The organism is Candidatus Tisiphia endosymbiont of Thecophora atra, from assembly GCF_964026395.1.
Classification (GTDB): Bacteria; Pseudomonadota; Alphaproteobacteria; order Rickettsiales; family Rickettsiaceae; genus Tisiphia.
In genome coordinates, this window is sequence record NZ_OZ032145.1 from 230686 (window position 1) to 288356 (window position 57671).

The 57671-nt window shown below is 32.7% G+C and carries 48 protein-coding genes, 1 tRNA gene and 1 pseudogene (1 of these 50 running past the window's edge); 23 read left to right on the forward strand and 27 right to left on the reverse strand.

Annotated features, from left to right (window positions below):
• The 4 genes from AAGD45_RS01095 to AAGD45_RS01110 form a co-directional block, all read right to left on the reverse strand.
• A protein-coding gene (locus AAGD45_RS01095; protein WP_341761630.1) for an IS1634 family transposase crosses the window boundary here: on the reverse strand, nt 1-1187 show its 5' portion. It extends 364 nt beyond the left edge of the window; 1187 of the gene's 1551 nt are visible here — the first part of the coding sequence; it begins with the start codon at nt 1185-1187; the stop codon falls past the left edge of the window.
• A 659-nt stretch (nt 1188-1846) separates the two neighbouring features.
• A complete protein-coding gene (locus tag AAGD45_RS01100) occupies nt 1847-3193 on the reverse strand; it encodes an MFS transporter (RefSeq protein ID WP_341761631.1) in 1347 nt (448 codons plus the stop codon).
• A gap of 209 nt (nt 3194-3402) precedes the next feature.
• Nucleotides 3403-3822, reverse strand: coding sequence for a type II toxin-antitoxin system VapC family toxin (locus AAGD45_RS01105; protein ID WP_341761632.1), 420 nt, complete (start codon nt 3820-3822; stop codon nt 3403-3405).
• A 7-nt stretch (nt 3823-3829) separates the two neighbouring features.
• Nucleotides 3830-4072 carry a type II toxin-antitoxin system prevent-host-death family antitoxin gene (locus AAGD45_RS01110; RefSeq protein WP_341761633.1) on the reverse strand — a complete coding sequence of 81 codons (243 nt, stop codon included), beginning with the start codon at nt 4070-4072 and terminating at the stop codon, nt 3830-3832.
• A 201-nt stretch (nt 4073-4273) separates the two neighbouring features.
• On the opposite strand from AAGD45_RS01110, the gene AAGD45_RS01115 reads away from it, so the two are divergent.
• From AAGD45_RS01115 to AAGD45_RS01140, 6 genes and pseudogenes are all read left to right on the forward strand, one after another.
• Nucleotides 4274-5020 (forward strand): HAD family hydrolase, encoded by a 747-nt coding sequence (locus tag AAGD45_RS01115; protein ID WP_341761634.1) that lies wholly within the window; start codon nt 4274-4276, stop codon nt 5018-5020.
• Between the two features lie 429 nt (nt 5021-5449).
• Nucleotides 5450-6204: pseudogene (gene tatC / locus AAGD45_RS01120) on the forward strand (twin-arginine translocase subunit TatC).
• The gene (gene serS, locus AAGD45_RS01125; protein ID WP_341761635.1) at nt 6182-7474 is read left to right on the forward strand and encodes a serine--tRNA ligase; all 1293 of its coding nucleotides are present in this window, start codon (nt 6182-6184) and stop codon (nt 7472-7474) included. Before tatC ends, serS begins: the two are co-directional and overlap by 23 nt.
• 35 nt (nt 7475-7509) lie before the next feature.
• Entirely contained in the window at nt 7510-9948 is a 2439-nt protein-coding gene (locus tag AAGD45_RS01130; protein ID WP_341762174.1) for a VirB4 family type IV secretion/conjugal transfer ATPase, read from the forward strand.
• A 16-nt stretch (nt 9949-9964) separates the two neighbouring features.
• Nucleotides 9965-13456, forward strand: coding sequence for a hypothetical protein (locus AAGD45_RS01135; protein WP_341761636.1), 3492 nt, complete (start codon nt 9965-9967; stop codon nt 13454-13456).
• A 244-nt stretch (nt 13457-13700) separates the two neighbouring features.
• Nucleotides 13701-15371 carry an IS1634 family transposase gene (locus AAGD45_RS01140; RefSeq protein ID WP_341760830.1) on the forward strand — a complete coding sequence of 557 codons (1671 nt, stop codon included), beginning with the start codon at nt 13701-13703 and terminating at the stop codon, nt 15369-15371.
• 520 nt (nt 15372-15891) lie between these two features.
• Here the strand turns inward: AAGD45_RS01140 and AAGD45_RS01145 are convergent.
• The 7 genes from AAGD45_RS01145 to AAGD45_RS01175 all read right to left on the reverse strand — a co-directional run bounded on the left by AAGD45_RS01145 (nt 15892) and on the right by AAGD45_RS01175 (nt 24538).
• Nucleotides 15892-17751: an AAA family ATPase gene (locus tag AAGD45_RS01145; protein WP_341761637.1), complete on the reverse strand. Its 1860-nt coding sequence runs from the start codon at nt 17749-17751 to the stop codon at nt 15892-15894.
• 190 nt (nt 17752-17941) lie between these two features.
• Nucleotides 17942-18094, reverse strand: a complete 153-nt coding sequence (locus AAGD45_RS01150; protein ID WP_341761638.1) for a YcaO-like family protein — start codon at nt 18092-18094, stop codon at nt 17942-17944.
• Nucleotides 18095-18228: 134 nt separating this feature from the next.
• Nucleotides 18229-18852 (reverse strand): ISAs1 family transposase, encoded by a 624-nt coding sequence (locus AAGD45_RS01155; protein ID WP_341762175.1) that lies wholly within the window; start codon nt 18850-18852, stop codon nt 18229-18231.
• A complete protein-coding gene (locus AAGD45_RS01160) occupies nt 18789-19325 on the reverse strand; it encodes a transposase family protein (protein ID WP_341757353.1) in 537 nt (178 codons plus the stop codon). Before AAGD45_RS01160 ends, AAGD45_RS01155 begins: the two co-directional genes overlap by 64 nt.
• Before the next feature lie 883 nt (nt 19326-20208).
• Nucleotides 20209-21849: a CTP synthase gene (locus AAGD45_RS01165; protein WP_341757352.1), complete on the reverse strand. Its 1641-nt coding sequence runs from the start codon at nt 21847-21849 to the stop codon at nt 20209-20211.
• Nucleotides 21850-22191: 342 nt separating this feature from the next.
• Nucleotides 22192-22725, reverse strand: a complete 534-nt coding sequence (locus AAGD45_RS01170) for a hypothetical protein (protein WP_341757351.1) — start codon at nt 22723-22725, stop codon at nt 22192-22194.
• An 82-nt stretch (nt 22726-22807) separates the two neighbouring features.
• Nucleotides 22808-24538, reverse strand: a complete 1731-nt coding sequence (locus AAGD45_RS01175) for a hypothetical protein (protein ID WP_341761639.1) — start codon at nt 24536-24538, stop codon at nt 22808-22810.
• A gap of 259 nt (nt 24539-24797) precedes the next feature.
• Between AAGD45_RS01175 and AAGD45_RS01180 the strand changes: the two genes are divergently transcribed.
• Nucleotides 24798-25337, forward strand: coding sequence for a hypothetical protein (locus AAGD45_RS01180; RefSeq protein WP_341761640.1), 540 nt, complete (start codon nt 24798-24800; stop codon nt 25335-25337).
• A 198-nt stretch (nt 25338-25535) separates the two neighbouring features.
• Entirely contained in the window at nt 25536-26978 is a 1443-nt protein-coding gene (locus AAGD45_RS01185) for an IS4 family transposase (RefSeq protein ID WP_341761641.1), read from the forward strand.
• On the opposite strand, the gene AAGD45_RS01190 is transcribed toward AAGD45_RS01185, so the two are convergent.
• Nucleotides 26915-27403, reverse strand: coding sequence for an IS630 family transposase (locus AAGD45_RS01190; RefSeq protein WP_341761642.1), 489 nt, complete (start codon nt 27401-27403; stop codon nt 26915-26917). The genes AAGD45_RS01185 and AAGD45_RS01190 overlap by 64 nt on opposite strands.
• The gene (locus AAGD45_RS01195; RefSeq protein WP_341761643.1) at nt 27367-27738 is read right to left on the reverse strand and encodes an IS630 transposase-related protein; all 372 of its coding nucleotides are present in this window, start codon (nt 27736-27738) and stop codon (nt 27367-27369) included. Before AAGD45_RS01195 ends, AAGD45_RS01190 begins: the two co-directional genes overlap by 37 nt.
• Before the next feature lie 150 nt (nt 27739-27888).
• Here AAGD45_RS01195 and AAGD45_RS01200 point away from each other — a divergent pair, with 150 nt between their 5' ends.
• Nucleotides 27889-28278 (forward strand): hypothetical protein, encoded by a 390-nt coding sequence (locus AAGD45_RS01200; RefSeq protein WP_341761644.1) that lies wholly within the window; start codon nt 27889-27891, stop codon nt 28276-28278.
• A 759-nt stretch (nt 28279-29037) separates the two neighbouring features.
• Here the strand turns inward: AAGD45_RS01200 and AAGD45_RS01205 are convergent.
• On the reverse strand, nt 29038-30087 hold the full coding sequence (locus AAGD45_RS01205) for an IS110 family transposase (protein WP_341761645.1): 1050 nt from the start codon (nt 30085-30087) through the stop codon (nt 29038-29040).
• 287 nt (nt 30088-30374) lie between these two features.
• On the opposite strand from AAGD45_RS01205, the gene AAGD45_RS01210 reads away from it, so the two are divergent.
• The 3 genes from AAGD45_RS01210 to AAGD45_RS01220 all read left to right on the forward strand — a co-directional run bounded on the left by AAGD45_RS01210 (nt 30375) and on the right by AAGD45_RS01220 (nt 33502).
• Nucleotides 30375-31364: a MobA/MobL family protein gene (locus tag AAGD45_RS01210; protein ID WP_341761646.1), complete on the forward strand. Its 990-nt coding sequence runs from the start codon at nt 30375-30377 to the stop codon at nt 31362-31364.
• Nucleotides 31365-31565: 201 nt separating this feature from the next.
• Nucleotides 31566-32381 carry a hypothetical protein gene (locus AAGD45_RS01215; RefSeq protein WP_341761647.1) on the forward strand — a complete coding sequence of 272 codons (816 nt, stop codon included), beginning with the start codon at nt 31566-31568 and terminating at the stop codon, nt 32379-32381.
• A gap of 233 nt (nt 32382-32614) precedes the next feature.
• On the forward strand, nt 32615-33502 hold the full coding sequence (locus tag AAGD45_RS01220; RefSeq protein ID WP_341761648.1) for a HEPN domain-containing protein: 888 nt from the start codon (nt 32615-32617) through the stop codon (nt 33500-33502).
• Between the two features lie 78 nt (nt 33503-33580).
• Here the strand turns inward: AAGD45_RS01220 and AAGD45_RS01225 are convergent, their stop codons facing one another.
• Together AAGD45_RS01225 and AAGD45_RS01230 are read right to left on the reverse strand one after the other, a co-directional pair.
• Nucleotides 33581-33841, reverse strand: coding sequence for a type II toxin-antitoxin system RelE family toxin (locus tag AAGD45_RS01225; RefSeq protein WP_341761649.1), 261 nt, complete (start codon nt 33839-33841; stop codon nt 33581-33583).
• Nucleotides 33841-34056 (reverse strand): hypothetical protein, encoded by a 216-nt coding sequence (locus AAGD45_RS01230; RefSeq protein ID WP_341761650.1) that lies wholly within the window; start codon nt 34054-34056, stop codon nt 33841-33843. Before AAGD45_RS01230 ends, AAGD45_RS01225 begins: the two co-directional genes overlap by 1 nt.
• A gap of 449 nt (nt 34057-34505) precedes the next feature.
• Here AAGD45_RS01230 and AAGD45_RS01235 point away from each other — a divergent pair, with 449 nt between their 5' ends.
• Nucleotides 34506-36014, forward strand: a complete 1509-nt coding sequence (locus AAGD45_RS01235) for a recombinase family protein (RefSeq protein WP_341761651.1) — start codon at nt 34506-34508, stop codon at nt 36012-36014.
• On the opposite strand, the gene AAGD45_RS01240 is transcribed toward AAGD45_RS01235, so the two are convergent.
• Nucleotides 36003-36079 (reverse strand) — tRNA-Asp (locus AAGD45_RS01240). The two genes, AAGD45_RS01235 and AAGD45_RS01240, sit on opposite strands and share 12 nt — an antisense overlap.
• A 369-nt stretch (nt 36080-36448) precedes the next feature.
• Here AAGD45_RS01240 and AAGD45_RS01245 point away from each other — a divergent pair.
• The 4 genes from AAGD45_RS01245 (at nt 36449) to AAGD45_RS01260 (ending at nt 40504) form a co-directional block, all read left to right on the forward strand.
• Nucleotides 36449-37816 (forward strand): IS1634 family transposase, encoded by a 1368-nt coding sequence (locus tag AAGD45_RS01245; RefSeq protein WP_341761652.1) that lies wholly within the window; start codon nt 36449-36451, stop codon nt 37814-37816.
• A 25-nt stretch (nt 37817-37841) separates the two neighbouring features.
• Nucleotides 37842-37997: a hypothetical protein gene (locus AAGD45_RS01250; protein ID WP_341761653.1), complete on the forward strand. Its 156-nt coding sequence runs from the start codon at nt 37842-37844 to the stop codon at nt 37995-37997.
• A gap of 190 nt (nt 37998-38187) precedes the next feature.
• A complete protein-coding gene (locus AAGD45_RS01255) occupies nt 38188-39249 on the forward strand; it encodes an IS110 family transposase (RefSeq protein WP_341761654.1) in 1062 nt (353 codons plus the stop codon).
• A 748-nt stretch (nt 39250-39997) separates the two neighbouring features.
• Nucleotides 39998-40504 (forward strand): HD domain-containing protein, encoded by a 507-nt coding sequence (locus AAGD45_RS01260; protein WP_341761655.1) that lies wholly within the window; start codon nt 39998-40000, stop codon nt 40502-40504.
• 3 nt (nt 40505-40507) lie between these two features.
• Here the strand turns inward: AAGD45_RS01260 and fabF are convergent, their stop codons facing one another.
• From fabF to AAGD45_RS01280, 4 genes are all read right to left on the reverse strand, one after another.
• The gene (gene fabF / locus AAGD45_RS01265) at nt 40508-41767 is read right to left on the reverse strand and encodes a beta-ketoacyl-ACP synthase II (protein WP_341761656.1); all 1260 of its coding nucleotides are present in this window, start codon (nt 41765-41767) and stop codon (nt 40508-40510) included.
• 17 nt (nt 41768-41784) lie between these two features.
• On the reverse strand, nt 41785-42054 hold the full coding sequence (acpP, locus tag AAGD45_RS01270) for an acyl carrier protein (protein WP_341761657.1): 270 nt from the start codon (nt 42052-42054) through the stop codon (nt 41785-41787).
• 210 nt (nt 42055-42264) lie between these two features.
• Nucleotides 42265-43167: a TerC/Alx family metal homeostasis membrane protein gene (locus AAGD45_RS01275; RefSeq protein ID WP_341761658.1), complete on the reverse strand. Its 903-nt coding sequence runs from the start codon at nt 43165-43167 to the stop codon at nt 42265-42267.
• Between the two features lie 62 nt (nt 43168-43229).
• Nucleotides 43230-43802 carry a YqgE/AlgH family protein gene (locus tag AAGD45_RS01280; RefSeq protein ID WP_341761659.1) on the reverse strand — a complete coding sequence of 191 codons (573 nt, stop codon included), beginning with the start codon at nt 43800-43802 and terminating at the stop codon, nt 43230-43232.
• Nucleotides 43803-43985: 183 nt separating this feature from the next.
• Here AAGD45_RS01280 and AAGD45_RS01285 point away from each other — a divergent pair, with 183 nt between their 5' ends.
• The 6 genes from AAGD45_RS01285 to AAGD45_RS01315 all read left to right on the forward strand — a co-directional run bounded on the left by AAGD45_RS01285 (nt 43986) and on the right by AAGD45_RS01315 (nt 50523).
• Nucleotides 43986-44678: a CvpA family protein gene (locus tag AAGD45_RS01285; protein WP_341761660.1), complete on the forward strand. Its 693-nt coding sequence runs from the start codon at nt 43986-43988 to the stop codon at nt 44676-44678.
• Nucleotides 44671-44793: a hypothetical protein gene (locus tag AAGD45_RS01290; protein WP_341761661.1), complete on the forward strand. Its 123-nt coding sequence runs from the start codon at nt 44671-44673 to the stop codon at nt 44791-44793. The genes AAGD45_RS01285 and AAGD45_RS01290 overlap by 8 nt, the downstream gene beginning before the upstream one ends.
• A gap of 394 nt (nt 44794-45187) precedes the next feature.
• Nucleotides 45188-46420 carry a hypothetical protein gene (locus tag AAGD45_RS01300; protein WP_341761662.1) on the forward strand — a complete coding sequence of 411 codons (1233 nt, stop codon included), beginning with the start codon at nt 45188-45190 and terminating at the stop codon, nt 46418-46420.
• Between the two features lie 102 nt (nt 46421-46522).
• On the forward strand, nt 46523-47428 hold the full coding sequence (locus AAGD45_RS01305; protein WP_341761663.1) for a hypothetical protein: 906 nt from the start codon (nt 46523-46525) through the stop codon (nt 47426-47428).
• Nucleotides 47429-47640: 212 nt separating this feature from the next.
• A complete protein-coding gene (locus AAGD45_RS01310; protein WP_341760804.1) occupies nt 47641-49362 on the forward strand; it encodes an IS1634 family transposase in 1722 nt (573 codons plus the stop codon).
• Nucleotides 49363-49509: 147 nt separating this feature from the next.
• On the forward strand, nt 49510-50523 hold the full coding sequence (locus tag AAGD45_RS01315) for an IS110 family transposase (protein ID WP_341762176.1): 1014 nt from the start codon (nt 49510-49512) through the stop codon (nt 50521-50523).
• Nucleotides 50524-51317: 794 nt separating this feature from the next.
• Here AAGD45_RS01315 and AAGD45_RS01325 read toward each other — a convergent pair.
• From AAGD45_RS01325 to AAGD45_RS01350, 6 genes are all read right to left on the reverse strand, one after another.
• Nucleotides 51318-51890: a malonic semialdehyde reductase gene (locus AAGD45_RS01325; protein WP_341761665.1), complete on the reverse strand. Its 573-nt coding sequence runs from the start codon at nt 51888-51890 to the stop codon at nt 51318-51320.
• A gap of 186 nt (nt 51891-52076) precedes the next feature.
• Complete coding sequence (locus AAGD45_RS01330) at nt 52077-53147, reverse strand: hypothetical protein (protein ID WP_341761666.1); 1071 nt, start codon at nt 53145-53147, stop codon at nt 52077-52079.
• Nucleotides 53148-53160: 13 nt separating this feature from the next.
• Nucleotides 53161-53493 (reverse strand): ferredoxin family 2Fe-2S iron-sulfur cluster binding protein, encoded by a 333-nt coding sequence (locus AAGD45_RS01335; protein ID WP_341751628.1) that lies wholly within the window; start codon nt 53491-53493, stop codon nt 53161-53163.
• Between the two features lie 28 nt (nt 53494-53521).
• On the reverse strand, nt 53522-55327 hold the full coding sequence (gene hscA, locus AAGD45_RS01340) for a Fe-S protein assembly chaperone HscA (RefSeq protein ID WP_341761667.1): 1806 nt from the start codon (nt 55325-55327) through the stop codon (nt 53522-53524).
• Nucleotides 55318-55818, reverse strand: a complete 501-nt coding sequence (gene hscB, locus AAGD45_RS01345) for a Fe-S protein assembly co-chaperone HscB (protein WP_341761668.1) — start codon at nt 55816-55818, stop codon at nt 55318-55320. The genes hscA and hscB overlap by 10 nt, the downstream gene beginning before the upstream one ends.
• 87 nt (nt 55819-55905) lie before the next feature.
• Nucleotides 55906-57147, reverse strand: coding sequence for an MFS transporter (locus AAGD45_RS01350; protein ID WP_341761669.1), 1242 nt, complete (start codon nt 57145-57147; stop codon nt 55906-55908).
• Nucleotides 57148-57671 lie beyond the last annotated feature (524 nt).

The following is a 57671-nucleotide window of genomic DNA, read 5'->3' on the forward strand; positions in this document are numbered from 1 at the left end:
GCTTTATCAACCAATTCTTTACTCATCAGTTTAATTTCAATCTGTGTTTCAATCGCATAACAACCATCAAGAGCAAACAACTCTTTTTTCTTATCTTGATCAATTTCAACCACTATTTGGTTGCCATCTAATTTTAGGTTGATAAATTTATCTATCCGCCATTCTTTGGCAATTTTTTGAATATTATTTAAACCAAGTTCTAGCTTTGCTTTCTTATGGGTTGATACATATATATTACGTTCTTCAATCTTTGCAACCAATTTTTCAACTCGGTTATTCCTATCAAACTCAACTTTTCGGGCTATAGAACCATTTTTCCTTAAAATATATCTTTTGCCATTATTGGTTACTTCGCATAGCTGTTCTTCAAAAAAACTATATTGCAAAACTCCGCTTTTCTTTAAGCTTTCAATCTCAACTTTACTTAAGGTTGTAATATAGTCCCATCCTTCTTTGCTCAGGGCTTCTTTGCCTGTCCTCTTAATCATTCCTTTATCACCAACAAAGACGATATTCTTAATACCAAAATTAGATTTTACTAGCTCAATCTGCTCATAAATGGTAGAAGGATCAGCACTATTACCCTTAAAAACTCTAACAGCCAAAGGTTCGCCATGATCATCAGTTAATAGACCAATCACTATTTGCTTTTTACCCTTCTTTTTATCCCGATTGTACCCATATTCCGCAAGTTCATTCTCTGTTCCTTCGAAATAGCTGGAAGTGACGTCATATAAAAGCATAACAGGCGGCTTGTTATTTTTCTTTTGATAAGTTTTAAATAATTTTAATTCGATCTTTTCTTGGTTCTCTTCTAACCATTCTAGAGCCTGATATAAATGGTTTTCATCAAATGAATCGACAGATAATACATCAGATATCGCATGCGATTTCGCCCATTTCACGCTGGAAAGTCTAGACCCTTGGTGAGCAAAGCGTGCTAAAACCAAAAATAGACTCAATAAAGCTTCTTTGCTTCTAGTACCAAGAGCCTTAGTAATACCAATTTCATCAGCAATTCTTTTTAGTAGAAAAATAGTCCCAAAACTTTCACCAACCTCAGGAACACCATCTAAACCATCAAATTCACCTTTAAGCATCTTCTTAAAAGCCTCAATGCGTAAATCATCCCAGTTAGTTAAGTTAGCTAGGGTTTTATTTAATACTTTCCCGTCTTCGCGACTCATCTTCGAGACGAAAAAGTGCTTTAAACGTCTAAAGAATCAGGTTCGCAGCGGTTTTGGAATGAAGTTTGTAGTCATGTAAACATCACTTTTCTACTTGACATACTAAAAATTAGTCAACATAATGCTTCTTATGTGTATTACCATTGTTTTGTTTCAAATAAAAACTCTTGTCATTAAAGTACACTTTTATCAGTATTTCTTTATTATAAAATTCCACAGGTGAAAAAATGTAGTCAGTAACGAGAATTTAATTCTACACTCCACTCGTCGTATAATACTCACGTTCTATAGCATAATTTCTGCTCATATTTATCTCGAAGATGAGTCGCGATAAGAGGTACGAAGCAATATTGCAGGACGAGAATTTCTATTTGGAACAGTTGTAATATACATGAAAGAGATTCATATCTCTAAATTCCAGCATTGTCAAATAAAAAATATCATTTACATGACTACAAACTTCATGCCAGAACCACTGCAAACCTGATTCTTTAGGTGTTTTAAGCACTTTTTCGTCTAGAAGATGAGACGCGAAGCGTTACTCTAAAAAACAGCTTCGCTGTTTATCTGGATCGCCACGGCATCTAACGATGCCTCGCGATGACGGCTGTGTTTAATTTGTTTATACATGTTCAATCATTACGCTCTTAAGTTGACGCCTATGTGTCTACACGGGGCTTTTGTGGATAATTCCCAGTCTTTTTCTCCAACTTTTCAAAATGAAATATCCCAAATGCAAAACCTATGCAAACTGGAAGCAATATAACCATTATCCCCCAATGATGCCAATATTCAGTTAAGTAAACAATTGAAAAAGAGGTAACTACATACATTAAGGCACGAGATATGGCAAAGGTAAGACTAGCACAGCTAAACCGTTTAAATACAGGAAAATGTTTATAATAGATTGGCTCTCCTAGACCAGGACCGATAGGCACAAATAACACAATGAATAATTGCATTAAAAATACGTCAAATGAGCTATTAATATTATTTAATAAATAAGGGCAAGCTAAAACAAATACACAAAATATTAATAACATAGTTTTTACAATTTTTAATGGATATATTCTATAACTTAAATATGCTAATACTAAAGTGGCTAAGAAAGAAAACATTGAGACAATAAAATTTTGATGAATGACCTGTTCAGCACTATAACCAAAAGAAGTTTTTAAAATATTTCCGCAATAAATATAAGGAAAATAAAAACATATGGGACACATACATTCTATTAAGAACAACGCTAAAATTGTTGTTTTATTAGCTTTTTCCTTCCATATTGGATTATTTTCTAGTTTTTTAAGATCTATGCTACCAACATTTGAAGGCTGCTCAAAAGTTTTTTTTAGTTGACGCTTGGCGTCAGCAAATTCTGGTGTTTCTCTAAGACTCCTTCTAGCTACTGTACCAACCAGTGCTATACCCGCTCCCATCCAAAATGCTATACGCCAATTAAATCCATAGGAGGTCACTAACGATGCTATTCCTAAAGCAACAACTCCTCCTAAAGTACCAAAAATCGCAACTGATGAAACAGCTGGATATTGGATTGGTGGATTTATAGATTCAGTTAAATAAAGTTTTGCTCCTACTGCCTCTCCCATAGAGGATATTCCTTGTATTATACGGCATATGGTGATCAACCAAGAGGCTGTAATGCCTATTTGGGCATAAGTAGGTAGATTAGCCATCATAATACATGATAAAGCCATCATAAAAGTCGTTATGATAACAGTAGTTTTACGTCCTATATTATCACCTATATAGCCAAATATTACTGCACCAACTGGTCGAAAAACAAAGCTAGAACAGAAAGCTGTAGCAGAGTAAATTGCTGTAGTATGTGGATCATATTTTGGGAAAAATAGCTCATTAAGAAGTATAGCCATATGTACGTAGAGGGATAGATCAAAATACTCTAGGAATGTTCCAATCGATAATAACCCAACAGCTGATTTTTGTTCTTTCGTTAGGCTTCTTTGTTCTTGCTGATATCCTATCATTTATTCACCTTATAATTTTAATAGTACTATAAATATTGATGATTTGGTTAATTAATAGCAAGAAAAAATGATATAGTAGGCTAAAATAATTAAACTATTAGTGTAACAATATACTAGTACTTAATACAACCTAAAAGTTCGAGTGGAGATTTCTTTGACATAATTCAACTGAATTCACTATTAAGTGTATATTTGAAGTAATTAGTATTTTAAATTATAGATTCTATATTTGCTATCTTACAGCTATTAGCCAAATTATTATCTAGAGTAGCAATTTTTGCTTCAAGGCGTAGGGATAATTCAAGGTAAGAAGCATCATAAGACGTTAGACCATATTTAGTTGCAATCCTTGCTATTATATGTAGAGATTCAGGGCTAGAGCAAAATTTATCAATATTAATAGGAAGAGTATTTAAGAGGTGTAAATACTCTTCATAATTACTTTTAGTAATACGTTGTTTTTTTAAGGATGATATAAGCACATTGTTACATTCTAAAAAAAAGACAGCAGGGACAAATATATTATATACTTTGTTAGAAATCTGATGGTAAATGTTATCGACCTTAAGCTGCTGCTCATCCGGTAAAATCGATGACATAATGAATGAACAATCTACTACTAAATTCATTTTATGCTCATTTTCTACCAAAATTTTTCATTTTAATAACATCGTCTGTAGAGCCAAGAGGGCTACGTTTTTTAAGTTCAGCAAGTTTTTTAAATAGATCATCAAATCTTTGGGAATAATATTTAGCTACAGATATAACAAAAGCTACCTCTTTCCCTCTGTTTGTTATGCATAATTCTTCACCTGCTTCTACTTCTTTTATTAGCTCCGTTAAGTGAGTTTTTGTTTTAAACATACCAACTATTCTCATGAATCCTCTTTAATAAACCAGTTAACTTAACTAGTTTATCATATTTTAATAAGCAATACAATACGCTAATAACAGCGATGAATCTATTTCATTTTACTTAAATAATCTTAATAATTTGCTTGCAAAAATTTTAAAATTAATTTATTAGGTTCTGAGTTTTTGGGTTCAAGAAGAATAAAAAATAAATATAAGAGACAACAGATGTTAAAAATAAAACAGGCAAGATTAAGCCTTCCCCCTTTAGATTTTAACATAGCAAAAGATAAACAGGTAATGAATACTCCGGATGCTGAACAACTAGAAGTTAAACAGCAAAAGGGTTTTTTGGAGAAAGAAACTCAATCTGATAAGATGTTATTATGTATTGATTGGGATGGAACAATAGTAAAAGGCTCCCTACACAATGCTCTTAGTACTACTTTCAATTATCAGGATTGTGTAGATCAATTTCTAGCAGATGAAACAAAAAATTGGAAAAATAAAGAGCTATTAGTAGACTTGTTGCAAAAAGCATTAACTATAGGATGCCATATAGCTATTGTATCTTTTGGCTCATATCCTGAGTGGATCGAATACGCTCTTAAGCAACTTTTAGGATCGACTCTATCGAAAGAAATTTTTGTAGTGTCGCATTCTCGTAGAAATGGCTATGAAGGCAAACAGCAGCATATAGAGGAAGCCAAGAGTCATTTTGGTGTTTCTGAGAATAAGAAGGTTGTTTTAATAGATGATGACAAAAATAATGTAGATATTGCAAAGGAAAATGGTATGCATGGAATACATGTTACCAAAGAGGGTAGTGAGTATTTAAATGAAGCTTCTGGGATAGTTACAGCACAAGAACAAAAAGAAAATCAAATGCAGACTAACTTTGATCAGTTAACAGAGAGTACATTAGAACTGTTGGGTGAAGAACCTTCCCTAATAAACTTTTATGACATATTATAGGGATTATACTATTTTGCTTTGAAGAAAAGACAATAGCAAAACTTCTAGGACTCCTAGTATAGTTTTCATCAAAACTAAGGATTATTTCTCCCATTTTTTTTAAAGCTTTGTTATAATCATTCCAGTTACGAACCTTTTTTATAGATGGTATACTGCTCGTAGGATCATTTGAGTATACCGCTAGAGTCTTGGATAATGAAAACACAATTTTTGGTTTTCTATTCTAGAGTATATAAGTATACTTTTGATGAGTTTTTTATCATTCTATTCAATTTCTAGGTTCATAACAACCTATTTTGACTATCCACGTTAGTAATACCTCCTCACGAAAGCAGGAACGTCCATATATGGCATCCTAGGCTATTAAACCGATGTCTTACATCAAACTAAGGTTATATACCTACTTAAACTTGTACATTTGGTTAATTTATGAAGTCATATACTTTTAAAGAGCATTTTTTTGAGCTAAAGGCTAGGTTTTTACGAGTATTTGCTGCATTCATTATTGGTTTTATTATTTGTTATTATTTTAGTAGCGATATATATAACATTTTATTAGAGCCACTTGCAGAATTAGATCATGCTAATATAAGGAAAGTGATCTATACTGGTCTTACTGAAGCATTCTTTACTTATATAAAACTTGCAGCTTTTGTTTCTTTTGTCATGATTATGCCAATTATCGCTGTAGAATGTTTTTTATTTATAAGACCTGGGTTATACTCAGGTGAGAAGAAATATGCTGCTTTTATTCTTTTTATGTCGCCTGTTTTGTTTTGGTGTGGGAGCATCTTTGTATTTTATTTTGTTATGCCGCGTGCATGGCAATTTTTTCTAAGCTTTGAAGATAATAATGCTATTATTCCACTAATTCTAGAAGCTAGAATTAGTGAATATTTAAACTTAGTAATTCAGTTAATTATTGCGTTTGGTATAGCTTTCCAATTACCAATTATTATGTTAATATTAAATTTATTAAAAATATTAACAGCAAAAGACTTAGTGGACAAAAGAAGATCGTCTATAGTAATTATTTTTATTATTGCTGGTATTTTAACTCCACCGGATGTGCTTAGCCAATTTGCCCTTGCAATACCAATGCTTTTATTATATGAAACTTCAATTATTATGTGTAAATTTGTAGAAAATCGAGGAAGTTAAATGTTAGATATAAAGTGGATTAGGGAGAATAAGCAGGAATTTGATGATCTACTTATCAAAAGGGGAATTTCCCCAATGTCCGATAAAATTACTAAACTAGATGAAAGCAAGCGCCAGCTAACTAATCTTATTCAGCAATTTCAGCATGCAAGAAGGAAAAAATCTAGGGATCTAGGCAACATGCCTAACAAATTTAGTAAAGAATTTGAAGAAATAAAGCGTGATGTGGATCACATAAATGAGAAACTGGAAGAACTGAATTTAAAATTAAATAGTAATCACCAGTTAAACGATATGTTGGAGGTATTGCCAAACCTTCCTGATCCTGATGTACCATATGGCACTGATGGCAGTATGAATAAACTGCTTAAAACAGTAGGAGACATTACAACAAAACCATCTCCTCCATTACCTAAGCAGCATTTTGAACTTGGTGAAAGTTTAGGTATGATGGATTTTGTCCGTACTGCTAAAATGTCTGGTAGTAGGTTTGTGACTCTAAAGGGAGATTTAGCAAAGCTAGAACGTGCATTGATTAATTTTATGATTGATACACATACTCAAGAATTTGATTTTACTGAACTATCTCCTCCATCTTTGGTGCGACCAGCTGCTATGTATAATAGTGGTCAATTGCCAAAATTTGCAGAAGAGTCGTTTGAAACGGTGAATAATTACAGGTTAATTCCAACAGGCGAAGTACCTCTTGTTAATATGGTAGCCGATACCATAATAGCTAGGGAAGAATTGCCTATACGTTATGTTGCTTACACACCCTGTTACAGATCAGAATCTGGAAGTAGTGGTAGAGATACTAGAGGTATGATACGTATGCACCAGTTTGGTAAAGTTGAGTTGGTTACAATAACTACTGCAGAAGAATCTCAGCGTGAACATGAATATATAACTAATGCAGCTGAAACCATTCTAAAAAAACTTGATCTACCATATAGAGTTATGTTGCTTTGTACTGGAGATATGGGATTTACTGCCAAGAAAACCTATGATTTGGAAGTATGGTTGCCTGGTCAAAATCTATACCGTGAGATTTCAAGTTGTTCTAATTGTGGAGATTTTCAGGCTAGAAGGATGAAAGCTAGATATAAAGAATTTGGTAGCAACGAAACCACTTTTGTCCATACTTTGAATGGTTCTGGTTTACCAATTGGTAGGACAATAATCGCAATTCTAGAAAATTATCAAAATGCAGATGGTTCAATAACAGTTCCAGATATTTTGGTGAGTTACATGGGTGGGTTGGAGCGAATTCATACCACTAAAGAGTATAAATAACATGTATTTGATGATAGGTATTATTGGTGTTCAAAATAGCTAACAACTCAAGAAAAGTTGATAAGGATTTATATAATAATTCTGCAGAGGATTTCATTCCAATTGCTTGTCATTATAATGAGAATACTTTGTTAACTAAGAATGGTGAACTACTCCAAACTATCCAAATAAATGGTATCAATGCAGAAAATATTAGCACTAAGTTATTCAATTTACGAGAAGTAGTGCGTAATGCGATTAAGAAAAATGTTCGTAATAAAAATTTTGCATTTTGGATACATACTGTACGACGTAAGACAAACTTAGATGACCCAACTCCTTACAATAAATTGTTACCAGCTAATATTCACAATTTATGGCAAAAAAAGAATTACTGGGATGATAAATTTGTTAACACCTTATATATCTCAATAATTTATGATTCTGCTGAAATTAAAGTTAAAAATCTCAACTCTTTAATGACATCTTTGTTTTTTGATAAAGTTGTCAGTCTCCAAAATAAGTACTTAAGTAGTGTTTTTGAAATACTAAATAGCACTGTTGATACAATACTTTTGGATTTACAAGATTTCGGTGCAGTAAAGTTAGGAATAAGATTTGAAGGGGAAGAATCTTACTCTGATCTGATGTTTTTATATCGTAGAATAATCCATCTCAACGAAGAATATTGCCTAGTACCGATTGCAAATCTATCTAATGCTTTAGCTTCTAATCAATATGCAGTTGGTAACGATAAGATTGAAGTAATAAGTAGGCATGATAAAAAGTTTGCATCCATTATTTCAATAAAGGAATATCAAGAAGTATCATCAGCTGCACTTGATGGATTCCTACAATTACCTGTAGAATTAATAGCAACAGAAATATTTTACTTCGTTGATAAAAAAGAAGTATCTAAAACATTTGAACAACAGGCATATATTTTACAAGTTAGTAAGGATACTAAACTTGCTGAAATTACAGGAATAGATAAGATAATGAACCTTGATGCTTCAATCCCGAACCAATTTTGTAAACAACAAATTTCTATTGCTATTATAGGGTCAGACTTGGAAAAATTGGATCAATCAATTGCCCAAGCATCTAAGGAACTTGCTAAAATTGGCATTGTCCATGTGCGAGAAGATATAAACTTAGAGCAGACATTTTGGGCACAACTCCCAGGGAACTTTTCCTATGTTAGGAGGCTCGCTCCCACAATTATAGAAAATACCGCCGCTTTGGCCTCATTACATAATTTCCCGACCGGAAGCCAAAATAACATATGGGGTAAAGCGGTGACTTTGCTTAGAACAGAAAAAGGAACTCCTTACTTTATGAATTTTCATGCTAAAAGTAATAATAGAGGGAATACTTGTATTTTTGGCACAGCTAATACTGGTAAGACTGTACTAACAAATTTTTTAATTTCTGAAGCCACTAAATACAAGCCAACAATATTATATCTTTCCAATAATAATAATTCAAAGATTTTTGTTGAATCAATTGAAGGGCAGTGGTTTGAAAAGGAGAAGAACCTAATAAGTCCATTTCTACTAGATGATACTCTAGAGTCAAGGCATTTCGTTACCGAATTTCTTAAGATAATTTGTAATCATTCTTTTTACCCTCTAACCAAAGCAGAATTAGCTTTTCTAGAAAACTTCGCTGATAAAATTTGGACTTTAGATAATAAAGATCGTAATTTTTCCTCCATTTTAAAAACAATGGACTTTTCTATAGAAGGTGGAGATTTAATTAAACTAAGGTTGACTGATTATACAAAAGGAGGATTATATGATGGTATATTTGATAGTGATAAATTCCCTTTATCTGAAGGTGGCATAATCGGATTTAATTTGTACCCTTTCTCTGAGAAGTCTTTTACAGAACGTTTTTATCCAACAGATAGAAAACTTCTAGAAGATTTTTCAATGAATTTGACTAAGCATAATAGTTTATGTGTAGGATTAATATATGCTTTTAATTATCACTTAACTATTATAGGGAAGAGTCCAAAAATATTAGTAATAGATAATCTAGATTCCTTGTGTAGACCGGAAAATTTTGATAACATATCACAAATGATTTCTGATAGATTGCTGAGTAATAATGGAATAATGGTTAGTAATTTTAATTTTAGTTATCTACAGTCGATAAAAACAAAGGTGCTACAGAATTGGTTGGATTTAACAGACACTAAAATAATTTTACCATCAGAAATAAAATTACAGTATTTAGAACAAATTTTAGGATTAAATGAATCAGAAATAAATAAATTATCGAAATTTACAATTGCTTCTAGAATGTTCTTAATAAATCAAAATAATCAATCTATTGCTTTGGAGTTAAGTATAGGAAGTTTAATTGGCATTATCAAGATTCTATCCTGTAGAACCGAGGAATTGAAAATATATCAAGAAATATTACAACAATATCTAGGACACCCTGATAATTGGATTAATCCTTTGTATATAGCATTAAATCATATTTAGTTGTAAGAGGAGTTTGGTGCTAAAAAAATATTATCTAGCATTTTTTTTGTTGATTTACTCTAGCAAGAGTTATGCATCATTTTGGGATGGAGTTGCACAATGTCTCAGTAACCCTTGCAATTGTGGTTATGACACGATAGATGAAATATGGAACGGAATTAGAGTAAGAAAAGGAATAGAGCCAAATCCTATGTGCCCACCATGGAATAAGCGGGATGGACGCGATACAGATAATTGCTTGATTCAATTTAACCCTCCTGAGAATTTTATTGGATTTTATCTTCATCACTGTGCAGAACATACCACAGAAAGTTCCTATTTTGCACCAAAGATTCGTATAAGAACTCAAAGTTGTAATGCATTTGCATGCTGGAATCAATCCACTACTTTGAATTGGGATGGTGAATGTGTAATATGGCCTGGGGCTTATGCCCTACCCTTACTCAGAATTTGTGCTAGGGTTGCTGTTCCTGCAGTTGCACCAACAGCCTTGAATAGTAAAGGAACGCCAGCAGACCCTGGTTATACACCTGGAAAACATTTGAATGATGTTGGCTTTACAGAAGATGATAAACCGATTATTGGAGATGATGGAAAACCGTTTAATAGACCAAAGCTATGCGCATATAGTGATCCTGGCTTGGTAAATCTTGTTTCAGCTACCGGAGTTCACTTAGATCCGATGGACTGGAATCCAATAAGACAACCTCTTCATAAAACAGATGAGTTACACCCTTTTGCAAAAATTCTAAAGTTTTTAATAGACATTAAGTCTAGTATGAGTATATCAGTACTATTAGGTAAGTTATTAGACATGATTGCTTCTGACAATACACCAGGTCTTGATGTTATAAAAGAAATAGTTAAATGGATAGGATATATTTTTGAACAACAATGGATGTATGAGGTGGCAAAAAAAATAGTAGAAGCACTTGGTGCACTAAATCGTTCTGTTGATGACTACCAATTTGGTTGCGTTGAATTACCATTTGGTCCTTTTCCACCACCATATTGCCCTAAATTAGAACAATTCATTATTACTCCCACTACAAAGCTTGTATGCAGTAAAAAGAAAAATGGTTTATTTGTTCAATCTTCAGATGCACCATGCGTAGTATCTAAATTAAGAAATAATCTTATTCATAATGTCGTACGTGTTAGTTTAGACAATCTTGTGCCTCTTTGTAAAAATGAAGATCCTCAAAAAACCGATAAATGTGTAAGAATAAACAATCTTGATCCATTTTCTTCAGCTAAAGGAATTCATATTGCTACCGCTCAACGCGATGCAATAAAAAAATGCTCAGCTGGTGATACAAAACTTTGCGTTAACACGAAAATTGACTTTAAATGTAGTATTACTGAGAATGGTTGCGAAGATGGATTTAGGATAGTCTACGCACAAAAAGTAGGTGATATCTCTACACCAAGTAGTTACTATGTTGATGATTTACCTGATTGTAATAGCGAAGGAGCAAATGGTAAGATTACTTGTCAAGAAATATGGGGCATAAATATTGGCGAGTTTATTGATGTTAATCTTGCATTTCCTAGTATACAAGGTCAAGATGGTACAAGTTTACTACCGCTCAAGAAAACCTTTAAGCTCAGAGATAATGTTGATGACAGGTCTTTTGTTGCTTCAATTACTAGAAATACTACCTTAAACCCTCATCTTAGTCGTGATCCAAAATCTATTTGTGTAGCAGAAGGAGATAGCTTGGTTGGTTGTGAAGATAGGGTAACAGATGGTTACCAAATCCTAACCTACCAGTGTGAAGGATTTCCTAGAATTACTTGCCATAATAATAGCTATTATAACCCTCAATTTATTGCGTCAATACGAGTGTCAGACGATAAAGGGAATATTGTTGATTCAACTAGTACTGTTATTACACCGTTATCTGCTAGTAATCCAATACCAATAGCCAATAAGACAGAAGAAATAATAAATTTAGCAGGATTTAATTTTACTTCCTTCATGGCATATATTTCTAATACCCCCCCAACTATATATACTGCTATGCCATTTTCTGGCAAAAAATCTATGAATCCTTTAACTATATATGGTAACTATAAAGACGACAAGACCCCTTATGATGCTAAAGGAATTCCTACTACAGGTGTGGTATATTTAAAGGGTCTTGAATATATAAATGGTAAATATATTCAAGGTGCAACGCATGGCTGTTTACAATTAAAAGATATAGACAAATGTGTTCCGGGAGTAAATAATACTAACTGTGTACTAGCAAAACTACTTGAATCAGATACAGTTGATTGCTCAAAATTTAAGACAAAAAGTATGCAATACCTAGGCCTGCAAATCTGTCAGGATACTCATACTGGTTGTAACTCTGCGGAGACTATAGATGATCTTAAGACAAAGGGTATTACGATTTATAAATGTGCTAACTCTGCGTATTGTTATAAAAATAATCGTAAGCCAGATGTTGAAGTATGTAAAGTTTCTTTAGATACCAATAATAGAATTGATCCCTCCCCGTCACTAGGTCCTACAATAAACACTGATGGAAAGTATTACACTGCTACTTTTAATAAGGATGGTGTTCTTATTGATAAGAATGGTGCTTTTGTCGATAAAGATGGGATCCCTGTAGATAAGGATGATGTTATTGTCAATGAAAATGGTATTTTTGTCAATAAGAAGAATGGTACTCTTGTTTATCAGGATGGTACTTCTATTGAAAAGACTGCTGCAATCCGAGATAAAACCCCACAAGAATTAGGTTTTTGTACTTCAGTTCCTGCCCCTAAATGTCAAGCAATTACTACCCCGACTAATGACAGTGGTAACGCAACATGGGCTAGCACAGAAATAGGTGATTTGGCACTAGGTACTTGTAAACCTGGTTGGGTACTAATTGATCCGAATAAACCACTACAACGTTATTGTCTATCAAATATCGATACTAAAACAGTGACCTTTGAAGCCTTACCAAATGCTGTTGGATGTAAAGAGAATACTGGTCTTAATTTCAAATATACAAGCGACTTCAAAGGCGATTTTCCTGTTAAAAATAGTTATGATGATGCCACTAAGGTTGGAACCTTTATACTTGGTGCTCCATACGATTCTGCAGGTCATTCTCCAGCTCATCTAATAGATACATTACATTGTGCAAATTATGAGTTTGATATACCGAATACTAATAAGCTAGACTATTTTACAGTAGGTGGTACTGGTTCGTATTATGATGATTACATAGTGATCAAAGTTAATAATCAACTTGTTCATGCTGGTCCTACTACTTCTGAGTTTAATTCTATGCAATGTAGGGATTTTAATGGTGATAACTGTGTTGTTTACATTTATAAAACTTACCAAGGAAAATTTGTGAAAGCACGCGACATATATAGATCTACTAACCTACCACAGCTTGATTTGATGCCACGTTTACGAAATGGTAAGAATAATCTTAATATTTGTGTTGGGGTTGTTGGGGGAGGAGTTTTGAATTTGACTATTAAATATCAACTGAAATAACCTGAGTTTGATAAAGACATCAGGCTATCACCATTACTATTAGTCAATTTAGGAGGATTGGTTTAGTTGCAACGCCTGACTTCCGCAGATTTTTTGATATTAGTTGTTATAAGTGGCATTAGTAAGGAGGTGAAGTGGTACTCTCGTTCTGTTGTGCCTAGTAGATATTTTATTATTGACTTTAACTGCGATGTTGTTTATTATTTAATTAATTGAATATAGCCCCATATTTTATAGCCCTAATATGTACATACGTCGTAAAAAAACTCCTAATAGTCCAAGGCAATCTATTCAAATAGTGGAAGGTTATCGTGATAGTAAAGGTAACGTCAAACAGCGTATAGTACGTCATTTAGGAGTCTTCATAGATGAAGTAGAAGAAGCTAAATTAGTTGCCCTAGCACAAGATTTGATTGCCAAGATTAAAGCTGAGAGAGAAGCTGCAATTGGGCAGAGGAATTTGTTTACTGATGATACTAACGAGGTTAAAAGAGGTCGTCCAACTAACAAGTTGTTAAAAGATATTCTACCTGTTAACGAAGTAAAACTAAATGAGGTTGTAGAAGTCAAGCGAGTTGTTGAAGGAGTGCATCAAATAGGGGGGCATGTTTATGATCAAATGCATTTTAACCAGTTACTAGCAAGGAAACGTGACGCTGGGATGCTGAAGGATTTAGTGTTAGCCCGTATGGTAAGACCAAATAGTAAAAAAGGGATAGTTGAGTATTTAAGCGATCAATTTGACAGGCATCATGATCTAGATGCTACTTATCGGATGATGGACAAATTACATGAGCAAATACCTAAAATTAAAGAATTATGCTTTAAAAACACCCTAACCCTGATTCCTAATAAAGAGATTAGCCTAGTATTTTTTGATGTCACTACACTATACTTTGAATCAGTAGAAATAGATGAGCTAAGAGCCTTTGGCTATAGTAAAGATCATCGCTTTAATACTACCCAACTAGTTCTTGCCCTAGCAACTAATGAGGATGGATTACCACTTGGCTATGAGCTGTTTAGTGGTAATACCGCAGAAGTTAGCACCTTAATTAAATCAATTAACAGCTGGCAAGCGTATCTTAAAGTTAAAGATGTTTGTTTTATTGCTGATCGTGCAATGTTTAGTAAAGCTAACTTGCAAGCTCTCGATGAAGGTGGTTATCGTTATATTGTGGCAGCAAAGCTTAAAACACTCAAGAAAGAAAAGAAAGAAGAAATATTATCAGAGGAAAACTATAAGCCTACTGTTATAGGCAATGATCTTACTTGGATTGCCGATCTAGAGCATGATGGTAAACGTCTAATTACCAGTTATAAATCTAAAAGGGCTATTAATGATGCACAGGAGCGACAAAAAATTTTAGATAAAATTAATAAGACTATTGGTGAGTCTGGTAGTACTAAAAAACTTATATCTAATAGTGGAGTAAAAAAATATACTTCTAGTGAAAATGGCAAGAGCTATATTGACGCAGAGAAGATAGAGCAGGATGCGTTGTGGGATGGCATACATGGGGTAATCACCAATGACCAAACTATAACTCCACATGAAGCAATAGCAAAATATGCTAGATTATGGGTAATTGAAGAGCAATTTAGAATCAATAAACATAATTTACAAATGCGTCCAATTTTTCACTGGACTAAACAAAGGATAGAAGCACACATAGCTGTGTGTTATATGAGTTTTGCAGTGCTTAAAACTATAGAATACAAGGTTGCTCTGACCCAAAAGATCAGTGTAACTAACATCGTTGAATTATTAATATCAGTACAGGCTTCAATCTTAAGACATACAAAGACTGGTGATCTTTATAGACTACCAAGTGCAATAAAAAACGAAGCTAGAAAAATCTATAAAACCTTTAACATCAAGCGTTCAGACCATGCTGAAATATATTTAAAATAACAAAATAATGTTGTGCCTAAATTTTAAAAATCCTAGCACTATGAGCCTTCTAAGCTTATGCCTTATTAAAAAATGCGGAAGTCGGGAAGAAAGAACATACCGAAAATGAAAATAGATTAAATTCATTAATAGATTTACGACTCAATGGAGAACTTAGTACAGAAGAATTTCAAAGAAAAAAACAACAATTAAAAGATCGTCAATATGAAATTAATCGTTTACTGAAAACTTATGATGAAGCAGACGATAAATTTACTGATACCGCTACAACGCTAATAACTCTAGCATCCGAAGCATATGAAACTTTTAAGGGTTCTGAAATGCCCCAAAAACGCAAAATGATAAATTTCGTATTTCAGAACCTTAAACTGAGGGGCAAAAAACTTGAGACCTCTATACGTTTTCCGTTCGATATTTTTGAAAAAACGACGACTTGTACCGAATGGCGGGGCGTAGTGGACAATTTCAGAACCATAACAGACAGTAAATTACTTATTATTCAAACGCTTACAACCTATTACTAAAGCATTGTCACCTGATATTGTAAATCCATATTTTTACCACAAAAAGCTATGGAAAGTTTAATGATTTTTTTGATATGAGAATGTTCTTTTACCTTAGTATCATATTGTTTATCTATAATCTGTTTTAAGCCCATTTGAGCTACCGAGGCTAAATCTTCAGAAGGTTTAGCGATTTTATACTCGATAATCATGGCTTTGTCACCTTTGCCAACTTTGGGGATCATGCTTACATCAGGGCGTCCATCACCTGATTCTTGTTCACTTGATATTATATAGCTCGGTGCTAACATGTTAATAATCCCTAGCATAAAGCCACTATAAAATAATTCGACCTTTTTCTCTCCCACTTGATGAAAACTAGTACTATTCAGCAGCAACTCCTGCATTCTTTGTTTAAACTCCTCTATTTTACCAGCTGGCAGTAAGCTCATTAGCGGATAATATAATGAGCTATCCATTTGTAATTGTTTGCCAAGCCATTGCAGTAATCGAGTTTCATAAATAAATTTTACTTCTTCATTTGGCGCACTTAATTCAAAAATATTTCTTGTTGGTTCAACAACGGTAGGATTCAAATAACCACTAAATAGTAATAAGCTAAACAAACCTGAACGTGAACTAATATCACTAAAACTTATTTGTTTCATAATAGGAGCAATAATAGCTTTACCAGCAGCCAATACTTGAATATCCTGCTGCATCTCATCTGACAATAAAACATTATCAATCCAACCAGTACCGCCACTGTCAACCCAATAATAATCTAGTTTCCCTTTACTTGCTAAGCATTGCATGATAGACCATGGGTTATAGATAATCTCTCCACCAAAATTATAGCCATTATACCATCTCTTAATTTCTTCTGGGTTAGTATCAAGCGGTACTTTGCTTAACAACTCTTCTACTTCTCCTGCAGTAAATCCGTAGACTTTGGCAAATGGTTCGTCTAACAAACTATACTCACGAACATTATTCAGACCAGAAAATAACTCAGCTTTAGCAATCCGCAAAATTCCTGTAATAACTCCTCGTTCGACTGGTAATTCTTGATCGCCAGTTTCCCTTTTAAAGGTAGATTTCATGATTCCACGAAAAATTTCTAACACTTTCTGAAATTCTGCCTCATGAGTACCAAACCATCTGTAAGCACTATTAATGGGTGTATCATATTCATCAATCAATACCCAAGGTTTTCTATTATAATGTTTGTAAATCAAATGGCTTAAAATAGCCAAACTATTTTTGATATTGTCTAGAGTTACCTCGCCAAATAAATATTGGTTGAAATCTGCTCGTTCATCTGATGCAAGCTTATCACTATTAGCTAAATATCTATGTGACTGAAATAATTTCCGTAACTGGCTTTTTACTCCTTGTTCGATATCGTGATAGTTTGAGCCTTCTACGCTTTTAAAAGTGATGAATATTACGGGGAATTGACCTTGATATTCCAAAATAATATGTGGATACTCAGCTACTTTGAGCTTTTGAAGTAATTTTTTTCTACCAGTTGCAAGTCCTAAATCTATTTTTCCACCTGTAAATAATTTGCTATTGTTCTGATTCTCTAATGATAAGGGATTGCCATGCTCATCTATTTCTATTTCAAAGAATCTCCTAATCATATCCATATTCAAGCTCTTACCCCAACGTCTTGGTCGGGTGATTAGAATTACTTCTCCACTGTCTTCTAGTAATTCTTTGATCATTAAGCTTTTATCAACAAATACATCACTATTTAACAATAATGTTTTAAAATCATCAGTACCTACCCTCATTCTAGGTAGATTACTATTATCCTTAACAGAATCAGTATCTTTAAATTGTATATTAGTATCCAAAAGTTTAACTATCATACTAGTTGATTATATTTGAAAATTACCATAAAGCCTTATATCTAACAAATTGTAGCACAAATAAGCTAGCATCACTAGTAATTTAAGCAAATACATAATTACATCTCGTGACAACATCGCCTAATTTATCCATATTTTAAAAAAATATTGGATAAGGATTAAGATATTTTTCTAAAGTAGGATGCTTGGTTCATCCCATTTTTACAGGTACGTCAAATAAACGACCCGGTGAAAAACTTCTGCCAAAATGCCGCAAGCCCGGTACTATAATTTTGACTACAGCTATCCCTGTATCCTTTCTAGTTTGGTTAATATAATAAGCTTCTAGCCCGGCTTTTTTCACAATATTTATGCAATTTTCTAAAGTATTGCTGTCCTTTACTGTACTGAAATCATAATTAATGTTATCCTTAGGTAATAAATATGGTTCTGATACTGTCTTAAGAGTCAAGGATTAAAGATCAGGGTAATTTAAAGTCACAATCTGAGGTTGCAGAATAAAGTATAAACAGATTGTTTGTAATGACTATAATATTCCCTAGTTTCAGTAATTTTAGCAGAAATAGTAGCTATTATTGATATAACAAAACTCCGTAATAATGATAAAACTATAGGTGCATTATCTTTCCGAATTGTTGATTTATCTTCCATAAATACCCTGTCTTTTACCCAATTTAAATTATTCTCACAACTCCAGTGTTTTCTATTTAAATCCAATAACATTTCAGCAGAAGCACTGCTACTTAAGCTTGTAATCATGTAAGCCGTTTCTTCGGTATAATTTTCCTTGTTTTTTTGCTCACGCCTTCTAGTAATTCTACATAATTGCTTTATATGCCTGTGACCATTTAGATATTCCCAAGGCATATCTATCACTTCTATTTTTCGTTGTTCAATACGACCATGATTATATTCAACATCTTTCTCAAAAGTTCGTACATTTTCCTGCTTGCTATCGCTAAAAGCTTGCTCTGTTGTTCGCAATAAATTTGCTTCATTGCCCTTTAAACATATAGCAAAATCAGCACCTTGTTGAATTATTTCTTCGCATATATCTGAGTGGTCAAAGGCTGCGTCGGCAGTGATATTTGCCCTTTGTATGTCAAATTTTGTAGTATTTCTAACATTGCTTTATTTTCGTCTTTATTCAATATTTCTTCAAAACTAATTACATACTTAGTTTTATTATTAAAACCAGTTAAAACTTGTATTGCTCTATTCTCTAAATCCTTACTACCTCTCAGAGTCTTACCATCTATATGCACTTCCTGAAACTCCTTAGTTTCCTTCATTCCGCTAATTACTTTTACAATCGCATCATGTAAATCCTTTGGATTTATCTTACGTAACATTATAGTTAATGTACTATAACATGGCGTAATAGCATTATAAAAACCTAAATTCTGTAACAGTTTTTTACTTAAAAATTTCTTAAATCTTGCTATAGACGCTATGCTATTACAATTACACAACAAACCTGCAACAATTAACCGCAATATCGCTGCTAAATTATACCTTTTCCCACGCATGTTTCTTGGATCTTTGACTTCTGATAAAAAGTTTGTTACAGTCATAAATGCTCCGTTATTTGTAGTTGAAAATCTTTTGACGAAGCATTTTACATTAAACTCATGTTACAGGGCTTATTTCTTTTCTTGCCTAAATTTGCTAAAAAATAATTTTGATTATTTTTATCAAAATACTTGCAAAAATCATCAATTGAGCAGAATATTTTCTCTAGGGAAGCGAACATAGTTACCTCTTTAATTGTCAGTTAAAATTAGTAACTTTAATTCACTTCCCACTACACTGCAACCCTTATATCTTTATATAATCCTTCTACTCTTATATCGAACTTAGGTTATTTTAAATAAAATGGTAGCTTTCAAATATCGAAATTATTGACTGATAACAATAACATACTTATCCTAAAACGAAGTTTTAGGATAAAGTGAAGACCAATCTCTGAACTTTATAAAAAACGTAAGGGATTTGATAAATTTTTTCAAATTCACAGCAGAAGCAATTTAGTAAATTGAATCTTGCTAAATTTCCTGTACCTAATTTTTGAAAATTACCAAAGTAACAAAAATACATTGCCCTAGATACTAGCCTTTCAATCTTTGGTCTTATTTTTATAGTCGTCTTGTATTCCTGTTCATCAAGGTATCTATTTAGTACGTGGCAAACCCTTACAGGATCAGGGTTTCAAGAAGAATAATTTTACCACATAATAAAAATTCTTAACGTTAGGATATGGGATTGCAGACAAGTGTTTAATTTAGCTCTTTGACAGCGAAATCTGCGTATATCAAGAGGTTAAAGGCATGCCGTTCACCTGAACAGATACTCATCAAGACGTACCCCCCATTTTTAGCTGGACTCCATTTATTGAACCTAAAATTATTTATGCCTTCATGCAAGCAACCTGTGTAAATGATCATCCTACATTCTGTTCTAAACACCAAACCGTAGGCTAGAGCTTGCAGACTTAATAAATTCTACAAATAGTGGATGAGGGGCAAATATTCTAGATTTTAACTCTGGATGGAACTGCACTCCTATAAAATATGGATGTTTTAACAATTCAACAATTTCAACCATATCATTATCAGATGCATAACCACTAAATATCATATCAGTATTTTGAAATTGTTTTTTAAACATCATATTAAAAGTATATCTATGTCTATACCTCTCTGTAATATTTGTTTTTTTATAAATTTTATAAGCAAGTGTATCATTTATAATAGAACACGGATAACTTCCTAATCTCATTGTTCCACCTACTTGTTGACTGTTTTCTCTATTTTCTATTAAACTACCTCTAATCCATTCTTTCATATTACATATTATATTAGTCCCTTTAATATTAAACTCAGAAGAAGTAGCATCTTTTATATTTAATACATGTCTTGCATATTCAATTAATGCTAATTGCATGCCTAAACAAATCCCTACAAAAGGTATTTTATTCTCCCTAACATACTTAATTGCTAGGATCTTACCTTCCGTATCACGTACTCCAAAACCACCAAGAACTAAAACTCCTGCACTGTCCGCAAGTTTTTCCGTAATATTTTCTTCTGTTATTTCACCTGCATCAACCCACTTAATTATTACCTTATACCTATTAGCAACTCCCGCATGCATTAATGATTCAGTTACCGACTTATAAGCATCTTTAGTTTTCATATATTTTCCGACAATCGCAATGGTAATGTGTGTTTTTAAATTCGAAATTTGTCTAACAATATTATTCCATTTTTTTGTATTAGCTAAAATTGTAGGGGCTACTCCAAAATGCTTTAATATCTGTACACATAAATTATCACCTCTATATGCAGTAAGAGCTTTATAAATATTTTTTTGGTCTAATGCCTGAATTACTCTTTCTTGACTTATATTACAATGAAGAGCTACTTTTTGTTTTATGTCAATAGGAAGAGGTTTTTCTGACCTTAAAAGTAGTATATCTGGTTGAATACCTGCTCCTCTTAATTCTTTGACAGAATGTTGAGTTGGTTTGGTTTTAAGTTCTTTTGCTACTCTTAAATATGGTACTAAAGTTATGTGAATAAAAGCTGTATTCTCTTTACCTAGGTCATAACGAATCTGACGGATAGCTTCTAAGAAAGGTTGGGCTTCAATATCTCCTACTGTACCCCCAATTTCACAAATAATAAAATCTTCCTTATTAAGATTAGAAGTAATAAATTCCTTTATTAGGTTAGTAACATTAGGTATGACCTGTACTGTTTTGCCAAGGTAGGCACCTTGGCGTTCCCCTAATAATAAATCAGAGTATATTTTACCAGCTGTAACATGATCACGTTTTGTAGTATTAACAGCAGTAAAACGCTCATAATGACCTAGGTCTAAATCAGTTTCTGCTCCATCTTCAGTTACAAAAACCTCTCCATGTTCATTAGGTTGCATAGTACCGGAATCAATATTAAAGTAGGGATCAAGTTTTCTTAAACGCACCCTATATCCATATTCCTGTAACAAGACACCAATAATCCCACTAGCAACACCTTTACCTAATGAAGAAACTACTCCTCCTGTTATAAAAATAAATTTTACTAAGTTATGCATTAAATAATTACTGACCTAAGCTAAAGTTATACATAATATTGGAACTTGACCATTGAAAAGACAAGTACGATTATTGGTTCTTCAAGTTATAATTTACGCTACTATAGGAATAGTATATTGTTGCATTATTAAAATTATAATAATTTTAAATAAGAAAAAGAGGAAATAGTTGCTCTTAGTATCTTTAATATATAAAATCATTGTAATAACTAATATCGGATTTAGTCTCTACTTGCTTTATTACCCAATAGATAAGGGTCGTATGAGATGAATGGCTTATGTATAGTTTGAAGCTAGAGGAATTTCTCCTCTAGCTTGCTTGACTATACATATTATGATGCCTTATAAAGTATCTACCATACTACCACTTGCCCCATCATCTCCCATAGTAGTAACTGCTTTTGATGGTTCATGGCAGACAATTAATAGAGCTTGATCTACTATTTCTGATATCTTAGATTTGTAAGATTCATCTGTTAATTCTTGATATTTAGTACGTAATAATTTATTAAGGTCACTATGTATAGCATTTCCATCTTCTCTTACGCATCTATATTTTTGTGCTTCTATTATAGCGTTTGCTAAAACTCTACACTCATTTAGCTTTAATTTCTGATTATTACTAAACTTTTCATGATCAATAGCATTAATAAGCGTAGATAACCTATCAAATTTATTTTCAGCAATATACTTTATAATTAATGACTTTTCTGCTTCATAAAATGCGATTTTTGACTGAGCGTTTGTGTTGGGATTATCATTAATTAGATTTTCTTCTACCCATTGAGTAATAGGCTCAGGGTTATTAAGAATGCTATGAATAAAAAATCTCGAATGATTTTCCTCTAAAACCATTTGTAAGTTACTTTTAGGCATACAATGTTCTCCTGTAATTTGTTGATATGAAATATATTATACCTTTTAATTTAATAACTATTGATGCAATTACGTTGCAAGCTTAGGTTAATTCATAATTATCTATCATAGGTTCAGATGCACCAGTTATATTAATAGACTCATTATATTTTACATACTCACTATTAATTTGTTCTTTCCACTGGTTATCCAAAGTTATTGTTTTCCCATGACAATCTTTAGTGTTTTTATAATCATTTTGTACTAATTTTAGAAATGCATTGAATATTTCTTTCATCCCTTCTTGACTATCATTTATTGTACATCCTGTTTTTAACCCTTTAAAAGGTATTAGTGAAATTATTATATGAGTAGTAACTTTTTTTTGTAGTATGTCTTTTATAGTGTTATTATCCATGTTTGAACGAAATATTGCATTATCATTGTAACCTTTTCTAGAATTATATTGTAATTCTCTATACAGTTTTCCTTCTTGTATTGAATATTTTGCTGTTGTTGTTCCACTGGCGGAAGGATATACTGCAATAGTATTATGAGCTTCACCTTTTTGTCTAGGTGCCAATACTTTTGTTTCTAATGGTTTAAAATCAAACACTGAGTATAGATGCTTTGCAACGTGAAATTGAAAAATATTATGTAAATTATTATCAAAATCAATTTTTGTATTATATTGGGAATTAGTAGGGTTTACACCTCCTATTTTAACATTAAAATTATATTTAGTATTATATTGATCTTGATATTTATGCATTTCTTCTGTTATGTGGTGAATATTTAGTTTCCCAGATATTAAGGAATTTATAATATCTAATGCTTTCGCTGCTCTTTTAACTATTGATCCCTCATTGTTTACAATTCTAATACGCTCATCATATTGTAGGACGGGATATTTAGTAATTTCAGTGTGAGACTTTATAGTATATTCCTGCTGTTCTAATTTTAATGTTGCTGCTTTTTTTGCATCATCTTTATTTTTATATACACGTATCTCTTCCAATAAAGAATTACCTTCGTCAGGGAAAGCAGCATACTTATCCTGATTAAATAAAGTTAATATTATTCTTGCAATTCCTTCACAAGTCATTGTTATAGTATTAAGGTCATTTGCATCCAGTATTACTTCAGTGAGGTATCTTATACCATAAGTGATATATTTGCTAAATTTAGAACTAAAATCTGTCTTAGCTTTATCTTTTTCGTTTTGAGAAAAATCATTACAATTTATAAATTGTGTTATAAGGGCATCGTCATATATTAAGTAATATTCTCTACTAGTAGTAGATAGTTTAAATATTTCTTGTTCTTCAATTTGCAATGTGGAGTTAGCAACTAGTTTAGAATGTTGCTCAGTAGTTAAACATATTCCGTCTTTAGTGCTGATTATAGGCTTAATAGCTTCTAGTATATTTTCCATATAAGCCATGTAGTCACTTTGCTCTTTCTTTGCTACAACCATTTCCTTAATAGCTTTTTCTATGAAAGCATATGGAGTCACATGTCGCATTTGTTTTGTTGAACTTCCTAGTAGTTTAGGACGTCCTACTATTAAGATTTGATTATCGTTTATATCTTCATTAATTATGATATCTACTAACGCATCTTGACTCATATCTATTTTAAAGAGATGTTCTAAAAACTTATAAATATAAGATTTATGTTTTTTTGTAACAAGTAAAGGATTCATAGGTGTGGAGTGAAATACTTCAGCACTGCTACTACTAGGTAAGTTGGTTGATGAACTAGAAGATTGAGTGGAGATAATGCTTTGCTGACTTATAATACTACTAGATTCTTTTTTGCTTTTTCTATCCATAATTTTGTGTTTGTGTTAAATATAATTCCATATAAAGGCTCACGACGGGCATGTTAACATGTTTTATTTTGGAAAGCAACAAATTTTATAATTTTGTCGATAACAAGCTGATGAAAAATTAACCTACTTAAATCTTAGAAACCATAATATTGGTAGTAGTGGTGGTATCAAGCTACTTAGCAAAGCTTTAGAAAATAATAAAACTCTAACCCACATAAATCTTCGTAATAGTAATATTGACTATGAGGGAGTCAATATAGTGGCGAAGTTTTTGCAAAACAACAACACAGTAACTAGAGTAGATCTAAGCAACAATAAAATTGGTGATATAGGTATGCATAGGCTTGCCGAAGCCCTAGAAAACAATAATACTGTAAGTCACATAGATCTGTGCCACAACGAGATTACTAGTAGGGGGGCTATTCGATTTGCCAAAGTTCTAAAAATAAATAAAAATTTATGTCAAATACAGCTGGCAGCAAATAATATTGCCAAAAATGGGGGATTTAGGCTTGCGGAAAGTTTGGAAAACAATAATAATATAACGGCAATAAACCTTAGTGAAAATCATATTGGAAATTGGGGAGCTGGGGAACTTGCTAGGGTTCTAAGACATAATAACTCTGTAAAATACCTAGATCTTAGAGATATTGATATTGGGGATTGTGGAATAAAGTCGTTAAGTAGTATGTTACGGTATAACGATGCTATAACCCATATTAACCTTGCTGGAAACTATATTTGGTCAGAAGGATCTGAGATACTTAGTAAAGATTTAGAGTATAGTAAAATACATTGAATTAGGTAACAAAAAACATAGAAATAGCTTCGAATAATTTACTAGTTTCTGTTATCTTATTTTTAATCCATTTTTTCATATTAGCCCAAAATTTTTCTATTGGATTTAAGTCTTACTTTTACCCACAAATATAAAATTAAGTATAAACTAATATTGAATTATATACTTAAAATATAAGAAGGGGAAAGAATGAGGAATATGCAAGCGTTATCTAATGCTTACAACTTAGGTAATAAGTGGTTAGAAAGGGAATTTAGGCATGTTAACTTTGGAGATCAAAGGCTTATAAAAAGACTTATTAAAACTAGCTCACTTATAGAAAGCAAAGCTTCTGGTTCAATAAATCAAAGTTGCAGAAGTTGGAAAGAGGCTAAAGGAGCGTATAGATTATTTAGCAATAAAAAATTTGATCCAGCGGGAATTTATTATTCACATTATAAAGAAACACAAGAAAGGATTAAAGGTAATGAGTTTGTATTTTCAGTTCAGGATACAACATACCTAGATTTTGATTCTCATATTAAAACTAAAGGGCTCGGTAGCGTCTCAAAGTCTTATACAAAACATAAAATGGGGCTGATTGTGCATAGTGCCTTGATGTTTACAATGGAAGGATTACCTTTAGGATTATCTTCTCAACAATGTTGGGCTCGTGTTATACGTGAAGAAACTGCACAAGAAAAATCAAGAAGAAAATATATCTCTTCTACTGAAGATAAAGAAAGTTATAAGTGGATAGCAGCACTTAAGGACACTATGCATATTATACCTAAAGACACTAAAGTTATAACTATTGGTGACAGAGAAGCAGATATCTTTGAACTATTATGGTCGTGTCAAGAAATGGGTAGTTTGTTTATTGTTCGTAATAGACAAAATAGAAAATTTATTTCTACAGAGGGAGGAAAAACAAATTTGCAAACCCATATAAATCAGATATCAGCAAAGAAAGAAATAGTAATTCAAGTTCCAAAAAAGAACAATGAAGCAGCAAGAATGGCAAATATTGAAATAAAATATATGTCTGGTTTAATACCAATTAGAACCCCTTCATTATATGGTTCAAAAAATACTGAACACAAAATCAGTGATAAAGTAGTGCTCTATGTTGTAAGAGCTAAAGAACAAGTCCCCCCTAAAGGAGTGGAAGCAATTGATTGGCTCTTGCTAACTAATGTTCCTGTCAGTAATTTTGAAGATGCGATTGAAAGGATAAATTGGTATAAGTTAAGATGGAGAATTGAAGAATATTTTAGAGTTCTAAAATCTGGATGTAAAATAGAAAATTCTCGTTTAGCTACAAAAGAAAGGCTAGAAAAATTAATTGCCATAAAAAGCATCATTGCATTTAAAATTTTATATTTATCAAAAGTAGCAATATCTCATCCGCAAGAAGTGTGTACTAAGATTTTAACTTCACAAGAATGGCAAACTCTTTATATTCGAGAGCATAAAACTATTTCCATACCTGAAGAACCTCCAACTATGAAACAAGCTATTATCTGGCTTGGTAAATTAGGAGGATTTATGAATAGAAAAAATGATAAATTACCAGGAACTATGACACTATGGAGGGGCTACGAAAATCTTACAGAAAGTATCGAAATATTATCTATATTTCTCTCCCAAAATTGTGGGTAAAAGTAAGGATTTAAGTCTGGTGAATATGGGGGTAAAAAAATAACCTTACAACCTACTGATTCTATTAATTCTTTCGTCTTCTTTGATTTATGGAAACTAGCATTATCTAGTACTACAACCTGTCCTGCTTTTAATTCTTTAATTAAAAACTTCTCAACCCAATTATTAAATAGTTCTGTATTACAAGTTCCATTAAACACAAAAGGGGCTATCGGCTTATTATTTACCAAACCAGCTATGATATTAGTTCTTTGATACTGTTTACCACTTTTTTGTCCAACCAACAATTCTCCTATCTTACCCCAACCTCTATCTTGGCAAATGGTCCTATCTATACCACTCTCATCAAGATACACCATTTGCTCTTTGTCATATTTACTGACCTTTTCTAAATATTCAGATCGCTTCTCTGCACTTGCTTCCAAGTAGCTGAAGGTTTTTTTTTATAACTATAGCCTAACTTCTTTAATATTCTTCCAACTTGAGTGCCTGTAATCCCAAATTTCTTACCAATATCTTTTAGCGTAATATTTGAATTATTTTTGACAAAATCTTCTAATTGTTGCTTGTCAACTTTACTTTTAAATCCTAATCTCGCTTTTGCTAATATTGTTCCTTCTTTTTTCTTCCTTACCTTCCAACGATTAATTGTATTCTTGTGTATATCAAATATCTTAGCAGCAGATATTTGACTATTACCTTTTTCTATATAATTTATTACTTTTTCTCTTAAATCTTGACTATATGGACTTGTTGACATTTTTTTTCTCTTATTTATATCATATAAACTCATCTGATTCAATGTGTTTCACTATATAATGAGACTGTAACCAACATAAATCTTGGTGAAAGCAATATTGGCTATAAAGGAGTAAAGTACCTTGTTAAAGCGTTAGAGTATAATAATACTTTGGATGAAATAGACCTTGAACATAATGATATTGGTGAACAAGGAGCAATAATATTGGCTGAATTTTTAGCAAATAATAGAACCCTTAAGCGATTACATATTAATGGTAATAACATTGGTAATGAGGGGGCTTTACAACTTTTCAAGGCTTTAGAAATTAATAGGACTCTAACCGAAATAACACTAGGTCACAATATTTTTAGTCGTAAAGTAGCAAAGAAACTTGTAAAAATTCTAAGTAATAAAAATATTGTCAGCAAAATAATGGTGAGTTTTGGCGGCAATGAAAATTATGATGTTAATCTTAATAATATTGATCCTAAACTAGAGTTATTAATTGAAAATCTAGGGAACAACTATATAGAAACTGATGGTATAACTATAAACTAGAAAAAATTCCACCACTTTTTCAGTTAGTCTTGATATTGTTATTTTTCTTAAAGACTAACTGAAAACTTTATTGACTGGTTTTATTAACGTCATTACCGAGCTTACTTACCTTGGTCAATCTCAGAAAAAAATCTAAAATAACCAACTCAAAAGGAGTCTTGTACGAGTTCAATCTACCTATGTCAAGCAGTTTTATATTATTACAAAAATATTAAATATTTCCAATATATCTGTAATTTTTTGCCTTTTTAAACAAAGAAGTATTTTTATTAAATTTTCTAACCAATTTTCACGCTTGCAGTTATTTTTACAAAAAACTTATTTTTAATAAAGTAATTTGTAATATGTTTAACTTACTACCAGTTCAATAAAATTATAGCTACTTTTTCTTAAATTTATACAGTTTGTTTATTTTACAATCAATTAATATTTTCCACCTATAGCTATGTATGGACCTACCCAACAATGCAAGAAAAAAATAATATACAACAGCAAAAAAATCGAATGCAGTCATGTATCCGGCTTATAGACAATAAATCAAGCAATTTATCCTATAGCCCTGATGGAATTCGCTGGCTTACAAACTTATACTTATTATTTTATCGACTTATAAATAGCCCTTAGCTAAATCAGTTTTTTTGTAAGCTAAGGTTCGTCTTATTTACCATCAATATTATCATTCTTCGCATATTCCGGATTGGAATTTGTTAAACTTTTATTACCTATAATGTCATTTCATCAATTATTTGGAGTAGTTTTTTAACTACAAACTTTACTCTCGGTATAATCATCACCTGAACTGAGTAATGCAAATACCACCCTTGCTAGCTTATTAGCTACCGCGACAACTGTTTTATTATGACCGTTTCTCTCAGATAAATTAAACATCCACTCAGTAAACTTGCTATAATCTTTTTTAGATTTTTGTTCTTCCGTGGTAAATCTTATCTTGCTATTCAGAACGGATCTTGCCCCTTGAATTAACAAAGTACGTAAATAGATATCACCTCTTTTACTAATACCAAGCAACTTATTTTTGCCACCACTAGAGTGTTGCCTTGGCACTAATCCCAGCCATGCTGATAATTGCCTACCATTTTCAAAACAACTAGCATTACCTATTGAGGCTATTAAGGCTGTGGCAGTTATTAAACCTATACCTGGTATCGTCATTAGTTGTTGGTGATTACTATACTGGCTAGCTATGATTTTTAATCGTTGTTCTAGCTCTTTTATTTTTTTATCATTTTCTACAAATTCTTTTTTTAACTCACTAAATGTTTGGTAGCTTAGCTGACTTAAATCCCCTTCGTCTAAAATCTCAGTTAATTTTGTTATAATCTTATTGATTCCTTGCGGAATAGTAAAACCAAATTCATATAATAGCCCTCTAATCTCATTAGCAAGTGCAGTACGATTTTTTACCAATCTCTGTCTTACCCTATGAATAAATAAAATATCTTGTTGCTCTACAGTTTTAATGGGTACAAACCTCATACTAGGTCTTGCTACTGCCTCACATATTCCTTCTGCATCAGCTTGATCATTTTTATTGGTTTTAACATAAGGCTTAACAAACTGTGGTGCCATTAGTTTTACATTATGACCTAATTTTATTAATTCTCTTGCCCAATAGCTAGCTCCACCGCAAGCTTCCATGCCTACTAGACATTTTGGTACGTTAGCCATAAAAGTTAAAACCTGTTCTCTCATTAATTTTTTCTTTAATATTGTCTTGCCATTTTTACCTACACCGTGAATTTGAAAAATTCTTTTTGCAATATCTATACCAATTGTGGTAACTTCCATATGGGCCTCCTTATTGTTGTTTAGGATTCATTTCCTATCCTAGAAGATTAGCATACGCTTCTCATTCTGTATATAGGGTAGGTCCATACCATTATTTTAGATAAACCATTTTCTTTTTACCTCTCTTTTCTTCACCCACCTACCCTACCTAAACAACCCACTTAAGGAGCATTCTGCTGCCTATATAAAGCTTGCCAATAAAATAAACTATGTAGTTACAAGTTAGGTTTTAGCATTTGCTTTTGGAATCCCTCTACCCGCACTTGGGCAAACTAGGTAAACCTAGTTTGCCTGCGCTCAAAGATTCAGTTTTTGTCATTGCTATTACCCAAAACTTACAGCTTATAGCGGTAATAGCAATGGCAATATATCACTGTAATAAATCAGAAGTACGAAGAAGCAAAGGACAAAATGCAGTTGCAGCAAGTAGCTATATTTCAAGAAGTAAATTGCAGTTTTTTACAACTGACCGTAAAACAGGAGAAAAACGTACTGTTACCTATAATTTTAGCAGCAAGAAAGGACTTGTTCATAGCGTAATTCTAGCCCCGGATGATGCTCCTAGTTGGGTATATGATAGACAAGAATTATGGAATAGAGCAGAAAGTAGTGAAACAAGAGAAAATGCTGAGACCGCTAGAAAGCTGACCATAGCCTTACCAAAAGAATTAACTCAACAACAGAATACTGAACTTACCGAACACTTTGCTTCTGAGTGCCTAGTTAGCCATGGCATGATAGCAGATATAAACATTCATTATGACAATCCAAATAATCCTCATGCCCACATTCAGATGACTACTAGAAAACTACTACGTTTAGAAAATGGCGAAGTAATTTTTGGTGAAAAAGGACGTGATTGGGGAAGAAGAAATTTTTTATATTATTATCGAGAAAATGTAGCCTATTTCATCAACCAATATTTAGAAAAATATGGTCATTTAGCTAAGGTATCACATTTATCGCATAAAGCAAGAGGAATTGATTTAATACCTACTATCCATGAAGGAACAGCACATTATATACAAGACTCAAAATTAAGGTTAATAAATGAACAAATACTAAAAGAAAATGCTGCCAAGATTAGAGCAAATCCAAAATTAAGAGAGATAGAGATAAGTAAACAATTAGTAGCAGAAGATTTAGCAACAGAAAATGTTAAGGAAAGTCCTGTCCAAAATTTAACTATTTTAGCAGATGGTAGTAAGCAAGATAGTGAGGTATCTAGCACAACTAGTACAGTAGAAGAATTTAACAATTTTAGTCACTGTCTCTAGTTCAACACTATTATAATAAATTTTATAAGAAAATCACTAATTGTGAGCAAAACTCTGTACTTCTAGGATTAATGAGGATATGTGTGAAGATGACACTACGTGGGGTGGTGTTAAGCACCGAGGTTAGAAGCAACAATCATCAAATTTTTAAATCTAACCTCAGTGTCTATTTTTCAAACACAAAAAACAGGGAACGATTGTATGACGAGCAATGTCAAAAATCAACAACAAAATGATTCAACAAATGAAAAAATAAATAATATCACTAACATTGCTGCACAAATACTTAGAGAAGTTTTGCAGAGCAATAATATAACTTATATAGAACTTATCGATGTTCGTATAGGTTTAGAAGGAATTGAAATAGTTGGCAAAGTTTTAGAACATAATAAGCTTATAACCGCAATACGTCTTTGCGACAACGATATTGGATTTGAGGAACTAAGTCTGCTTATCGAACTGTTAGAGAATAATCATAGTTTGATTAATATAGATATTGAATATAACAACATTGGGGTTCAAGGGCTAATCATACTAGATGAATTTCTAGAAAATGATAAAACCATAAAGCAAATAAGTCTTAGAGGCAATGATATTGGTGATGAAGGGGCGGATATACTGGCAGGAGTTCTAACAAATAATGAAATTGTAAAGCAAGTGGATATTGGTAGCAATAATATTACTGATAAAGGAGCAATCATACTAGCAAGACTTCTAAAAAATAATAACACTATAGAGAAAATATCTCTTAGTAATAATGATATTGGTGATGTTGGGATTGTTCAGCTTGTTAAAACTTTAGAAACTAATAGAACCATCAGCCAAATAGACCTTAGCTATAACAATATTACTGATAATGGAGCAATAACACTGGTGGAACTTCTAGAATATAATAATAAAATTACAAGCAAAATAATAATAGAGTTCACAGATTTTGACAATGAAAATATTAGTTATCAAGTAGAAGAGCTGTTAATTGAGACCCTAGAAAGCCACAACAAAAAACTGGGGGTATAATTTTAAAAATATTCATCTTTTTTAAAATAGTTAAATAATATTGATGCAATTAAAAAGGTATCTATTACACTAGAAAAGAGCATGTTTTGCTTGCAACAATATCACGGTACTCAAATGAAATCTTAAATGTTATAGAAAAGATTTCTTGTATATAGGTGAATTTGCAAAATTCTTTTTGCAATATCTATGCCGATTGTAGTAATCTACATTATAGATAGCTGCATTACAAATATATGAAAACTGTTTTACCTGAACGCTCCCTGATAATTCAAGAAAGACTTGATAATATCGTCAAAGAAATTCTCGCTGTATCAAAGCATAAGATTGCGATGATTATTTTATTTGGCTCTTACGCTAGAGGCGATTGGGTACAAGATGAGTATAAAAAAGGTCATATTACCTATAGCTATCAAAGTGATCTCGATATTATGTTAGTCATGAAGAAAGGCAAACATGCCGGTCTTGCCGGGTTAGCAATAGAAGATAAAATAGAAAGAAGGTTGGAAAAAAAATCATTAAGAAGTCCTTTTGAGTTATGGGTAACTTTGGTGCTAGAATCAATTAAGACGGTAAATACTCAGCTTGAAAAAGGGCATTATTTCTTTTCTGATATAAAAAAAGAAGGAATTCTCTTATATGATAGCGGTGAATTTCAGCTGGCGGAAGCTAAAAACTTACCATGGGAAGAAAGAAGACAAATAGCTAAAGAAGATTATAAATACTGGTTTGGAAAAGGCAAAAGTTTTTTTATTGATTGTAAATATCCATTAAAAAGGGAAGATTTTAGTAAAAGTGCTTTTGAGTTACACCAAGCTACCGAAAGTTTTTATAATGCTATCCTGTTAGTTTTTTCTGGCTATAAGCCAAAGTTACACGACATCAGAAAATTAGGTAGTATAGCCGGAAATTACAACGAAGAATTATGGCAAATATTTCCTCATTCCAGCATTGAACAAAGGCAATGTTTTAGATTACTTGAACAGGCTTATATTGAAGCTCGCTATAACAAAGATTATAAGATAACTAAAGAACAGCTACTTTACCTTATCGATAGAGTTAAAAAATTAAAAACAGTGACGGAAAAAATTTGCTTGGAAAGGATTAATAAAGAGGTAATTTAAGCTCCTTAATATAGACAAAGTAAGTCCATAAACGCAATGACCTATAAGTTTGAGGTATTGGAACGTGTAGTAGTGTTGTTATGAACTATTATAACAATTTTTGTGGTGTTGAATTACTAGTATATTAATTGCTGTATCTACTATTTGATAAATCACTCTATAATCACCAATTCTGAGGGAGCGGCAACCTTTGAAGCTATGTTTTAAAGGTTTACCAAATTTTATTGGATCAGATAATAGCTTTTTTTCAATGGTTATCTTGATTAAAGATTTGACTGGTGTAGAAAGCTTAGGGATATCCTTGTGTATAACTTGATCTGAATAGAGAAGATTATACATTATTTCCAAGTGTCCGTATGACTAATCCATTCCCTAGTATTACCTATCCTTTCATCTGCTAATTTAGCTAATATTTTGTCCTCTTGGAGTTCTAGACTAGTTATAATAAGGTCTTTTGCTACTTTAGATAGGGATTCATTGTTGATTTTAGCAAGACCTGCAATTTCATCAAATATTTTCTCGTCTAAAGACACTAATAATCGTTTAGCTGCCATAAGATCACTACAACTTATTTGTTATGACTCAATTGTATCATATCTGATACAGAATATCAATAAGGTGATCGATGTAAACAGTGGCATTCGGTTAAGTTTTTAACTTATCTATTTTAAAGCAAACCCATATAAATAAAAAAGCCCATATTTAGACTTAGAGCGTAATAATTCAAGACCAAGTTGGTAGGTACCATAATGATACTAAAAAGCCGTGTAATAGCCTTAAAATAGATAAATAGGGGGATCTATGATAAACCACTTGATAAAGTTACTACTGCTACGAGTTAAAACAATTATTTCTACAATAACCAAAAATTATTAATGCTAAAAAAATGTGACACTTGGCTCTAATACTGAGGTTACTTGGATAATTTAATGCAAACTCAACTTGACTCGTCCAGTATTTAATCTATCTCTGAATGCATAATACTTTTATCAAAGGGAAAAATATGACAGACAAAGCAACAAAATCAATAATTTTAGTTCGTGTTTCAACAAGGGAGCAAGAAGAAGGGTATTCAATTGAAGCTCAAAAATATAGATTAGTAGAATATTGCCAACGTAAAAATCTTGAAGTTATCGAAACTTTTGAAATTATCGAATCTTCAAGCAGAGGTGATCGCAAACAATTTAAAGAGATGATCAAATTTGCTAAAAGTCACAGAGATACTATTGCTATTGTTGCTGATAAAGTAGATCGTGTTCAAAGGAGAATCTCAGAAATTTCATTATTGGAAGAACCAATAAAAGCTGGTAAAATAGAATTACACTTTAGAACAGAAGGTTATGTAATAAACAAAGATTCTCAATCCCATGCAAGGCTAATGTGGGGGATGAACGTATTAATGGCACAATCTTACGTTGATAGTTTAAGTGATAACGTTAAAAGGAGTCTAGATCATAAATTACGTAAAGGACAATGGATAGGTCCAGCACCCCTTGGTTATCTAAATAGCAGGGACGCAAGTGGCAATAGCATAATAATTCTTGATCAGTCTAGAGCTTTTATTATCAAAAAACTATTTGAAGAATATGCGAGCGGGGTCTATACTCTTAGGTCTATGGTAAACATGGCTAAAGAATTAGGCTTAAGAAGTAAAAAGAATTGTCACCTAAATAAAACTGTTATACATCGTTTAATACAACAACCATTTTATTACGGTGAAATGAGAGTAAAAGGAGAGATGTGGTCACATGGTTATCAACCTATTATAACAAGAGAGATTTTTATGGCATGTAAAGATGTACGTTTAGGCTGGAAGAAGAAGCCATTCAAATATGGTGGGAAAGATTTTCTCTTTAGAGGATTAATCACCTGTGCAGTAACTGGCAAAATGGTAACATCTGAAATTCATAGTAAAACATATCCAAACGGTAAAGTGGATGAATGGACATATTTAGCTACTTGGGATCCACAGAACTTAGACAAGAAAATATATATAAGGGAAGATGAGGTTTTAAAGCAAATAGAAGAGGTTTTTAAAAGAATAGGTATAAGAGACCCGGAAATGCTAAAAGAGACCCTTGCATACCTAAGAAACACTAATGAGCTAAAAAAAGCTGAACATGACCAAGCAACAGCTTCATTAAAGAAAGAACATACCGAAAATGAAAATAGATTAAATTCATTAATAGATTTGCGACTCAATGGAGAACTTAGCACAGAAGAATTTCAAAGAAAAAAACAACAATTAAAAGATCGTCAATATGAAATTGATCGTTTACTAAAAACTTATGATGAAGCAGACGATAAATTTACTGATACCGCTACAACGCTAATAACTCTAGCATCTGAGGCCTATGAAACTTTTAAAGGTTCTGAAATGCCTCAAAAACGCAAAATGATAAATTTCGTATTTCAGAACCTCAAACTAAGGGGCAAAAAACTTGAGACCTCTCTACGTTTCCCGTTCGATATTTTTGAAAAAACGACAACTTGTACCGAATGGCGGGAGTGACGGGACTTGAACCCGCGGCCTTCTGCGTGACAGGCAGACGCTCTAACCAACTGAGCTACACCCCCTTTATCAGGCTTACTATGATATACTACTCGTAAATGAAGAGTTGATAGACGAAGATCAAAATTATAAAGTGCTGAAGGATCGAGGTGCTAGGCGTACATTTAGTACGTGAACACCGAAGATACCTGAAGACGACAACGCAATTCTTGATTTTCATCGAGTATATATAGGTAAGCCGTAATATATATAAAGTCAACTCCCCTGTCAAGAACTCATCAGTAACTAATTTAACTTGATTTCTTATATAGATATCTTTGGCAAACTCGCAACTTATCTTCGAGAGGGAGAAGTGTTTGAAGAGGTAGGAAAGTAAGGTTTACAAGAATCCTGCGATAAATTTGTAGTCATGCAAATAATATTTTTATTTGACAATGCTGGAATTTAGAGATATAATCTCTTTCATGTATATTACAACTGTTCCAAATAGAAATTCTCGTCCTGCAATATTGCTTCGTACCTCTTATCGCGAAGACGGGAAAGTATTAAATAAAACCCTAGCTAACTTAACTAACTGGGATGATTTACGCATTGAGGCTTTTAAGAAGATGCTTAAAGGTGAATTTGATGGTTTAGATGGTGTTCCTGAGGTTGGTGAAAGTTTTGGGACTATTTTTCTACTAAAAAGAATTGCTGATGAAATTGGTATTACTAAGGCTCTTGGTACTAGAAGCAAAGAAGCTTTATTGAGTCTATTTTTGGTTTTAGCACGCTTTGCTCACCAAGGGTCTAGACTTTCCAGCGTGAAATGGGCGAAATCGCATGCGATATCTGATGTATTATCTGTCGATTCATTTGATGAAAACCATTTATATCAGGCTCTAGAATGGTTAGAAGAGAACCAAGAAAAGATCGAATTAAAATTATTTAAAACTTATCAAAAGAAAAATAACAAGCCGCCTGTTATGCTTTTATATGACGTCACTTCCAGCTATTTCGAAGGAACAGAGAATGAACTTGCGGAATATGGGTACAATCGGGATAAAAAGAAGGGTAAAAAGCAAATAGTGATTGGTCTATTAACTGATGATCATGGCGAACCTTTGGCTGTTAGAGTTTTTAAGGGTAATAGTGCTGATCCTTCTACCATTTATGAGCAGATTGAGCTAGTAAAATCTAATTTTGGTATTAAGAATATCGTCTTTGTTGGTGATAAAGGAATGATTAAGAGGACAGGCAAAGAAGCCCTGAGCAAAGAAGGATGGGACTATATTACAACCTTAAGTAAAGTTGAGATTGAAAGCTTAAAGAAAAGCGGAGTTTTGCAATATAGTTTTTTTGAAGAACAGCTATGCGAAGTAACCAATAATGGCAAAAGATATATTTTAAGGAAAAATGGTTCTATAGCCCGAAAAGTTGAGTTTGATAGGAATAACCGAGTTGAAAAACTAGTTAGCAAGGTGGAAGAACGTAATATATATGTATCAACGCATAAGAAAGCAAAGCCAAAAACCGGTTTAAATAATATTCAAAAAATTGCCAAAGAATGGCGGATAGATAAATTTATCAACCTAAAATTAGACGGCAACCAAATAGTGGTTGAAATTAATCAAGATAAGAAAAAAGAGTTATTTGCTCTTGATGGTTGTTATGCGATTAAAACACAAATTGAAATTAAACTGATGAGTAAAGAATTGGTTGATAAAGCTTACCATAATTTACATGAAGTAGAATCGAATTTTAGCAGTATGAAGACGGGATTACTAGAAGTAAGGCCGATTTTTTTTAAGGAAAAGCAATAGAACAAAGGGACATGTATTTGTCTGTATGTTGGCATTAAAAATATGGCACTATATAAAAAATAAGTTGAAACAGGGTTGTGGAGTAACTAAGGATGGTAAATATAATGTGACCATTGAGGAAGCATTAAGAGAGTTGGAAAAATATGTTTTTTATATTATACTATCAAAGGTTGTAAAGTAGCAAGATTATCAAAATTAACGACTCTTCAACAACATTTATTCAATTTATTTGATCTAACAATGCCCCAAATGACAAAATCTGCAAAATGATAAAATAATGGTATGGACCTCCTGATATACAGAATGAAAAGCAGTTGCTAATCTTCTAGAGTTAATATTAAATATATTAAAACAACAATCAGGAGGCTAAGATGGAAGTTACCACAATTGGTATAGATATTGCAAAAAGAATTTTCCAAATTCATGGTGTAGATAAAAATGGTAAGACGGTATTAAAGAAAAAATTAATGAGAGATCAAGTTTTAACATTTATGGCTAATTTACCAAAATGTTTGGTAGGGATGGAAGCTTGCGGCGGAGCTAGTTACTGGGCAAGAGAAATAACTAAATTGGGGCATACAGTAAAACTAATGGCAGCACAATTTGTCAAATCGTATGTTAAAACTAATAAAAATGATCAAGCTGATGCAGAAGCTATATGTGAAGCGGTAACAAGACCAAATATGAGGTTTGTACCAATTAGAACTGTAGAACAACAAGATATTTTATCAATTCATCGAGTAAGAGAGAGATTGGTAAAAAATCGTACTGCCCTTGCTAATGAAATTAGGGGTCTACTACATGAATTTGGTTTTATTATTCCTCAAGGGATCAATAAGGTTATGACAAAATTAACCGAGATTTTAGATGAAGGAAATTTAAGCCAGCTGGGTTATCAAACATTTAGTGAACTGAAAGAGGAATTTTTGGATAATGACAAAAAAATAAAAGAGATAGAAAAAAGATTAAAAATAATAGCTAGCAACTTAACTCAATATCAACGATTAACAGCTATACCTGGTCTTGGTTTAATTACTGCTACTGCTTTAATAGCATCAATAGGTAATGCTACAAGTTTTGAGAATGGTAGGCAATTATCGGCATGGTTTGGATTAGTGCCAAGGCAGCATTCCAGTGGAGGGAAAGATAAATTGCTTGGAATTAGCAAGCGAGGTGATGTTTACTTGCGTACTTTATTGATCCAAGGAGCTAGAGCTGTACTAAATGCCAAGATAAGATTTACATCGGAAGAACAAAAATCTAAAAAAGATTTTAGCAAATTTACGCAGTGGATGTTTAATTTATCTGAGCGAAATGGACATAATAAAACAGTAGTTGCTGTAGCTAATAAACTGGCAAGAGTGGTGTTTGCAGTACTAAGGTCAGGGGATGATTATGTAGAGAGTAAAGTTTGTAGCACAGAGCTATTATAATTAACATAAAATAAATAGTGGTTTATTAATTAATAGGTAAACAAAGAATATGTAAGAGATTCCAACCCGGAATATGCGTGAGATAATAATATTGATGGTAAATAAGACAAACCTTAGCTTACAAAAAAACTGATGACTACAATGGCTCTTTGAAGCCGATAAAATGATAAGTATATAGTAAATTTGTAAGCCAGCGAATTCCATCAGGGCTGTAGGATAAATTACACATAATTTATTAACTATAAGCCGGATACATGTATGCATTTGCATTTTTGCTATTAGATGTTATTTTTTTCTTGCATTTTACAGGAGGTCCATACATGTAGTCAGTAACAAAAATTTAATTTTCTGTCCCACACGCCGTATACTAACCTCGTTTTATGGCACAATTTTAATCCTATCCATCTCGAAGATAAGTAGCTATTTATACAACAAAGTTAAGAAATATTTATTTTCATTACCTAAAAAGTAATAAATCTTTGCAAATACCTTAAGTTTTAGTTTAACCTATAAGTTAGGATATCAAAATATTGAGGATTTTTATGGAAGGCATTAATAATAGTTGGCTAAAGTTTGAATCATGTGATTATGCTGATAGCTTACTTGCTAAACTCTTTCAGCTGAATAGTAAAGTAGATTAACCAATAGATCTGAACATTGTTAAAAAAGCCATCTATTACGCCAAAGAGTATCATGGAGAGCAGAAAAGACAAACAGGAGAACCCTATATCCAATAGAAGTGGCGTATATGCTTGCAGAGTACGCAGCACAAAATGATAAGCAGTACTTTAGAACCGATTTAACTGTAACCGCTATATTGCATGATACCATTGAGGATACTAAACTTACCAAAAGCAAGATTGCCTATATCTTTAGTGATCTAATTGCTGATCAGGTAGAAAAACTAACTAGAGTTAAGTGTGACAGAAAGATTAGCTCGGCAGAAATCATGGAATTATTATGGCAGCAAAAGAGATATGATATCATAATGATTAAAATATTTGACAGAATTCACAATTTAGAAACTGTTGGTATAAAATCTCCAAAAAAGATTAAGAAGATAATAGAAGAAACTTTTAAAAATTTTATAAGTATTAGCATGTGTTGTGGAACAAAACAACTAGAAAATATATTAACTACTTTATGTTACAAACATTTACCAATTACTGAATCCCCCTTAGAGCTTACAACAATTATCCAACATAAATACCAGCTTCCTACTCCAACTTTTGAAAATGATACAAACCAAAAGTAAATCCTATACTTTCCTAATAATTAAACTAGCATTAGTTCCTCCAAATCCGAATGAATTAGAAAGTACATAACTAATTTTTGTATTTCTAGCTTCTAAAGCAACTAAATCTATTTTTGCTTCTGCTATCGGTTTATGCAAATTGAGAGTTGGTGGAGCGACTTGGTCTCGCATAGCAAGAATTGAATATATTAATTCTACGCTACCAGCTGCTCCAAGCAAATGACCAATAGATGATTTGGTTGACGACATAAGAACATTTGGGTTAGCATCCAAAAATAATTTTTGAACAGCCGTTAACTCTATAGCATCACCAACTTGGGTAGAAGTGCCGTGGGCATTGATATAATCAATAAGACTTGCATCAATTTTTGCATCTTTAAGAGCATCAGACATAGATCTATAAGCACCTCTTCCATCGGGATGAGGTGAGGTCATATGATAAGCATCGCCAGTAGAACCATATCCAATAATTTCAGCATAAATCTTAGCGTTTCTAGCACAAGCATGCTCATATTCTTCAAGTACTACAACACCTGCTCCTTCTCCCATTACAAATCCATCACGATCTTGATCCCATGGTCTTGATGCAATTTCAGGCGTAGAATTATATTTAGTAGATAATGCCCTTGCGGCAACGAATCCAGCCACTCCAACCGGAGTGACCGGTGCTTCAGCCCCACCAGCAACCATAACATCTACATTACCGTATTGAATCATACGCATAGCATCCCCTATAGCATGAGAGCCAGTAGAACAAGCTGTAACGACAGCCTGATTTGGTCCGGTAAATCCGTATTTAATGGAAACATGACCTGAAAGGAGGTTAATTAATGAGGAGGGGATAAAAAATGGACTAACTTTGCCATTATTTTCTTTATGAAACTTTACGGATGTTTCTTCGATCATCCCAAGTCCACCTATTCCTGAACCAAGTATTAAGCCGGTCCTATCTCCAGATAATGCATCTTTTACTTTCCACCCGCTATCCTCGATTGCCTCAGTAGCTGCTCCTATACCATATTGAATGAATAAATCCATCTTATGGACATTGCGAGGGTCAATAAATTTTTCCGGGTTAAAGCCATTATCTGTTAAGTGATCCACTGTACCCGCTATTTTACAGGCAAGGTTAGAAGTATCAAATTTTGTGATTGACTTGATGCCACTGCGACCCTTTATAATACCTTCCCAAGAGGTCTTTACACCAATTCCTAGTGGTGTGATAAGCCCAATACCGGTTATAACAACTCTTCTAGTCGACATGATTATTTATTAATTAGTTATTTTTTTATTATGTACTGTACAACATCAGAGACAGTTAAAATTTTACTGGCATCTTCATCTGGTATATCACATTTATACTTTGCTTCTATTGCCATCATTAATTCAACTGTATCTAAACTATCTGATTTAAGATCCTCAACGAATCTAGATTCAGGAGTGATTAAATCCTTCTTTACTTTTAATGTGTTAGCGACGATTTCAATAACCTCCTGTTCGACAATATCTTGCTCAACAACATTTTGTGTAATATTTATATTTTCACTCATAATTAGAACCTCATAACATAAATTAAATTTAGTAAAACACTTAAACTCTAGCCACTTATAATGACTTGTATGGAATAAACATAATCTATACATAAGTAAGCTTTGAATAAGACGATACAATAATTCCAAACTTCTAGCACAAAAAAATATTTTATGCCAGTGTAAAATTTCTTTAGTTCTTAAATTGAAATATTACTAATAGTTTACAGTTTAGTATACACTCCTTTTCCTGATAATAGAAGCAATAATACCAAGCAACAGAAGAGTAATAGTCATAGCCAGTGCAGCGTAAGATGGAATCTCAATAAAATGTTCAGCGAATATTTTTATGCCAATAAATATTAATATTAATGCTAGCGAATATTTTATATAACTAAATTGCTCAACAATATTAGCTAAACATAAGAATAAGGCACGTAAACCTAATATGGCAAAAATATTAGAAGTATAAATTATGTAAGGATCCTTAGTGATAGCAAATATTGCTGGTATACTATCAATGGCAAAGACAATATCCATGATTTCTATAATTATTAATGATGCAAGAAGAGGCGTAATACTTAACCTATTGTTAGTTTTAATAAAAAATTTGTAACCGGAAATTTTAGGAGTAAGATTAAAGTATTTTTGTAGAATTCTATAAATATACGATTCCTCTACTTTAAAACTTTTTTTTGCTATATAAAAAGTTTTGATGCCTGTAACTATAAGAATAGCTGCAAAAATATATAATAACCAAGAGAATTTCGAGATAACAATGACACCTAGATATATAATTATGGCTCTAAAAACAATGACACCTAGAATTCCCAAGAATAATATCCGATGCTGATATATTAAAGGAATAGAGAAAAACTGAAAAACCATCAATATAATAAAAATATTATCCAATGACATAGCTTTCTCTATAAAAAAGCAAGTGTAGTATTCCCGGGCTTTTTCTCCTCCCATATCAAAAAAAATGAAAATACCGAAGAGGCATGCTATAATTAAATAAAAAAGGCTAAAATAAATAGTTTGGCGGAAGCTCATCACTTTATTTTCTTGGTTTGCAAAACCAAGATCGTAGATTAGTAAACCTGCAATCACTGTACAAAAAACAACCCAAGTCAAGATTCCCTCCATAAACTACTATAATAACTTGAAGAATTAATTCTCAAGTTTATGATCTGATGTTAAGCATTAGCCATTCGTGAAGTAAAGTGGGATTCTTTGATACCGAGATTGTGTAAAGCATTGTGCCACTTATTCTCTGGATGATCAGAAAAAATAAATTCTTTATCACACTTTGTTATTATCCACAAATTCTCCTTAATCTCTGTTTCAAGCTGCCCTGCTTTCCAAGCAGTGTATCCAATAATAAATAAACTATTTTTAGGGCCATGACCAGAAGCAATATCATGAGGGATTTTAGGATTAGAGCTAACTGCTAAATGATTCTGAAACTTCAATAGTAGATTTTCGTTATAATCATCAGAATGTAGGAAGAATCCGCGTTCATGCTCAACTGGTCCTCCTAGATATATAGGCATCATAATGTTACTATCTATTTGATCATCAGATATTTTAAAAAACGATTTTATCTCTATATGATTCACTAAATTATTGAAAATTAAACCCATTGCTCCTTCTGCTGTATGAGACAGCATATAAATAAGTGATTTATTAAATATACCCTCAAGCATGTAAGGAGTAGCGATCAGAACCTTACCAGATAAATTATCAAAAATCTTATCGTTTACACTCATAATGTTTATTGTATTTTAAAATTTATTAACATACTAGCTTTTAGATACATATAATGTTAAATTACGGCTATTCAATAGACCTCTTTTGAAATTTCATCTGAGAGGTTTAATAAAAATTTTGAACATGATAGTAAATATACTCAACTCCTGTTCTAAACTTAAAGTAATTTTTGAAAAAGTCTAATGTTTACTTGGTTTGACATAATAATACTGGCAATTATTACTACTTCATCGATGCTTGGGGCATATGGAGGAATAATAAAGCTTACTATTAGCTTACTTGGCTTTATAGTCTCAATTCTTTTTGCCTATTACCTATCTCCATATACTATTTCCATTATTACTCGATATTTTAATAACCACATTGCATTGGTAGTTACCTCTGGGATTATTTCCTATATTATCTCTCTAATCATATGCTCTTTTGTAACCCGTAAATTTCTTTTGATGATCTCTATTATAAGTGGTGGGGTCATTGACAGATCTATAGGCTTAGCCGCAGGCATGTTTAGAGGTATGATTATTTGTTTATGTATCTTCCTAGTCCTAACAATTTTCTTTTCTGACAGTTACTTACAAGCAGAAACCCTAAAAGACGTTATACAAAATACTACTATTGATAAATATCCAAAATGGCTTAAGGAATCTGTGACTATATCGTATCTAGATAATTTAAGTAAAAATCTTATAAGAACTTTACCACAAGATAGTTTGGAATCCATTAAATTACCTAAAAAATCAAAGATTATTGATACTACAAATGTGTTAGAAAAATCACAATCTCAAGAATCTCCCAATAAAGTAAAGCAACTCCCTGAAGATCTTATGCAAGAACTTGATGAAGTATTATCAAAAAAAGTGGAGAATCATGACTAGGCTATTGAATAACTATAGTAAAAAGAGTTATATTATTGGTAGATATTTTCAAGATATAGCTAATCATGAGTTTGTTCAAGAGCAAAAATTTGTTGTCGAATATAAGGTAATTTAACCTAAGTTCGATGTAACAAGTTATCAGTATTAGACTTCTTTCGAAACTCTACTTCTGCTGGTGATTTGTACGTCGATGCGGTACTCGAATCCTCACGTACATTAGAGTACGCTGCGGTTCTGCGTTCCGCGTCTCCTTCAAATCCCTCAGCATAAGCGAGTTTTGAAAGAAGTCTATTATCTCTATTAGGGGTGACATCGAGGCTATTAAACCGATGTCTTACATCGGACTCAGGTTACATTAATGCTATCTAGACTAAGTTATTTTACAAAAAAGTTCTTAAATATTAAAGTTTGTTATTATTTGCTTGACATTAGTTAACAGATATTATTCTAATACTATCTTATAGTAAATAAATTTTTAATAATCTGTAATATAACTGGAGAGAAAAAATATGGGACGTATTAATAATGGAGATTGGGTTAATCAGCATCGGAAGAGTCAAGGGAAGTTTCTGAAGGAACAAGATATTGAAGCATACTTATTTAATAAAAAGCTGAATAATGGGAACAACATACAAGGAAATAATAGACTAAACACAGATGACTTACCTAATATTCCTGCCATATTGGATTATGAACCTAATCTTTCAAGGCAGAATATTATAGAGCCTATTGATGGAGGTAAAGCACATACTCCTACTACACAAGCTTTTTTGACTGCTCTTACCGCCCTTTCTGCCATTTCTTCTAGTATTACCGTTTCGTCCAAGAAAGCTATCTCGGCAGATAATCAAAATAGCTTATTGAATAGAGTAACAAGTCCCACTGAGGTAAGTAAGACGCCTGTTCTTTTTGATACTACTCCTGCAACTACTTCAACTAGCCAAAACCATAACAAATCAAAAGGCTCTACAAAACATAATGATGACCAATCTCTTATTAGGGGAAAACGTGCAGTAGGTGATGGTCTTATACTACATGATGCTAATGGTAATATTATACTACATGGTAATGGTAGTAAGTTAACTTTCAGCTATGATCTAAATACAGAAATGCTCAAACAACAACTCGAAAATAGTAATATTACTGAATTATATCTATGGGATGTTGGGGTTGATCCCCAAAAAGCACAAGAGATTGGAAAAATTCTTAAAGGGAGTAAGGTTAAAGTATTAAGTCTAGTACATAATAAGATAGGAACTACAGGAGCAATAGACTTTGGAACAATGCTTACAGGTACTGAAGTCACTACATTAAATCTAGCACATAATAGAATAGGTGATGAAAGAGCAATAGATATTATAAAATCACTTAAAGAAGGCAATACTAAGGTTAAAGTAGTAAATCTAGCAAATAACAAGATAACTGATAAAGGGGTAAATGATCTTATACCAGAACTTACAGGTACTAAGATTATTGAAGTAGGCCTAATGGGAAACAGAGGTATAGAAGGTAAGGCATCCAAAAAACTCTTAAAAGAACTCTTAAAGGTACTAGAATGCAATAAACATATTAGTAAAGAGTCCTACACTTCTACAATGGAGTCTAGTACTACTGAGGAAGAGTCTTCCAAAGATATATCCGGCAAGCGAGAGAAGCGTGATATTCGTACTACTAATAAGCCTCTTCCTAAGGAAAAGTCTATTGCTTCTACTACAGAGCAGTCTACTGTTCCTACTACGTAGGAGTTTAGTACTACTGAGCAAGACACTACTACTATTGAGGAAGAGCTTACTACTGCTACTCCTGAGGAGTCTACTACTACGACAGAGTCTGCTGTTACTACCATGAAGTCTACTGTTCCTACTACGACAAAGTCTGTTGTTACTACCGTGAAGTCTACTGTTCCTACTACGACAGAGTCTGCTGTTACTACCGTGAAGTCTACTGTTCCTGTTACGACAGAGTCTACTGTTACTACTGTGAAGTCTACTGTTCCTGCTACGAAGGAGTTTAGTACTACTAAGCAAGACACTACTACTATTGAGGAAGAGCTTACTACTGCTATTCCTGAGGAGTCTACTACTACGACAGAGTCTACTGTTACTACTGTGAAGTCTACTGCTTCTACTACGGATGAGTCTATTACTTCCTCCACTGAAGATATTACTGAGCAAGAGACTACTACTCCTATTATGGAGAAGTCTAGTACTACTACAAAGAGGGTTACTACTTCCTCCACTGAAGGTTCGACTACTACTGAGCAAGAGACTACTGTTCTTACTACGGATGGGTCTAGTACTACTACGACAAAGTCTACTGCTTCCTCTGCTGGAAATCCTACTACTGATTCTGCTACAGTATGGTCTAATCCTCAAAAAACTACTACTCTTAAGGAAGAACTTACTACTCCTAAGAAAAATCTTACTGAGAAATCAGAACCAATCGCTGCTGGTGTAGTTGCTGATTATACTACAGAAAAGCATACTCCTAAGGAATCAAATCCTAATAATCCTGCTAGTAGCACAATGTCAATAGGAGAAATCTTAGGTCTGATATCTTTTGCTGTAACTACTATAGGTGCTGTTGGAGGTACTGTTGGATGGGTTATCAAGAAGTTTTTTGGTGGAGTAAGCCATTTGGGCCATGAAGCATTAGCATTAGCTGAATTAGCATTAGTAGAACTAGACATAAACAATCATGAAGATGCATCTTTAATAGATGTGACAGTTAACGGTGATGTAGATGCCTAAAACTGGGGTAATTTAACCTCAATTCGATGTGACTCATCGCTTTAATAGCCCGGGGTCACCCCCACAACTGTTGAAAGTTAAAAAACCGTCATCGCGATGAGCTTTGTAAGCCCTAAACCGTCATTGCGAGGAGTCGCTGTAAGCGACGACGTGGCAATCTTGTGAAGAAGAGCTTACTTCATGAGATCGCCACTCATCTTCTAGACGAAAAAGTGCTTAAAACACCTAAAGAATCAGGTTTGCAGTGGTTTTGGCATGAAGTTTGTAGTCATGTAAATGATATTTTTTATTTGACAATGCTGGAATTTAGAGATATAATCTCTTTCATGTATATTACAACTGTTCCAAATAGAAATTCTCGTCCTGCAATATTGCTTCGTACCTCTTATCGCGAAGACGGGAAAGTATTAAATAAAACCATAGCTAATCTAACTAATTGGGATGAGTTACGTATTGAAGCTTTTAAGAAGATGCTTAAAGGTGAATTTGATGGTTTAGATGGTGTTCCTGAGGTTGGTGAAAGTTTTGGGACTATTTTTCTACTAAAAAGAATTGCTGATGAAATTGGTATTACTAAGGCTCTTGGTACTAGAAGCAAAGAAGCTTTATTGAGTCTATTTTTGGTTTTAGCACGCTTTGCTCACCAAGGGTCTAGACTTTCCAGCGTGAAATGGGCGAAATCGCATGCGATATCTGATGTATTATCTGTCGATTCATTTGATGAAAACCATTTATATCAGGCTCTAGAATGGTTAGAAGAGAACCAAGAAAAGATCGAATTAAAATTATTTAAAACTTATCAAAAGAAAAATAACAAGCCGCCTGTTATGCTTTTATATGACGTCACTTCCAGCTATTTCGAAGGAACAGAGAATGAACTTGCGGAATATGGGTACAATCGGGATAAAAAGAAGGGTAAAAAGCAAATAGTGATTGGTCTATTAACTGATGATCATGGCGAACCTTTGGCTGTTAGAGTTTTTAAGGGTAATAGTGCTGATCCTTCTACCATTTATGAGCAGATTGAGCTAGTAAAATCTAATTTTGGTATTAAGAATATCGTCTTTGTTGGTGATAAAGGAATGATTAAGAGGACAGGCAAAGAAGCCCTGAGCAAAGAAGGATGGGACTATATTACAACCTTAAGTAAAGTTGAGATTGAAAGCTTAAAGAAAAGCGGAGTTTTGCAATATAGTTTTTTTGAAGAACAGCTATGCGAAGTAACCAATAATGGCAAAAGATATATTTTAAGGAAAAATGGTTCTATAGCCCGAAAAGTTGAGTTTGATAGGAATAACCGAGTTGAAAAATTGGTTGCAAAGATTGAAGAACGTAATATATATGTATCAACCCATAAGAAAGCAAAGCTAGAACTTGGTTTAAATAATATTCAAAAAATTGCCAAAGAATGGCGGATAGATAAATTTATCAACCTAAAATTAGATGGCAACCAAATAGTGGTTGAAATTGATCAAGATAAGAAAAAAGAGTTGTTTGCTCTTGATGGTTGTTATGCGATTGAAACACAGATTGAAATTAAACTGATGAGTAAAGAATTGGTTGATAAAGCTTACCATAATTTACATGAAGTAGAATCGAATTTTAGCAGTATGAAGACAGGATTACTCGAAGTAAGACCGATCTTTTTAAGGAAAAGCAACAGAACGAAGGGACATGTATTTGTTTGTATGTTGGCATTAAAAATATGGCACTATATGAAAAATAAGTTGAAACAAGGTTGTGGCGTAACCAAGGATGGTAAATATAATGTGACCATTGAGGAAGCATTAAGAGAGCTGGATAAAGTATGTTTTTTATATTACACAATCAAGGGTTGCAAAGTTGCAAGATTACCAAAATTAAGCGAGTTTCAACAAAATTTATTCAATTTATTTGATTTAACGATGCCCCAAATGACAAAATCTGCAAAATGATAAAATAATGGTATGGACCTCCTGATATACAGAATGAAAAGCAGTGGCTAATCTTCTAAAGTTAATATTAAATATTAAAATAACAATCAGGAGGCTAAGATGGAAGTTACCACAATTGGTATAGATATTGCAAAAAGAATTTTCTAAATTCATGGTGTAGATAAAAATGGTAAGACGGTATTAAAGAAAAAATTAATGAGAGATCAAGTTTTAACATTTATGGCTAATTTACCAAAATGTTTGGTAGGGATGGAAGCTTGCGGCGGAGCTAGTTACTGGGCAAGAGAAATAACTAAATTGGGGCATACAGTAAAACTAATGGCAGCACAATTTGTCAAACCGTATGTTAAAACTAATAAAAATGATCAAGCTGATGCAGAAGCTATATGTGAAGCGGTAACAAGACCAAATATGAGGTTTGTACCAATTAGAACTGTAGAACAACAAGATATTTTATCAATTCATCGAGTAAGAGAGAGATTGGTAAAAAATCGTACTGCCCTTGCTAATGAAATTAGGGGTCTACTACATGAATTTGGTTTTATTATTCCTCAAGGGATCAATAAGGTTATGACAAAATTAACCGAGATTTTAGATGAAGGGAATTTAAGCCAGCTGGGTTATCAAACATTTAGTGAACTGAAAGAGGAATTTTTGGATAATGACAAAAAAATAAAAGAGATAGAAAAAAGATTAAAAATAATAGCTAGCAACTTAACTCAATATCAACGATTAACAGCTATACCTGGTCTTGGTTTAATTACTGCTACTGCTTTAATAGCATCAATAGGTAATGCTACAAGTTTTGAGAATGGTAGGCAATTATCGGCATGGTTTGGATTAGTGCCAAGGCAGCATTCCAGTGGAGGGAAAGATAAGTTGCTTGGAATTAGCAAGCGAGGTGATGTTTACTTGCGTACTTTATTGATCCAAGGAGCTAGAGCTGTACTAAATGCCAAGATAAGATTTACATCGGAAGAACAAAAATCTAAAAAAGATTTTAGCAAATTTACGCAGTGGATGTTTAATTTATCTGAGCGAAATGGACATAATAAAATAGTAGTTGCTGTAGCTAATAAACTGGCAAGAGTGGTGTTTGCAGTACTAAGGTCAGGGGATGATTATGTAGAGAGTAAAGTTTGTAGCACAAAGCTATTATAATTAACATAAAATAAATAGTGGTTTATTAATTAATAGGTAAACAAAGAATATGTAAGAGATTCCAACCCGGAATATGCGTGAGATAATAATATTGATGGTAAATAAGACAAACCTTAGCTTACAAAAAAACTGATGACTACAATGGCTCTTTGAAGCCGATAAAATGATAAGTATATAGTAAATTTGTAAGCCAGCGAATTCCATCAGGGCTGTAGGATAAATTACACATAATTTATTAACTATAAGCCGGATACATGTATGCATTTGCATTTTTGCTATTAGATGTTATTTTTTTCTTGCATTTTACAGGAGGTTCATACATGTAGTCAGTAACGAGAATTTAATTCTACACTCCACTCGTCGCATAATACTCACGTTCTATAGCATAATTTCTGCTCATATTTATCTCGAAGATGAGTCGCCACGGCGTACCGACGCCTCGTGATGACGATTTCTAACTTTCAACAGTTGTGAATGTTACTCCTGCGTAGGTAGGGGTGAGATCGTTTTTGGTTCTGTAAGTACCATATTAACGTTGGTGTTTTTGATCCACGCAATAGACTTCTTTCGAAACTCTACTTCTGCTGGTGATTTGTACGTCGATGCGGTACTCGAATCCTCACGTACATTAGAGTACGCTGCGGTTCTGCGTTCCGCGTCTCCTTCAAATCCCTCAGCATAAGCGAGTTTCGAAAGAAGTCTAATAAAGCCTTCCCACCTACGTAGGAATAACATCGATAGTAGCTAAATGTATGTTAAGTTACTATTTTTTTATTGACTTCCATTACGGATGCTCAGGTAATCTTACAGCACTCATTGAAATCGAGTCTTGGTAGCCGTGGGAAAGGGGCATCACCATCTTTGTAACCAATATTACATATGAAATTTACTTGATAAGTTGAATTGCTAAAGAAAGTACTATTTATAGCGTCTTTATTAAACCCCGACATAGGACCACAAGCTAATCCCTTACTTCTCGCAACAATCATCAAGTAAGCTGCTTGTAATGATGAGTTGCGAATTGCGGTATCTAGGGCAATCTGCTCAAAAGAAGCAAAATAATCTTTTATACTTGCATCATGAGGAAATAACTTGGGCATTAATTCATAAAACTTAGTATCAAAGGCAAAAATGGCTGTAACAGGTGCTGACTTAACTTTTTCAACGTTACTTGGAACTAAGCATCTGTACAATTTATCTTTTTCAGCTGAACTCTGAACAAAAACAATTCTCAAAGGACAGCAATTAGCTGAAGTAGGACCAAGTTTTGCCATATTATAAATTTCTTCAAGTAACGCTCTATCAACTGGCTTATCCAAAAATTTATAACAGGTTCTATCTGAAAATACTTCCTTAACATTTTTCATAGTAATACCCCTTAAATTTACCATTAATTCGATATAATACCATTTCCCAAAACTAAATTGCTACTCGGAGTACGAGTGTCAAGCACCGGATCGTACATACTAGTACGTGAGGAGCGGAGATCATGAAGTACGACGACGTGATGATTAGTTTTTGGAAATGGTATAACAAGTTATATCGAACTCTTGTTAACTTTCAGTGTTGTTCTCTTCTATAGTTTCATCTACTTTACTATCCTCTAGTTTAAACTCAAGCAAATTAATTGAACCTATATGTATACCATTATCAGAAAACTCAATATCAAATTTCACCTTTTCATAAGTTGCTAATTCATTATCATCTGTCTTAACTACTCCAAATAAAGAAGAATCAACAGCTTTCTCAATGATAGTTTTGACCATTTTTTTAGGTAATAACAAATTGTTAGGAATCAATTTATCGATGATATCATGGTAATTAGTCAATTCAAAAGATAATTTACCTTTTGGTAACTTACTATCAAAAAATTGTAAGAACCCTACCAAATCTACTTGGGCATTATCATCACAAGAAAAAACTAAACGATCGATATTTAAATTTTTGATAGAATTTGTATCTTTACCTTGGTTAGTAGCAATATTGATCAGTGTGGCTAAATCAAGCTGTGCTGTTTTGAAATTAAAAAAATCTTCCTCTGCAGAGTACAACAAACGTAATTGTAGAGCTATATTTTCACCGTCCTGAGATTTTGCCTTATTGATTAGAAAAACTAAATCAGCAATATTAAAAATTTCCTTATCTTCCTGAATGAAGGATAATAATTTATTGTTAACTTGCAGAAACTTTACGATAGATTTAAAACTATCTCCATGGGATAATTTATATATAGGTTTATTAAATTTAACTAGTGCTGTAATATATTCCTTGGACTGAACACTATACTCTATTAATTTACCATCAAAATTCTCTTGTTGTTTTATCCCTTGTCCTCCTAAAATCAATCTAGCCTTTTTAAAACTAAAATCAAACAAAAATGTCATTTCCTCAGTAGATATCTCTTTGGAATTAACATGATCGATAAATTTTATTTTTGGCTCAACTAAACGAATTTGAAAGCGAATAGGAAAGCCAGAAACTTTGATTTGGCTATAAGATATTTTAGTATTATCTGTCTCTGAATTCTTTATAGTATTTACTATATTGCTTTTGATAGTATAAGCAATGGCAAACCATATTATGGTGTAAATTAAACAAATAAAAAATAAAATTTTACGTATCACTCTATATACTCAATTATAAGTTAATATTACGGGTAGCAGATGGCAAGCGAACCCTTATACCGTCAAGTTCTTCGCTAACAATAATCTGACAACCAAGTCTTGAAGTATGGGTAAGACCAAACGCTAAGTCAAGCATATCTTCTTCTGCTTCAGAAGGATTTTTTAATTTGTGGTAAAATTCCTCATCTACAATAACATGGCAAGTGGCACATGCTAGTGATCCTTCGCATGCACCTTCAAGATCGATGTCATTTTGATGAGCAATTTCCAAAATAGACAATCCGAGAGGGGCATCCACTATTTTTTCTGTACCATCTTTGTCTATAATAAAAATTACTTTAGGCATTAATTATCATTCCTCTTTTTTAAAACAATCAGGTTATTTTATCAATATGCTTACCTTTCAGTAAGTCTAAAGTAGCACTATTTAATCTTTCATAAAAGAAATGCTCTGTTATAGTCTCAAAAATTTTGCTACATTCTATAATGTAATCACGATCATTTGAATCTATTGCTTCTTTCAGAGTGTTAATTGCAGTATCAATTTTTTCCATTTCATTCTTTGCAAGAATATTCGGCGTTTCTCTAATAGCATTTTCTATATTATAAATCAAAGATTTTGTATGAATAATTGTTTCTTGCAATAATTTCTTATTATGATCACTAGCAGCATTTTGATAAGCATTTTCTAGAATTTCGGTAATTTCACTTTCGTTTAAACCATAACTTGGTTTTAACGAAACAGCATGTGATATACCACTATTTTTTTCTAGAGCTGATACTGACAAGATACCATCTGCATCAATAGAAAATGTTACTTCTGCTCTTACTCCCCCTGCTTTCATTAGTGGTAATTTTAGTTCAAATTTTGCCAGTGATCTACAATCTTCTACCATTTCTCTCTCTCCCTGTACCACATGTAGCTTCATAGAAGTTTGGTTATCTACATAAGTGGTGAACTCCTTAGTAACCGATATCGGTATGGGGCTATTACGAAGAATGATTTTTTCAGTAATACCACCATTTAATTCGATACCGAGTGACAAAGGAACTACATCGATTAATAAGGAATTAACATTTGCCGAAGTTAGGTTCTCTGCCTGCAGGGCTGCTCCCCATACTACAGCTTTATCTGGGTTAATATCTGCAAAAATAGCAGCACCAAAGGTTTTCGCTAAACTTCTACTAATTAAGGGTATGCGAGTTGAACCACCAACAAGGATGATACCCGAAATATTAGGATTTCCTGCATGCTCTAGCGTATCTTTAGTAATAGATATTGTATGTTCTACCAATGGTAATATTAACTGCTCAAAATTCTCTATATCTAACTCCAATAGTGCCGCCTCCTCGTATATCATAGCAAATTTATTTTGACCACTAAGTGTTTCTTTAGCTTTTTTTGCTAATTTTATTAATTCGCTAGATTCTAGTAATTTATATTGATCACAAAAATACCTCATCACTAAATGGTCAATATCATCACCACCTAAAATATTATCTCCACCAGTGGCAATGACCTGAAATACGCCCGTTTGCATATTTAGAATTGATACATCAAAAGTACCACCTCCTAGGTCATACACTAAATAACACCCCCTACTATCTTTATTTAAACCATATGCATAAGCTGCTGCTGTTGGTTCTGCAATTAACCGTAATACCCTAAACCCTGCAATTTTTGCAGCCAGCATTACTTCTCCTCTAGCAGCATCGTTAAAATGTGCTGGCACGGTTATTACAGCTTTTTTGACTTCCGAATTCAATTTTTGAGTAGCCTGTTTCTTTAAGTACAAAAAGATTTGCCCAGCAACTTCTGGAATCGTCAGTAATTTTCCAGCAAACCTTATTCGTAAAATTTCACTATCTAAATCAATATAGTCTTTCACTAGAGTAAAAAGAACAGGGTTGTTGCGTATATCAGATAGTTTTTTACCAAAAAGTCTTTTAATAGAACGAAAATTGTCAATTATATTATCATTGCCCACAATAAAGTCTTTACCATGAAATGCTATAACTGATGGTATAAGTCCTCGGCCATGATCATCTATGATAATTTGTATTATTTGTTTATTTGATAAAGCAATCAATGAGTTGGTTGTACCAAAATCAATACCAACTGCTATATCCTTATCATGTGGGTTAGAAGAGCCAGCTTCGCTAATTTCTATTATTTGCATGACTTGATTTTTAGTTGAATATTATTAATTAAATTTTTAAGATATTTAAATTTTATGGTAATATCAAGAGCGTCTTGCATATTTTGATCTTGAAATGCAATAGTTAGAGATTCAATAAGTTTTTCTTTTTCAAGGATTTTGTTATTTAGCATATGCTCTAACTTAGTTAATTCTTGAGTAGTTTCAACAAGTTCTAATTCACTCCACACAACATTTAATTGTTCCTTTGAGATACCTTGCCTAACCGTTATTTCATCCAAGACTATATTGTTTAAAAGTAGAAGATACTCAGCTCGTGCTAAATCATCTTTAAGAATTGAATAAGCTTTATTTATATCAATAGAGATAGCCAAATTTTCTTGCCTCGCATTGTTAGTTTTAGCTCTATCTGGATGATATTTTGACTGTGCAGCAAAATATTGGCGATCCAATATATTTAAGTCAATATTATATTTTCGTTCTACATCTAATAACTCAAAATAACTGCTCATAATCACTTCTAGTAACGCGAATTTGGGATAAGAATTTGTCAACTCTTGAAATCATAGACAGTATAGCATAGTAAAGTATCAAATCTATTAAATCTTACGTATCCTTAAAAAGGCTGGTACAAATAACATGCTAAATAACGTAGTCAATAAAAAAAGTTGAGGCCAGTCCATATAATTTGCACAAATACCAGATAAAAAGGATAAAATAATCCGGACGAAGGAGCCAAAAGAAGATATAATTGAGTATTGTGTGGCTATCAATTCGCTACTACATAAACTAGAAAAATAAATAAGAATCGCTGTATTACCAAGCCCGCAACAAAAATTCTGTACAGTAATTGTTATAGTAAATATAAGCATATCATGACCTACCATAGATAAGAACACAAACATTAAGGGTGACAGTAATTGTAGACTACCACATATTAGGATGCTTCGGGATATTCCTATTTTTGCAGTTAAAATGCCGCTAATGACTCCTCCAGAGATCATTAGCATGAATCCATATGCTTTTGAAATAGAAGCAATTTCTTGAGAGGTAAAAGACAAGTCAATAAACACTGGCGAACTCATTGCCATAGGAATTGAGTCGCTTGCTTTATATAGAAAGACAAACAGTATAATGAACATCCAATTTGGATGATTTCGTTTTAACAATAGTAAGCTATCACCAATGACTTGAAAATATTGTGCAGGTGAAATTAAATCAGTAGAGATGTGTTGAGTTTTTTTTGTAATAGGTTCTTGCATATATAAGGTTATTATAGGTGCAGCCATTGTTATAAGAAAGATACATAGATATACAAAGTACCAATTAAAGAGGCAAGATAAATATAATGCCCCTGTACTATTAATAAGTATTCCTATGCGAAAACCAGTTGAATTAAAAGTTGTAGCAATTGAGAGATCTTCTTTTTTTACAGTCCGTTCTATACGGTATGCATCTAAAACAACATCTTGAGTTGCTGCACAACAGGAAATAATAAAAATTAAAATTGCGGTAATAATTATGTTAACAGGGGGATCTATAATTAAAAATCCACTAATAGTGACTAATAAACATGCTTGGGTAACTAGTGTCCATCCACGACGTTGACCAAATTTTCGACATATAACAGGTATAGAATATTTATCAATAAACGGTGCCCATATTGGTTTTAAGCAATATGGAATAGATGTTAGAAACATTGCACCAATAATATCAGTTGAATATCCCGCCTGTGATAATTGGTAATGAATAGTAAATGATACTAAAGAAAAATTTACCCCTGCAACTATTCCTAGCAAGAATAAACAAATAAAATAAGAACGTGTATGATTAGTTAGCATATTCAGGAGTGATATCCATCTTTTCAAACAATTATCTAGACATTACACCCCAATTCGGGATAAGAATTAGTTAATTCTTATCCCGAATTCGCGTATTACGTATATTTATTTAGTAATACAGCTTTTTTAATAATTTCATATAGTTAATATGCTAACCTCATGCAGGGCAGTTTAAAAATCCCAACTAATGATAGAAAATACTAAATTATAGAAATAAATAGTTGTCATCGCGAGCCACAAAGTGGCGTGGTGATCCAAATAAACAGCTCGCTGTTTTATTTTTTGCCACTGCAACTTTTGGATTGCCACGTCGCCGCTTTGCGGCTCCTCGCTAATAGACATTTATGCATTTTAAAAAACAAACTTTTCTATCATTAGTTAGGACTTTTAAACTGCCCTGCCAAAATATTTGCAAAATTGACTTGCAATAATGCTTAAAAATATTATACTTACGTTTATTAGCAACGTGGCTTTGGTATGCCTAGTTTTTGCTAGACTGATCTTAAAATACCAAATAAAGGAAT

Excerpts from the sequence above, each read along its gene's own strand:
- AAGD45_RS01100 (WP_341761631.1), bottom strand. The coding sequence starts at position 3,193 with ATGATAGGATATCAGCAAGAACAAAGAAGCCTAACGAAAGAACAAAAA.
- AAGD45_RS01105 (WP_341761632.1), bottom strand. The coding sequence starts at position 3,822 with ATGAATTTAGTAGTAGATTGTTCATTCATTATGTCATCGATTTTACCG.
- AAGD45_RS01110 (WP_341761633.1), bottom strand. The coding sequence starts at position 4,072 with ATGAGAATAGTTGGTATGTTTAAAACAAAAACTCACTTAACGGAGCTA.
- AAGD45_RS01115 (WP_341761634.1), top strand. The coding sequence starts at position 4,274 with ATGTTAAAAATAAAACAGGCAAGATTAAGCCTTCCCCCTTTAGATTTT.
- serS (WP_341761635.1), top strand. The coding sequence starts at position 6,182 with ATGTTAGATATAAAGTGGATTAGGGAGAATAAGCAGGAATTTGATGAT.
- AAGD45_RS01140 (WP_341760830.1), top strand. The coding sequence starts at position 13,701 with ATGTACATACGTCGTAAAAAAACTCCTAATAGTCCAAGGCAATCTATT.
- AAGD45_RS01145 (WP_341761637.1), bottom strand. The coding sequence starts at position 17,751 with ATGATAGTTAAACTTTTGGATACTAATATACAATTTAAAGATACTGAT.
- AAGD45_RS01160 (WP_341757353.1), bottom strand. The coding sequence starts at position 19,325 with ATGACTGTAACAAACTTTTTATCAGAAGTCAAAGATCCAAGAAACATG.
- AAGD45_RS01165 (WP_341757352.1), bottom strand. The coding sequence starts at position 21,849 with ATGCATAACTTAGTAAAATTTATTTTTATAACAGGAGGAGTAGTTTCT.
- AAGD45_RS01170 (WP_341757351.1), bottom strand. The coding sequence starts at position 22,725 with ATGCCTAAAAGTAACTTACAAATGGTTTTAGAGGAAAATCATTCGAGA.
- AAGD45_RS01175 (WP_341761639.1), bottom strand. The coding sequence starts at position 24,538 with ATGGATAGAAAAAGCAAAAAAGAATCTAGTAGTATTATAAGTCAGCAA.
- AAGD45_RS01185 (WP_341761641.1), top strand. The coding sequence starts at position 25,536 with ATGCAAGCGTTATCTAATGCTTACAACTTAGGTAATAAGTGGTTAGAA.
- AAGD45_RS01195 (WP_341761643.1), bottom strand. The coding sequence starts at position 27,738 with ATGTCAACAAGTCCATATAGTCAAGATTTAAGAGAAAAAGTAATAAAT.
- AAGD45_RS01205 (WP_341761645.1), bottom strand. The coding sequence starts at position 30,087 with ATGGAAGTTACCACAATTGGTATAGATATTGCAAAAAGAATTTTTCAA.
- AAGD45_RS01215 (WP_341761647.1), top strand. The coding sequence starts at position 31,566 with ATGACGAGCAATGTCAAAAATCAACAACAAAATGATTCAACAAATGAA.
- AAGD45_RS01220 (WP_341761648.1), top strand. The coding sequence starts at position 32,615 with ATGAAAACTGTTTTACCTGAACGCTCCCTGATAATTCAAGAAAGACTT.
- AAGD45_RS01225 (WP_341761649.1), bottom strand. The coding sequence starts at position 33,841 with ATGTATAATCTTCTCTATTCAGATCAAGTTATACACAAGGATATCCCT.
- AAGD45_RS01230 (WP_341761650.1), bottom strand. The coding sequence starts at position 34,056 with ATGGCAGCTAAACGATTATTAGTGTCTTTAGACGAGAAAATATTTGAT.
- AAGD45_RS01235 (WP_341761651.1), top strand. The coding sequence starts at position 34,506 with ATGACAGACAAAGCAACAAAATCAATAATTTTAGTTCGTGTTTCAACA.
- AAGD45_RS01245 (WP_341761652.1), top strand. The coding sequence starts at position 36,449 with ATGCTGGAATTTAGAGATATAATCTCTTTCATGTATATTACAACTGTT.
- AAGD45_RS01250 (WP_341761653.1), top strand. The coding sequence starts at position 37,842 with ATGTTGGCATTAAAAATATGGCACTATATAAAAAATAAGTTGAAACAG.
- AAGD45_RS01255 (WP_341761654.1), top strand. The coding sequence starts at position 38,188 with ATGGAAGTTACCACAATTGGTATAGATATTGCAAAAAGAATTTTCCAA.
- AAGD45_RS01260 (WP_341761655.1), top strand. The coding sequence starts at position 39,998 with ATGCTTGCAGAGTACGCAGCACAAAATGATAAGCAGTACTTTAGAACC.
- fabF (WP_341761656.1), bottom strand. The coding sequence starts at position 41,767 with ATGTCGACTAGAAGAGTTGTTATAACCGGTATTGGGCTTATCACACCA.
- acpP (WP_341761657.1), bottom strand. The coding sequence starts at position 42,054 with ATGAGTGAAAATATAAATATTACACAAAATGTTGTTGAGCAAGATATT.
- AAGD45_RS01280 (WP_341761659.1), bottom strand. The coding sequence starts at position 43,802 with ATGAGTGTAAACGATAAGATTTTTGATAATTTATCTGGTAAGGTTCTG.
- AAGD45_RS01285 (WP_341761660.1), top strand. The coding sequence starts at position 43,986 with ATGTTTACTTGGTTTGACATAATAATACTGGCAATTATTACTACTTCA.
- AAGD45_RS01290 (WP_341761661.1), top strand. The coding sequence starts at position 44,671 with ATGACTAGGCTATTGAATAACTATAGTAAAAAGAGTTATATTATTGGT.
- AAGD45_RS01300 (WP_341761662.1), top strand. The coding sequence starts at position 45,188 with ATGGGACGTATTAATAATGGAGATTGGGTTAATCAGCATCGGAAGAGT.
- AAGD45_RS01305 (WP_341761663.1), top strand. The coding sequence starts at position 46,523 with ATGAAGTCTACTGTTCCTACTACGACAAAGTCTGTTGTTACTACCGTG.
- AAGD45_RS01325 (WP_341761665.1), bottom strand. The coding sequence starts at position 51,890 with ATGAAAAATGTTAAGGAAGTATTTTCAGATAGAACCTGTTATAAATTT.
- AAGD45_RS01335 (WP_341751628.1), bottom strand. The coding sequence starts at position 53,493 with ATGCCTAAAGTAATTTTTATTATAGACAAAGATGGTACAGAAAAAATA.
- hscA (WP_341761667.1), bottom strand. The coding sequence starts at position 55,327 with ATGCAAATAATAGAAATTAGCGAAGCTGGCTCTTCTAACCCACATGAT.
- hscB (WP_341761668.1), bottom strand. The coding sequence starts at position 55,818 with ATGAGCAGTTATTTTGAGTTATTAGATGTAGAACGAAAATATAATATT.
- AAGD45_RS01350 (WP_341761669.1), bottom strand. The coding sequence starts at position 57,147 with ATGCTAACTAATCATACACGTTCTTATTTTATTTGTTTATTCTTGCTA.